Source organism: Candidatus Nitrosacidococcus sp. I8, assembly GCF_945836005.1.
In the GTDB taxonomy this organism is placed as follows: Bacteria; Pseudomonadota; Gammaproteobacteria; order Nitrosococcales; family Nitrosococcaceae; genus Nitrosacidococcus.
This window is the reverse complement of record NZ_OX241534.1, coordinates 1-57,384: the sequence shown is the minus strand read 5'-3', so window position 1 is coordinate 57,384 and position 57,384 is coordinate 1. Positions and strand designations below refer to the sequence as shown.

Here is a 57,384-nt window from a genome sequence, read left to right as displayed (position 1 = left end):
ACAATTGTTTGTCCATTTTCTACTTGTATTTGAGTCATAAGCTCTCGGGTATTAATACTTGGCACCCCACCAAAAATTGCACCTACAGCATCATTATTTACTTTTAAATCCATAATAATATGATCATCAGGAGTAATTTGGGGAATAGCCATTAAACTTAATACTGCCTCTTTAAATGAAATAGAAGTTGCTCCACTCGAAGCTGCTTGTTGATAAGGAATTTGAGTACCTTGCGTAATAATAGCCATTTTATTATTAGCAGTAACTACCCGTGGATTAGACAGAATCTTACCCCTTTGCTCTGTTTGTAACGCAGAGAGTTCTAATTCTAATAAAGTTCCTAAAGGAAGTTTGGTAAATGCAAGTGCCATTTGTGCTGCATTTACGCCTCCTGTTGAAGGAGGTGAGGGAAAATTAACATTTAAACGATTTGAAAGATCCCCCGCAGTACCACTCGTCATGATTGTATTTGTACCATCTAGAGACCCAGAGGTAGTGAAATTCTGAAATGCTCCATTTCCAGCACCAGATTGCTTGTTAAGCCCAAATCTGACCCCAAGTTCTTTACTAAATTGAGTACTTGCAATAACAATCCTAGATTCAATGAGTACTTGACGTACTGGGACATCTAATTTAGCGATAATTTTGTGGATTTGATCCAAACTATCTTGAGTATCCATAATAAATAGGGTATTAGTGCGACCATCTATAATAATTTTTCCTCTTTTAGAGATAAAAGAATTATTAGAATTACTACCACCACTGCCACCGCCCATCATACCGCCCATCATACCGCCACCCATACCGCCACCCATACCGCCACCCATACCGCCACCCATACCGCCACCCATACCGCCACCCATACCGCCACCCATACCGCCACCCATACCGCCACCCATACCGCCACCCATCATTGCCATCATGCCCATAGGTGAGTTGTCTATTGGGCTTATTCCTGTGGTAAGGAGACTAGCGAGAGAAGTTGCTTTAGTAAATTTAACTTTAATAAATTCAGCACGAAGTGGTGCAAGTTCCTCACTTTGTTTCTGGGATTTTAACTCCTGTTCTTGATTACTTACTAACTCTTCACTAGGAGCAATCAAGGTAATATCTCCCCTGTGGCGTTTTTCTAACCCCTTAGTTTTTAAAATAATGTCTAGGGCTTGATCCCAGGGTACTTTTTTTAATCTTAAAGTAACATTGCCTTGTACTGCATCGCTGGTAACTAAATTAAATTCAGAAAAATCCGCTAGTAACTGTAATACAGTTCTTGTCTCAATATCTTGGAAGTTTAGAGAAAGTTTCTCTCCCATATATTCATCATCATCTTCCTCTCCTCGTTTTTTACCCTGTTTTACTTCTATCACCAAAGTATTATCAGTTTGGTAGGAGAGATATTCGTGATCAGAATCTATTGGGATAATATGAATTCTTGCCCCCTTTTCTCTAGGGAAAATATCTATAAACTTAATTGGTGTTGCAAAATCTAATACATCTAAGCGTTGCTTAAACTTATCAGGTAGATGGGTATTAGAAAAATCGGCAATAATATCTCCGCCCTCTTCTTTAATATCAACAGATATATGGGGATCAGAAAGCAGTACAATAATACGCCCTTCTCCATGTTCGCCTCTACGAAAATCAATATTTTTGATTCGATATAGGTAATTATTAATTAATTTTGAATTCGGACGGGAATTGGCTTCAGTATCTTGTATTAATAGCTCAATAATATTTCCATTTTCTTTAATTTTGAAAGGTGCTGAATGGGTTAGATTTACGACTACCCTTGTGCGATTGGTATCTTCAGCCATAATAAGGTTATTAACAGCACCTAATCCAACGGACTTGGATTTAGCATCTAAAGCAATTTGTGTCTCTGAAAAATCTAATATAATCCTTGAGGGATCCTCTATGGTAAAAAATTGCGGATAGGAGGCAAACTCTGAAAATATAAATTGAATTTGGGTTTGATTTCCTGTTAAAGAGGCATATTTTATATCTTGTAATTGTGTTGTAGCTCGAGCACATATAGGCAGCAGGAATAATCCAATAGAGAGTAAGAAACAACGATTGATAGATAGCTTTTTAATATATCGATGGATTTTATTCATTTTTTTAATTTTCTATAGTACTTAGCTCAAGTTTTACTTCCCGTTCAAACCAACTTCCGTGCTCAAAGAAAGTCTCTAAAATTTCAATACTTCCATCGTCAATACGTCTTATTTTTCCGTAATCCTTCCCAATGTAATTGCCTGATTGAACTCGGTATAAATGACGATCTGGGGTAAGAACTAGTGCCCATATTTCCTCTCTTTGTTTTAAGATACCTACCATTTTAAGGGCACCTAAAGCATATTCCTCTAGGGCCTCTTTAGGACGATCCTGATCAGGGGCAACAATATTAGATGGGCTGATTTTTTCTTCTGCCATATCTAGAATCGGTACAAACGGATCACGAATCCGTACAAATTTATAAATGGATTTTTCGTAAGGTTTTGCCTCAGGTAAGGATTCTAATTTTGCAGCAGGACGGGACTTAATTGTTTGTGTATATTGTTGTAAATCTGCTATCCCTTGATTCTGATTATTGCATCCGAGCAATCCTAAGAAACTAACGGCAATAGTACAAATAGTAAGTAATTTGTTTTTCTTTTTATAACCCAATGAAGCATTCATCACTTATTTTTTCTTTTTATTTGAATCTGCCTCGTTCGCCTCTCTCTCTGTGTCATCAAGATAACGATAGGTTTTTGCTGTAGCGGTCATTACTAAAACATCTGTTTTTCCACGCTTAATTGAGAAATCATGGAAAGTGACAATACGAGGTAGGGCAGCTACCTTACTTATGAATTCTCCAAGTTGATGGTAATGACCAAGTACTTGAATTTGTATAGGTAACTCTGCGTAAAACCTTTCAATTTTTTCTTGCCCTGGTCTAAAAAATTCAAACTCTAACCCACTCGCTTTTCCTGCTTGTGAAATATCTGTGAGTAAATTACTAATTTCAGCTTTATCTGGGAGCTGGTGTAACATTTCATTAAAAGATGTTTCTAAATCCCCTATCCGTTCTTTGTAGCTAGATAATTTAGAGGCCTGTAATTGCCTAGTTTGAAAAGATGTTTTAAGTTGCTGCTCTTGATTTTCAAGATTTTTAAGCTGTTGTAGTTGATCTTGGGTAAAAAGAAAATATCCACCAGCAGCAACCAGTAGGCAAGCTAGTAGGATAAAGATAATTTTTGTAGTGATTGGCCAATTACCAATATCATTAAAATCTAGATCCATAGTGTTTAATCGCTATTTTTTTAATGAATCTTTATTTTTCTTTAAGAGTAGAACCTAGCCACTTCTCGGTAGTATCCAAAATGAATTGTTTACGAACAATATTCTGATCCTTTTCTATTTTTTCTACCCCTTTTAATTGAGTCTTTTCAAATAGGGAGGAATCATCTAAGTGGTGTATAAATGTAGAAATTCTGCTATCCGATTCGGATAATCCAATAAGTGTAATGGTATGATTTTTACGCTCCATACTTTCTAAATACATCCCATCTGGAATGGATTGCCCTACTTTGCTAAAAATTTGTACGATAAGTGGTCGGCTTACTTGTAGTTGCTGGATAATTTCCATATAGGTTAAAATTTTTTCTTTCTCTTTATCTAGTTTATTGACCTCTCCTACCACTTTAGTTGATTTGTTAATTTCCTCTTGTAAATAGTTATTTCTTTGATTTTGATAGCTAATTAGGTCATTGATATAGAAATTAATTAAAGTAATTACACCTACTATAAGTGCAGTACAAATACCTAGAGCAATATAAAAATTCTTCTCTCGCCGCTTTCTTTGAATAGCTCGCCAAGGCAGTAAATTAATTTGAGTCATCAGGGAAAATGTCTTAAGGCTAATCCGCAAGCGATAATTAATCTAGGAGCATCACTAAATAGTGATTTAGGATTAACTTCTGATCCTAGCATCATAGAACTAAAAGGATTAGCAATCGAGGTAGGTGTTTTAAGTGAAATTTCAGCTATTTCCCTTAACTTAGGGGCGGTGGCACAACCACCACATAATATAAGGTGGCTAATACTGTCATAATGGCTTGAGGAAATAAATATTTTTATAAGATTTTGTATCCTTTTTATAATTTCATTTTCAAAAGGAATAAGAATCTGATTAGTATAGCTCTCTGGTAGATTTCCTCTTTGTTTTGCCAAATCTGCATCACTATAGGATAAGTTGTAGTGATACTGTATATTTTGAGTAAGTTGATTACCTCCGAAGGCTTGCTCTTGAGTGTAGATGATTCTTCCGTTATGAAATACATTCATTATAATTAGTGTTGCACCTACATCTATGGTTGCAATCGTATTATTTGAATCCTGATTTGGAATGGCCTCTAGGATAAAAGGAAAGACTTTCTCCATAACATAGGTATCTACATCTATGACAGTAGGTATTAAGTGAGCGTTTTTTAATGCAGTAATTCGAGTATTAATATACTCACTACGGCAAGCGACAAGTAAGGTATCCATATAATCTGGATCTGATTCTGAAGTGCCTAGTACTTCGAAGTCGAAATTTATTTCTTCCCTCAAATAGGGAACATGCTGTTCTACCTCAGTTTCAATGTAAGCTTCTAATTCACTCCCTGAGAGATCAATAGGAATGGGTACTATTTTATTAAAAACATGTGAGCTAGGTATGGCAGTTGCTACTTTTTTAGTACGGGTCCCCAGCTGTTGAATGATATCTTTTAGTGCTTTGCTAAGTTTATTCACATCCTCTATGTTATTGTCAATGATGGTGTTTGGTGGTAGAGGCTCTATTGAATAGTGTTTAACATAAAGTCCACTACTGCCTTGAGCAAGCTCAATTAATTTAATTGCAGATGAACTAATATCTATTCCCAATAGAGGTGGAATTTTTTTAGGGAAAAACCCTGATATTTTATTTTTAAGGGAGGATAAGGTGTGTTTAGTAGAGTCTACTAATACATAAGGCATAGTATTGAGATCACTTGGTAAAGATAGAAGATGTATATTTTGTTAATATATTTTTAGTTTTAAGCTAAATTATAAAGCAGTTTAAAGATTTTTTAACTAAAAAATTCTCCATCTCATTATTTATATTAAATATAAAATTTATTTTTATTTTCTATGGCTGGACTACTTTTTATTTTTCGTTGGGTGTTTAACCTAACATTAGCAGCTACCCTATTTATTTTTTTTTCTGCAATCGGTATATACTTTTATCTTACTCCTCAGCTCCCACCCATAGACACCCTTAAAGATATTCAACTACAAGTTCCCTTAAGAATTTTTTCTAAAGAAAAAAAACTGATTGCTGAGTATGGGGACAAGCACCGTATTCCACTAACATTCGAGCAAATACCCCCCTTAATGGTAAAAGCCATACTAGCGGCAGAAGACGATCGATTCTATGAACATCCGGGGGTAGATTACCAAGGTATTCTGCGTGCTGCCTACTATTTACTTAAGACTGGAAGAAAAGCCCAAGGGGGCAGTACGATAACCATGCAAGTTGCTCGAAATTTTTTCCTAAGTAGAGAAAAAACTTATTTACGTAAATTGCAAGAAATTTTACTTGCACTTCAAATAGAGCAAAAATTGAGTAAAGATGAAATTATTGCCCTTTATTTAAATAAAATTTACTTAGGTAATCGAGCTTATGGCGTAGGGGCAGCTGCTCAAGTATATTATGGTACTACTATAGATCAACTCACTCTTCCTCAATTTGCTATGATTGCAGGGTTACCTAAAGCACCCTCTGGGTATAATCCTGTGGTAAACCCAACTCGTGCCCTACAAAGAAGAAATTACGTGCTACACCGTATGTATGAGGTAGGTTACATTACTGAAAATGACTATAAAAAATCAGCTAATGCTGTAGTAACTGCAAAATACCATAAGCACTCTATTGAAGTACAGGCACCATTTATTGCAGAAATGGTAAGGGTTGAATTGTCTAAGAAATATGGACCTGAGATTTATACCTCTGGGTACAATGTATATACCACTATTCAAGCGCAGCACCAGAAATCTGCAAATAGGGCATTATATGCGGCATTACTTTCTTATGATCAAAGACATGGCTATCGAGGCTCGAAATATCATATAGATATATCTGATTATTCCACAGATTTTTATAATCAAATATTAGATAAATACTATTCTATTGGGCGGTTACATCCTGGAATTGTACTTAAAGTAGGGATACAAAGTACTCAGGTTTACATAAAAGATAAGGGAGAACACACGATTTCTTGGAGTGGGTTATCCTGGGCACAACCTTATATTGATATAAACAGATTAGGTCAAAAACCGGCACAGACTGCAGATATTCTAAACCAAGGAGATATTATTTGGGTAGAATCTCAATCCGATAATACATGGAAACTTGCCCAAATACCAGAAGTAGAAGGAGCAGTAGTATCCGTATCTCCTACCGATGGAGCAATTACTGCTTTAAGTGGTGGATTTGATTTTAACCAAAGCAAATTTAACCGAGCCATACAATCAAAACGTCAGCCAGGATCAAGCTTTAAACCTTTTCTTTATTCTGCTGCTTTAGAGAAAGGATATACTGCTGCTAGTGTAATCAATGATTCACCTATTGTGATTGATGAACCTCAATTTGAAAAAGTATGGCGACCTAAAAATTACAATGGTCGATTTTTCGGACCAACTCGGCTTAGAGTTGCTCTTACTCACTCTAGGAACTTAGTTTCCATCCGGCTGCTACGAGATATTGGTATTGATTATGCTATTAGCTATATAGAGCGATTTGGATTTAGTTCAAAACAATTACCTAGAAGCCTATCTTTAGCACTAGGTAGTGGTGATACCTCTCCATTAGAAATGGCACGAGGTTTTGCAGTTTTTGCAAATGAGGGGTTTTTAGTTACCCCCTATTTTATTAACCAAATAGAAACTTCACGTGGAGAGGTGATATTCCAAGCTAATCCTCCACGAATTTGCCAAGTTTGTAAAGATCTAAGTATAGAAGGAAAGACTATCGACACTCAAATATTACCAATAGAGGAAATAGAAACTGCACCTATTGCCCCTAGAGTAATTACCCCGCAAAATGCCTATATCATAAACACAATGCTACAAGATGTAATTCGTATCGGTACTGGACAAGGCGCTAAAATACTAGGTAGGAGCGACATTGCCGGTAAAACTGGAACGACTAACAATCAGTATGATGCTTGGTTTGCTGGATTTAATCCAGATATTGTTGCTGTGTGCTGGGTTGGTTTTGATCAGCCTGAGTCTCTAGGAAATTTGGAGACTGGGGCACGGGTAGCCCTACCTATGTGGGTGGATTACATGAGTACAGTACTCAAAGATATACCTAGCCATAATTTTATAAAACCCTCTGATATAGTTACTATACGTATAGATCCTACGACTGGATTATTAGCTGGATCTAATTCAAAGGGGATTTTTGAAATTTTCAGTGCTGGACATGTGCCTACTGAACATGTAAATAATCGCCAGAAAAATAACCTTAATGATCCTGAACTAAAGGATTCGTCGGCAATAGATCAACTTTTTTAAAAGTTTATGCCATCTCAAAATCAGCGGATAAAATCATATATTGCACTCGAAGCCGCTCGACTTATGATAGAGCATGGTATTCAAAGTTATTATCATGCTAAAACCAAAGCTGCTGCAATGCTAAAGGTATACGATCATAGGAATTTACCAACAAATTTAGAAATTGCACAAGCTACTCAATCTTATTTAGGTATATTTAAGATTGAGACACAAGCTAAAATTTTACAAGAAAAATATCAGGCTGCACTGAAAGTTATGGGTTTTTTCTCTGCTTTCAATCCTAGATTGACGGGAGATATACTACAAGGGATAGTATCGGAGTACTCTGATATTTATATTCATGTTTTTGCAGATTCAGAAAATGATATAGCCTTACTTCTTACAGAGGCACGTATTTTATTTAAGTTAGAATCGAAAATATTCTCTTTTACCACAGGAGAGAATAAATCTTTTTCTGCATTTCAGATTACGATAGAAAATTTAATAATAAGACTAGTAGTATTCCCTATCTCAGGTGTTCGTCTCAGCCCACTTAGCCCAGTAGATAAGAAACCTATGAAGCGAGCTAAATATAAAGAAGTAGAAAGGTTATTTAAATCTTATTTGTAAAGTTAATTACAGATTTTTTTGTGCAACACCAGATTGAATAGCTGCTTGACTAATAGCTGAAGAAAGTACAGGCTTTAAGCGAGGGTCTATTATCTTAGGAAGAATATACTTGACTCCAAAAGCTAATTCTCGTTCTCCATAAGCATTTAATACTTCTTGAGGCACAGGGGTTTTGGTTAATTTTATAAGTGCTTGTACCGCAGCTATTTTCATTTCATTGTTAATACGTGTAGCTCTTACATCTAATGCCCCTCTAAACAGAAAAGGAAAAACCAAAGCATTGTTAACTTGATTAGGATAGTCACTACGACCGGTAGCTAAGATTAAATCTTTTCGAGTAGCATAGGCTAATTTTGGATCAATTTCCGGATTAGGGTTAGATAGGGCAAAAACAATAGGATTAGGAGCCATAGTTTTAAGCATCTGTGGCGTTAATAAATCAGCAGTAGCTACGCCAATAAAAACATCAGCTTCTGCAACTGCTTCTGCTAAAGTACGTGCAGATGTTTGAACGGCAAACTGATGGCTATAGGCATGCAAAGGGGAATCATCCTTGTGAATAATTCCTTGCCGATCTACTAATAAAATATTATTTTTTGAGGCACCTAATAAAACCAATAATTGTAGAATCGCAATTCCTGCTGCCCCGGCACCTACACAAGTAATTTTAGCCTGAGATAGAACTTTCCCTTGTAACTCTAAAGCGTTTTCTAACCCAGCTGCTACTGTAATTGCAGTGCCATGTTGATCGTCATGAATAACTGGAATATTAAGTTGTTTGATAAGTGCTTGCTCAATTTCAAAACAATGAGGAGATGCGATATCTTCTAAATTAATCCCTCCAAAAGTTGGGGCGATACGTATTACTGTCTCAATAAAATCTTTTGGACAATCTGCTTCTATTTCAATATCAATCGCATCTATCCCCGCAAACACTTTAAACAAAGCAGCTTTGCCCTCCATTACAGGTTTGCTTGCTAAAGGACCAATGTTTCCTAAACCAAGTACTGCACTGCCATTAGTAATTACCCCAACCAAATTACCTTTTGCAGTGTATTTATAAGCTTTGCTTGGATCAGCAGCAATTTCTTTAGCAGGAGCTGCAACACCGGGGCTATAAGCTAAACTTAAGGCTTTTTGTGTATCTAAAGGCTTAGTAATGCTTACAGCAATTTTTCCGGGCTGAGGATTGGCATGATATGCAAGCGCCTGAGATTCTATATCTAAATGTTCTGTAAGCATTCTTTAAATAAGCACGATGAGTAAAAAAATTTTGATTATTTATTCTCGTATCTTTGACGGAATTTATCTACACGTCCTGCAGTATCTACAAGTTTTTGAGTACCTGTATAGAAGGGATGGCAGGAAGAGCATACTTCTATGTGCAGTTCTCCTTCTTTAGTGGAACCAGTAGTAAACGTATTACCACAACTACAAGTTACTGCAACTTTATTATATTTTGGGTGAATATTTTTTTTCATACTTACTCCTTTATAAGATTCTAAAATTAAAAAATGGCTACTGTTTCCAAAATATGGGTGTCATAAGCACAATGATAGGAAAAATTTCTAAACGTCCCAATAGCATAGCGAAGCATAAAGTCCATTTAGAAATGGTATTAATACTCTCATAGTTATTAATTGCTTCTCCTAGCCCTACCCCTACATTGTTTAAGCAGGAAGTTACCGCAGAAAAAGCCGTTATCATATCTAATCCAGTAGCTAGCAATATTAAATACAATAAAATAAAGCAAACCATGTAAATAGCCATAAAACCACTTACACCCTCTATGATTTGATCTGGGATACTTTTATCCCCCATTTTAATTGAAATCGTAGCACTTTGGTAAATTAATCGCTTTATTTCTCGTGTTCCTTGCTTATAAAGCAATAGTGCTCGAATAACTTTCATTCCACCACCAGTGGAACCACCACAAGCACCAATATAAGCAACCATAAGTAATAAAACAGGAAAAAAACTAGGTAAATTTCCATATCCATCACCAGTACTAAACCCTGCAGTAGTACTAATAGAAACAGTATAAAAAATCCCATAGCGAAAAGCTGAATAGGGATCAGAGAAATCTTGATAAATCCATAAGTAGATAGATGCAAATAATGCTACAAATACAAGGATAAATAAATAGGCTCGGCATTCTTCATCTTTCCAATAATGCTTTATAGAATGGTTCTTAAGAGCAAAAAAATGGAGGGAAAAATTCATGCCTGCTAGAAATATAAAAAATACTGCAATTGCTTCAATTAAAGGACTATCAAAATAGCCAAAACTATCATCATGAGTTGAAGATCCGCCAATCGCAATCGTTGAAAAACTATGAGCCACTGCATCAAATAGACTCATTCCTGCAAGCCAGTATGCTGTTGCACAAGCAATCGTCAAACCTATATATATTAACCACAATGTTTTTGCCGTTTCAGCAATACGTGGGGTAAATTTGTCTGTTTTCATAGGGCCAGGAATTTCTGCCCGATAAAGCTGCATACCTCCAATCCCTAACATTGGTAAAATAGCAACTCCAAGTACAATTAATCCCATACCTCCTAACCACTGTAATTCTTGACGATAAAAAAGTAAGGATTTGGGTAATTCATCGAGACCACTAATGACAGTTGCACCTGTTGTGGTTAGTCCAGATACCGATTCAAAAACCGCATCAGTAAAAGATAGGTTTGGGTTTTCGGCTAAAAAAAATGGTAGAGATCCTGAAAGACTTAAGACCACCCAAAACATGACAACAATAATAAATCCATCTTTTCGTCTTAAATCTCTACGATACTTATGCCTTGGGAGCCAGAATAATAACCCCAACCCAACAATTAGACTAAAAGCAACTAAAAAAACTGATACTGCATCATCATGGTAAAGCCAAGATATTATTACAGGCGGAATTAATACTGTGCTAAATAAAATAAGAAATAGACCTAAAATTCGCAGCACCATAATAATTATTTAGCTACTCGGCGATTTTTAATAACGCTAAATACAAAGCTTATAAAGCAGAGTCCAATAATAGAATCATTACCCAAAAAAACATAAGGTGTTTTACCTTCCCTTGGCTGAATGCTTCCTGTTAAAGTGGTAGTAATAAATTGCTCTGTTGTTGCTATTAGCTGTCCCTTAGCGTTGATAATAGCTGAAATTCCATTAGTAGTAGCCCGTGCTAAATCTCGCCCGACTTCTAATGAGCGCATCTGAGCAATTTGTAAATGCTGATGAGGAGCTAAAGAATCCCCATACCAAGCATTGTTTGTTACGTTGATTAGAAATTTAGCTTCAGGTAATTTTTTAGTGATCTCTTCACCGAAAGCATCTTCATAGCAAATGGATGCCGCTATAGGATAGCCTGCAACTTGTAATAAAGGCTGTTGTTTTTCCCCTGAGCTAAAAGAAGATATGGGTAAGTTAAAAAAATCAATAATTCCCTGTAGATAAGAGACAAGAGGGATATATTCACCAAAGGGGACCAAGTGATACTTGTAGTAAAAAGATCTTTTAGTACCAAGATTCAGTAACCCATTATAATATTTTCCGCTTTCTTGATTATAAAAAGGTAACCCGATTAATAAATCTGTATGGTGAATTTTTGCTTCGGCCTCGAGATGAGCTAAATAACCTTGCTCAATCTGATGATATAGCACCGGTAATGCACCCTCTGGCCAAACAATAAGATCGCTATCCCAGTGCCGTTCTGTAAGCTGATGATATTTCTCAAGTGCTAATTTCACTTGATTAGCCTCCCATTTTATATCTTGAGGCGTATTTCCTTGAATTAAGGTAACTTGCATTTGATTACCTATAGGAATAGTCCATGGTATATAAGATAAAAAAAAGCTAAAAATCCACAGTGATCCTAGCCCTCCGATGGCAATAAAACGTGCAGAATTTTTCCAGCAATACGCAAGTATAATCAAGCCGGCACTCAATGTAACAGCTAAAGAAACTCCGTACACTCCTAAAATAGGAGCTAAATTGGAAAGAGGACTTTCAAGCTGGCTATAGCCTAGGCTTAGCCATGGAAACCCTGTGAAAATCCAACCTCGAATCCATTCAAGAATTACCCATAAAGCAGGCCAAACTAAGAGATATTTAATTTTGCTTTCATTAGGAAAGAGAAATGCGACTAGCCCTGTTAATACTGCAGGAAAAAGGCTAAGAAAGGCAATAAATAACCCAGTGATAGACAGAGCTAAAACAATACTAGTATGACCAAAATCATGAATAGCTATATAAATCCAAGAAACCCCTACGCCAAAGTAGCCTATACCAAATAACCATCCATACCATAGTGCTTGCTTAGCTAGTGCGTTACGGCAAATAGTAAACAAAAAAATAGGGCTAATAATTGCATTTATATAGATGTGATAGGGTGCAAAAGCAAGCGGAAGTATTCCTCCTGCAACGAGTGCTAGAATACTCTTTATGTTTCGTTGGATGGGCATAAATAAAAAATTACTAAGCTATAGAAAGGGTTTTCTATATAGTAGAAAGCTACTCAAAGCGAGCGGCATAATGCTCTGCGAGGGCATAACATATCATGAGCTGTATTTGATGAAAAATCATAATAGGTAACAAAATAGGACCAATTGCAATGGTGCTACTGCTCCCCCAAAACATTACTTGCGCTATAGGTACACCAGAGGCAAGGCTTTTTTTAGAGCCACAAAATACAATAGTAATTTCATCTTCTTTATTAAAATGAAAATAACGAGCCAACCAAGTTGTAGCAGTGAGCACTATAGCTAACAAAACGCTACAAATTACAGTGAGAATAAAAAGAGATTTCATAGGTATTTGGTGCCAAATTCCGTTTATAACCGACTCATTAAAAGCAGAATAAACGATCAACGGAATAGAAGTTTGGTCGACAAAATAGACTAACTTGGTATGGTTTTCTATAAAACTTCCTATTAAAGGACGCATTAAGTGCCCAATAAGGAATGGCAGCAATAACTTTTCACTAATCTCAATAATAGGTGTTAGTAATGGCTGACTCCCATTTGAATGAGTTTCTACCATTAAGCTAAATATAAGCGGGGTTAATACAATACCAATAATACTAGAGGCAGAAGCATTACAAATTGCAGCAGGTACATTACCTCGAGCAATAGAAGTAAATGCAATAGCAGATTGTACAGTACTAGGTAGCGTACATAAAAAAAGTACACCCACTGCAAGGCTAAAACCGATCAGTGGCTTTATAAAGGGAAGTGTAATAAAACCAATGAGAGGAAAAATACCAAAAGTAAAGATAAAAATAAGGCTATGTAATCGCCAATGAGTAATTCCTGCAATAATTGCACTACGGGATAACTTAGCCCCATGCATAAAAAATAATAATACAATTGCAAAGGTAGTTATTTGATCTAGAAGAATCGCACTACTGCCGTTAATAGGAAAAAGGGTAGCAAAAATTACAATCCCTATTAAAAGTAAAGTAAATCCGCTAAATAACAAACGGATCAGCTTTAGCATGAAAGAGACTCTTTTATATTTGGCACTAAACGTAGTTCTAACAGGTGGAGGCGACAATTATCTCCTCGTAATACTTTAAATTCAAAGTTACCAATAGTAACTTGATCTCCTTTTTTAGGCACATAACCTAATTCATTAAGTACTAAACCACCAACTGTATCTAAATCTTCATCATTGAAATTAGTTTTAAAGTAATGGTTAAAATTTTCAATTGAGGTAAGTGCCTTTACAAAATAACTATCATTTCCACAAGGAATAATATGATTTTTCTCCTCCGAAAAACCATGCTCATTTTCAATATCCCCTACAATTTGCTCTAATACATCCTCAATAGTCACTAGTCCTGCAGTGCCTCCATATTCATCTACTACTATCGCAATATGATTACGGCTAGCACGAAATTCTTTTAATAGAGTATTAAGGCGTTTATTTTCAGGAATAAATAAAGCTGGTCTAATGATATCTGCTATAGTAAAAGAAGAAAGCTTATTACTATGAAAGCGAGCTAGTATGTCTTTAGCCATCATGATTCCAACTATATCATCTCTATTTTTACCCATAACTGGAAATCGTGAATGAATAGATTGAGTAATTTTTTCAAAAATCCTCTCTGGTGAAGACCCCTCTTCTATCATTTCTATTTGGGTGCGGGGCACCATAATGTCACATACTTGTATTTCTTCCAGAGTAAGTGCACTTTTAATGATATTAAACACTTCAGGATCAACAAGATCACGTTCTGAAGCGTTATATAAAAGGTTGATAAATTGCTTTCGATCTTGTAGCATTCCCAGTAATACTTGCCCTAATCGTTCCCGCCAAGAGGGATGATCTAGAGCATGACTAGGTCGATCTTTATTCATAAATACTCACTATTAATTTCATAAGGATGGGGATACCCCAGCTGTTTTAGGATATCTATTTCTTTAGCTTCCATATATTGAGCTTCATTTTCATATTGATGATCAAATCCAAGTAAATGTAATACCCCATGGATCGTTAAATGAGCCCAGTGGGATTTTTCATCTTTATTTTGATCTAAGGCTTCACGAGCTACTACAGGAGCACAGATTATTAAATCTCCTAAAGGAATTTTATGAGAGGTTGTAGAATCATTACCAATAGGAAAAGATAAAATGTTTGTTGTTCCTTTTTTACCTCGATATCTCCAATTTAGATCCTCCATTTCTTGAGAATCTACAATACGTATTGTTATCTGCGTATCTTTCGGATAACCTACTAAGGTTGTGTTTACCCAAAGCTTAAAATCAGGTTTAGAAGGAAAATTTTTTGCGTTAGATATAGCGTATTGAACGTGAATTGTGACCTTCATAAGGCTTAGAGGGATTGTTTATCAAAATGATCGTAGGCCTGTACTATTTTTTGGACTAATGGATGTCGTACTACATCCGTAGATTTAAAAAAAGTAAAGCTAATCTCTCGTACATCTTTTAATACCTGAATAGCATGGCGTAATCCAGATTTTTGCCCTTTAGGAAGATCGATTTGTGTTATATCTCCGGTAATTACCGCTGTAGACCCATACCCTAAACGAGTAAGAAACATTTTCATTTGTTCAATTGTTGTATTTTGGGCCTCATCTAAAATAATGAAAGATTCATTGAGTGTACGGCCGCGCATATAGGCCAAAGGGGCCACCTCAATGATATGGCGCTCAATAAGCTTATTAACTCGCTCAAACCCTAGCATATCGTAGAGTGCATCATAAAGAGGGCGAAGATAGGGGTCTATCTTCTGAGTTAAATCTCCGGGAAGAAATCCTAATCGCTCTCCCGCTTCTACCGCAGGGCGAATAAGGAGTAATTTTTGAACTTTTTCCTGTTTTAATGCTTCTATAGCACTGGCTACTGCTAAATAGCTTTTACCAGTACCTGCTGGACCAACCCCAAAACTAATATCATAATGAGCAATATTATATAAGTAACAAGTTTGCTGTGGGTTTCTCCCTTTAATTGTCCCTTGACGAGTTTTAATTGAAATTTCTTCTATATTTTGTATAGATATATCTGATTCTTGAAGAGAGAGATGTATATAATCTGGGCTAACGTAATTTCTACTTGCCCTATCGTATAAGGATTTGATAATCTTAGTTGCCTTTTCTACTGAAAGGCTATCCCCTGTAATTTGAAATCTATTACCTCGATTATTGATTTCTACCCCTAAATTTTTTTCTATATAACGTAGATTATTATCAGATTGACCGCAAAGATTAGCTAATCGCCGATTACTTAGCGGTTCTAAAATAAATCTACTGGTATTACTAGTGTGGAGAATAGCGGATTCGTTGTTATCCAAGATATATCAGAAATGACATGTGATATTCAAGATTAAACCTTAAAAATCATTAAGGAAATAGTATTATGATATTTTATTGGTAAATTCTACCACGAAGAGAATTCGAAAGTGCTTCAGTAATTTGTATATTCATAAAACTACCAATTAACTCCTTATTAGCAGGAAAATTCACTACTCGATTATTTTCGGTGCGCCCAGACAAAAAGGTAGAATTTTTCTTAGATGGTTTTTCAACAAGTACTCGTTGCATTGTACCTATCATGTTTTGGCTAATTACTTGTTCTGAGGAAAGAAGTAATTCTTGTAATCTGGAAAGACGCTCTTTTTTTACTTCAGTAGGTGTTGAATCAGGAATACTAGCGGCAGGTGTACCTGGTCTAGGACTATAAATAAAACTAAAAGAGTGATCAAAGCCTATTTCTTTTGCTAAATCTAGGGTGGCTTGAAAATCATTCTCAGTTTCCCCAGGCAATCCAACAATAAAATCACTAGAGATACTGATATGAGGACGTACTTTACGTAATTTCTGAAGTTTGGCTTTATACTCCTCAATAGTATGCCCTCGTTTCATTAAGCTAAGCATTTTATTTGATCCGCTTTGCACTGGTAAGTGCAGATGGCTGACAAGTTCAGGTACTTCAGCAAAAGCTTGAATAAGGCTATCTGAAAATTCTACTGGGTGAGAAGTAGTAAAGCGAATACGATCTATGCCATCAATTGCTGCAGCATAATGTATCAGTAGTGCTAAGTCAGCAATATCTTTATCGCTCATTAGACCTCTATAGGCATTTACATTTTGCCCCAGAAGGGTAACTTCACGTACCCCTTGATCTGCTAAACTTACAATTTCAGCAAGCACATCGTCGAAGGATCTGCTAATTTCCTCTCCACGGGTATAAGGGACTACACAAAAAGAACAGTATTTACTGCAGCCTTCCATAATAGAGACAAATGCAGTAGGTCCTTCTGCTCTAGGTTCAGGTAATTTATCGAATTTTTCAATTTCTGGAAAAGAAATATCAATCACTGGTTTTCCAGTTGCCCTAGCTTGAGTAATCATAGCTGGTAAGCGATGGATCGTTTGAGGGCCAAAGACAAGATCTACATAAGGGGCACGTGCTCGAATTGCTTCTCCTTCTTGACTAGCAACACAGCCGCCAACTCCAATGATTAGTTTAGGATCTGCTTTCTTTTGAGCCTGCCATTGCCCTAGCTGGGAAAATACTTTCTCTTGTGCTTTTTCTCTAACAGAACAAGTATTAAGTAACCACACTTCAGCTTCATCAGGGTTTGAAGTACGCTCTAATCCATGGGATTTATAAAGCATATCTGCCATTCTTGTAGAATCATATTCATTCATTTGGCAGCCGTAGGTTTTTATATAAAGCTTATTTCCCATAGAAGTATTATTTTACTTAAATTCAAAATCAATAGATATATAAGTAATTCTTTTTTAATGCCTAGTGTTATTAGAGTATATTTACCATACATTTATGCAATAAAGCTATATAAAGGGATTTTAGGGTTAAAATTTTATGGCGATAACTGACTGGCCAGTAGAAGAAAGGCCACGAGAAAAGCTTCTACAGCGAGGAGCAGGTGCTCTATCTGATGGGGAATTGCTGGCTATTTTTTTACGTACTGGTATTTTTGGAAAAACTGCAGTTGATTTAGCTAGAGATCTTTTAGAGCGTTTTGATGGATTACGCCCACTGTTAGAATCTAATCAAAAGGAGTTTTGCGATGTTCCTGGTTTAGGCATAGCCAAATATACCCAACTACAGGCATGTTTAGAAATGAGTCGTCGCTACTTAGCATCTACCTTGAGTGAAAAAGATATTTTGACCGATCCTCAAAACACTAAACGATATTTAGTAGCACATCTACGATCTTATCCATTTGAAGTTTTTGCTTGTCTATTTTTAGACAATCAAAACCAGATACTTGCCTTTGAAGAATTATTTCGAGGCACCGTTAATAGTGCAAGTGTTTATCCTCGTGAAGTAGTGAAAAAAGCATTAAACCATAATGCAGCAGCAGTAATTTTTGCCCATAATCACCCCTCTGGTATAGCAGAACCAAGCCAAGCGGATAAAAGAATTACGCAACACTTAAAAGAGGCTTTAGCACTGATAGATATAAAGGTATTAGATCATATCATTGTAGGTGATGGAGAAAGCTCCCTTTCGTTTGCAGAGAAAGGGATGATTTGATTAATTTAGCCTCACTAATTTAATGAAATCATAACGATAAGGATTTTTATCATCAGAATTATGAGATTCTTTCCAAAACTCCTTCCACTGCCTCCAATCTATATACGGAAACCAGCTATCTCCATGAAATTCTCCATGAATATGAGTTAAGTAAATATTCTGAGCATAGAGAAGCATTTGCTCATATATAGAAGCACCACCAATTACCATGAGTTTTTTTTCTTGAGCGAATTGTAATCCCTCGCTTAAGCTATTCACTATAGTGCAGTTCTTTGCAATATAGCGAGAATCACTGGTAAGAATAATATTCTCTCTACCCTCTAAGGGATGTCCAATACTCTCATAGGTTTTTCTTCCCATAAGCACTGATCTCTCTATAGTTAATTTACGAAAATACTTCAAATCAGCAGGTAGTTTCCAAGGTAATTTATTTTGGTTGCCAATTAAACGGTTATTATCCATGGCTACCACAAGAGAAATTGCCATTTTAATTTATATAGAGATAGCTGCTTTAATCGTTGGATGGCTTTTATAATCTAAAATTTCTAAATCTTCGTAGCTGTATTCGAATATAGAACTAGGCTTTCTTTTAATATGAAGTTTAGGTAGTAAGTAAGGAGTACGGGTAAGCTGTTCTTTTGTTTGGATAATATGGTTTTGATAAAGATGTATATCACCTCCTGTCCAGATAAATTCTCCTACCTCTAAATTACATTGTTCAGCCACTAAATGAGTAAGAAGTGCATAAGAGGCGATATTAAAGGGTACACCCAAAAATAAATCAGCACTTCTCTGATAAAGCTGGCAAGATAATTTATTCTCTGCTATATAAAATTGAAATAGTGCATGGCATGGAGGTAACGCCATCTTATCTATATCCGCAGGATTATAGGCTACCACTACATGACGACGGCTATAGGGATTACTTTTAAGTTGATCTATAGTGCTTGATATCTGATCTAAAGTTTCTCCATTCATTAGGGGCCAAGCACGCCATTGTTTACCATAAACGGGACCTAATTCTCCCTGAGTATCTGCCCACTCATCCCAAATAGTAACGCTATGTTCATGAAGGTATTGAATATTGGTGTCTCCTTTTAAGAACCAAAGTAGTTCTACGAAGATAGAGCGGGTATGTAATTTTTTAGTAGTGACTAAGGGAAACCCCCGCTGCAGATCAAATCTCATTTGATACCCAAAAATTGATTGAGTACCCATTCCCGTCCTATCTCCCCGATGCTTACCAGTTTCTAAGACTATTTTAAGCAAATTAAGGTATTGCTGCATATTGAAAATTTGCAAATTTAGGAAGTACGCTTTAAATAAGACCATCCGAAAAGAGTAATACCTAGGATAATCATAGGAAAACTCAGAATCTGCCCCATAGTAAGCCAATTAAATGCCAAATAACCTAGCTGGGAATCGGGTATCCGCACGAACTCTACTGCAAATCGGAATAACCCATAACAGATTAAAAATAAGCCAGAAATTGCCTTAGTAGGTCTTTTTTTTCCAGAGAAAAGCCATAAAATTAAAAATAAAACAAGACCTTCTAATCCAGCTTCATAAAGTTGGGAGGGATGACGGGGTAGATCCCCTGCTCTAGGATCAGGAAATACTATGGCCCAAGGCAGAGCGGTTACTTTTCCCCATAATTCACCATTGATAAAGTTTCCAATTCGCCCCGTTCCTAATCCAATAGGAATTAAAGGTGCAATAAAATCTGTAACTTGGAAATAGCTCTTTTTTGTTTTATACGCATAAATAGCCATCGCCGTAAGTACACCAAGTAATCCACCGTGAAAGGACATACCCCCCTGCCATACTTTAAAAATGCTCAGCGGATTTTCAATTAAATAATCAAAACTATAGAAGAACATATAACCAATACGTCCTCCTAAGATAATCCCTAAAACTACATAAAAAAGGAGATCATCTACTTGCTCTTGAGTCCATCCTGATTGTGGTTTGTTAGCTCGGATTCGTCCTAACCACCAACCAGCAATAAACCCAATCAGATACATAAGACCATACCAATGAACTTGAATTGGTCCTAAAGAAAGTGCTATTGGATTGATATTAGGGTAGCTTATCATGGTAAAAATTGTCGGTATTTACAAATATAATTTTTATTTTTAAATGACTAAAATCAAATAATGACAAATAAAGATACGCTTATTCAGCAAATCACTACTCAAACAGCTAAAGATCCCAACCAAGATTATCTTCTAAAAAAAGCAGAATCTATAATTGATAATTTATCTACTTCTATCCATTGGAAGAATGATAAAAGTATCCCTGAAATAATTTGGAATCATAGAAGTAAAGAAAATAAGGAATATGACTGGCAGAACTTGTCTTTTAAAGAGACAGAGTTAGAAACTGTAATTACTGACTATTTAAAGTTTCCCCAAATCCATTGTCAAGAGTTAGATTGGTTAATGATGGATATTTTGATTTATAGAGATTGTTTAAATGCACTTGATGCTATTCGAGTCCAAACTATGCCCCATAGCCGTTATCAATCTAAAAAATCAGGTAATTCTACGTTTAGAATTTTAGCAGAACTTTGGCGATTTGGATTATTTATCTTAAAAATATTGGCATGGATAATTATTTTTTCATTCACTACTATTCCTCCCTATTCACTAAATACCATCTTTCTTCATTTACCTATTACCCCCATCCTATGGATAGTAATTACCCTCGGATGGTTAGGAAAAAAATGGATTGATTATAGGAAAAATAATAATTACTTAAAAGTTCTATTTAACACCTATGATATTTTAAAAAATTCCCTATTTAGCTGGTCTGAGATTCAAGAATTATTAAAGAGGAGTCAAAAATTTGGGATGATGTGGAACAATTTGATATATCAACTAGTCAAAGCAAGAGTTTGAATACATTTCATCGTAATAGATATAAGCGATAGAGCTGTTTTCTTAACTAATTTTCATTTTTAAATGCTATAAATACTAGAAGGAGTGTTCAGTGAAAACTATTTTTTTGCGTAATTTGTTAATAGTTGGTGGTGCACTGTTTTTAATATTTTCTACTCCAATATTTGCTGCTTCATCTCAAGAAGGAAACAAAGGAGAGTGGTTCAGCAAAATGGATTCGAATGGAGATGGTAAAATCAGCAAAGATGAAGCCAAAGGATCATTAAAAGATCGATTTGATAAAGTTGATTCCAATAGTGACGGATATATTACTCAAGATGAGCTTGGTTCTTCTATGAAAAATGAAAGCAAAGGTAATAAGCACCATGGTAATTATGGGAATGAAGGAGAGGAACACCATGGGGGCAATCGTGGCAATTGGGAAAAACATCATAGAGATTCAGACAACAATAATTAGTTGAAGGTATCGCTAGATATTATTTTCCTTATTTATTTTTTAAACTTTAAAAGGAGTATTCTAATGAAGATCGCCTCTATTAAAATGTTACGTAATTTATTCATTTTCGGTGGTGCTTTATCACTGATATTTTCTGCTTCTGCTTTTGCCGGCTCTTCAGATAAGGAAGGTAGACATGAAAAACATATGGAAAAAATGTTTAGTAAAATGGATACAGACGGGGATGGTAAGATTAGTAAAGGAGAAGCACAAGCAGCGGCTGCTGCACGATTTGATAAAGTAGATACTAATAAAGATGGATATGTTACTAAAGACGAAGCGGCAGCGGCTGCTAAAGAAATGAAGAAAAAACACAATGAACATTCAGACTAATAACGGTTAGTAGATTGCTTTACTAACACTTTAAAAATTAGCCTTACATCTTTTTGTAAGGCTAATTTATTCCCTCCATTTTAAGTCTTTCCCTAAAAATATTTTTAGTACTCTCTCTTTACTTTTCAATAAATTTTCTTGATTTTTCGCAGATGCTGTCTAATCTTAATTGATGAGAGAGACACTCATTCCTATGATAGAAGTGAGTACAAAATAAGGAGAGACGTTATGAAAAAAAGAAATTTGAAAAATGCTTGTTGCTTAACAATTTTTAGTGGAATCCTTGCTATTAGTGTATCTTTTTCTGTCTTCGCTGGTGATCGACCCAGTTCTGATTCTAGCTATAAATATAAGGTACGGGAAGAAACTCAAGAAGAAAAACTCTATAGAGAGCTAGATATAAATAAAGAACAGTTATTTAGGGAGCTAGATATAAATAAGGATGGAAAAATTAGCCAGCTTGAAATTGATCTAGCAGCAGGTAAGAGATTTAAAAATATGGATCTAGATGGAGATGGTTATCTTAGTGAAGATGAACTCTATATTGCCCAGTTGAATCAAGAGGCTAACTATACTAAAGTTGCCCAATCTAGATTAATTACACCCGAGAGTGAGAGTACAGATCAAATATTTATCGGTATGCTAGCTGAGAATTAGCTAGAGCTACTAACTTGGTTTATCTATTATAGATGTTTTTTATAAAAATATCTCTCATCATCTTGAATTTTTCACAATAGATCCTATCCTTAGGGTAGGAGGATATCTATAAGTCCTTCCATACTAAAAAGGAGAGTATACATAATATGAAGAATTCAAAATTTATAAGCTGCTCAGCTATTCTTAGTGGAATTTTTGCACTAATGCTAACTATCCCTGGCTTTGCCCAAGATAAAGTATCTACTAATTCTTATAAAAATATGCAGAAAGAAGCTAATGAGCAATTCTTTCAAGAATTAGATAAAAATAAAGATGGTAGAATCAGTGAATTAGAAGTAGATTTAGCTGCTGATGATCGGTTTCATGCAATAGATCTTGACGGAGATGGCTATCTTAGTGATCAAGAGCTTTATTTAGCTGTCTTAAAACAAGAAGAAACGTATAATGTAGGGTTATTGCAATTAGAACATAATCCTACCAACTAGTTTTAGATTTCCATACTGATAGAATTTTAATAGTAAACAACAGTATGGTATATTAGTTTCATTAATACATTATTTGCCTAATCAATTTATCCGTGCCCTGCAGCACTTAACTGCAGGGCGTGAGTGGCTGTTATATATAAGATAAGGGAGTAAAAGATCATGGAAAAGATTATTAGGACGATAGGTAATTTTACCCTTGGTGGGCTTTTTTTATTGCCCCTAGCTACTTCCTCCGTTTTTTTGCTATCTTTGACTACTCCTTCAGCTTTTGCTACTGGTGGGCTACCATTTCCTATGGACCCTGAATATATTCCCCCAAGCCATCCAGACCGCCCTAAGTACGATGCAGAAAAACGTAGAAAAATGATTCATGAATTACTGCGATCTCTAGATAGAAACGGGGATGGAAGAGTAAGTATAGAGGAGTTTGAGGAAGGTACTGAACGTAATTTTAGCCACCTAGATACTAATAGAGATGGCTATATTAGCAGAGAAGAAATGATGGGTACTATTCATAAATAGCAATCATTAAGAGTTTAAATCTTAAACCTAACTCTAATTTCTTGGAATTAAGTACTAGAGGGGAGGCAGGCTTATGGGTAAAGCTCTCTTTAGAGTTTTAGGGATTTTTCTACTATTTGCTATTTATCTAACTACAATAGTAGGTACCCCGGATCGGGCTATTGCTACTGGCGGTCTACCATTTCCTATGAGCCCAGATTATATACCTCCCGAGCACCCTAAATATGAAGAAGAAGAACGCAAAAAGGCGGTTCATAATTTGCTTAGATTACTTGATAGGAATGGAGATGGAAGAGTAAGCGTTGAAGAGTTTGAAGCAGGCACAGAACGTAATTTTGGACACTTAGACACTGATCGTGATGGCTATATCAGCAAAAAGGAAATGGGGGTTACAAATGACTAAGAATATAAGAATTACCTATTTTATTGGGTTTTTATTTGCATTCCTATCAACTCCTAGTTTAAGCGGAGATAGCGAATCTAACAATGGAATGATAGATAAATCTAAAGAGTACAATAGAGCTCTATTTAAAAATATGGATAAAAATCAAGATGGAGAAATTAGCGAATTAGAGAGAGATCTATATAATAAAGAGTTGTTTGAAGACATGGATAAAAATAAAGACGGAAAAATAAGTGAGTTAGAAATAGATCAATATAGTAAAACTCTATTCAGAGATATGGATAGGAACAAAGATGGAAAAATCAGCGAGCTAGAAATGGATCAGGTGGCTGATGATCAAGCTCAAAAAACAGAAAAATAATAATTTATTAATTTCACCAAGTGGAATAACTTAAAAGGTAGTCATATCTATTCATAAAGATATAACTACCTTAATCATTTTTAATCAGCTTTATGTTTAAGCTCTACGGCTTTATCTTTTGTAGCATCGTATGCTTCCACCGTTCTGTCTTTAATTTTCTCTCCAAGACATTTCATTGTACCATCCGTACAGGTCGCTTCTTTAGCCCTGTTCACTTTTGCTTGAGCTGATCTCTTGGCATCATTAGTTTTTGCTTCTAGCTTTTCAGTAGCAGTTTCTTCTGCTAATGTAGCAAATGATATAGAGCATAATAACAATAAACTTAAAGTAGTTAATAAAGATTTCATCTATACTCTCCTTACTATAGATTTAAAGTATTAAGTATAGAACTAAACGCTTGTTTTGTCTTTAGCCTTCCTTGCATCTAAACTATATTTATCGCCACCATAGCACATTAATAGCAATAATCCGCCAGAGATTGCTATATTTTTTGTAAAAGCAATTACTTCCATTTGGTTAGAAAAATCACTATGAAAAAGTGCTGCAGCTGCTATGGCAAAGACAGCTAAAACTAGTGCAACCCAACGAGTAAAGAAACCGAGGATTAAAGCTATTCCTCCCCCAAACTCAATTAGTATTACTAGAGGTAATAAAGCACTCGGAACTCCTACTGAGCTCATATATTCTTGAGTACCTCCATAGCCTGATCCTAATTTAGAAATACCAGCCAAAATAAAAACCTGGGCTAACAACATTCTAGCTATAAGATTAGTTATTTGATTCATAAAATTTTCCTATCTTTCAAAAAAATAAGAGGGATCCCCAGAAATCTCTGGAGATCCCTCTTATCTTAAGAGGCAACTAAAGTGAAAGCAATAAGAGCTTTACATCATTCCCATATCACCCATACCACCCATGCCACCCATGCCTGGGGCACCGGTGGCTGAACCTTCATCCTTAGGTGCTTCTGCAATCATAGCTTCCGTAGTAATCATTAAACCAGATACACTAGCAGCTTTTTGTAGTGCGGTTCTGGATACTTTCGTAGGATCTAAGATCCCCATAGCAATCATATCGCCAAACTCACCAGTAGCAGCATTATAGCCAAAATTCCCTGATCCTTCTTTAACAGTATTCACGATAACTGAGGCTTCTTCTCCAGCATTGTGCACGATTTGACGTAATGGCTCTTCCATTGCACGACGAGCTAAATTAATACCTACATCTTGGTCGTGATTTAGCCCTTTAATATCTTTAATAGCAAGTAAAGCACGAATTAAAGCAACGCCACCACCAGGAACAACCCCTTCTTCCACTGCTGCACGAGTGGCATGGAGTGCATCTTCAACACGAGCTTTTTTCTCTTTCATTTCCATTTCAGTGGCAGCACCTACCTTGATAACTGCAACACCACCAGCTAGCTTAGCTACTCGTTCTTGAAGTTTTTCTTTATCGTATTCAGAAGTAGCTTCTTCCATTTGAACACGAATTTGTTCTACTCGAGCTTTAATACTATCTGTATTGCCTGCCCCATCAACAATCGTAGTGTTTTCTTTGCTAACGCTAATTCTCTTAGCCTGACCTAAATCATCTAATGATGCTTTATCTAAGGATAACCCTACCTCTTCGGAAATAACGGTACCTCCAGTAAGCACAGCAATATCCTCTAGCATAGCTTTACGGCGATCCCCGAACCCAGGAGCTTTAACAGCACATACTTTCACAATACCTCTAATGGTATTTACTACTAGCGTAGCTAGGGCTTCTCCTTCTACATCTTCAGCAATGATAAGTAAAGGTCTACTTGATTTTGCTACATTCTCTAATATAGGGAGTAATTCACGAATATTAGAGATTTTTTTATCATGGATAAGGATATAAGGATTATCTAACTCAGAAGCCATAGACTGCTGATTGCTTACAAAGTAAGGAGATAAGTAACCACGATCGAATTGCATTCCTTCAACTACATCTAGTTCATTTTCTAAACCAGATCCCTCTTCTACTGTAATTACCCCTTCTTTACCTACTTTCTGCATTGCTTCAGCAATAATATTTCCTACGGTCTCATCTGAATTAGCAGAAATAGTACCTACTTGAGCAATTGCTTTATTATCTGCACAAGGCTTAGATAATTTTTTCATCTCTTCAACAGCTGCTACAACTGCTTTATCAATACCTCGCTTAAGATCCATAGGATTCATACCAGCGGCTACTGCTTTCATTCCTTCCCGCAACATACTTTGGGCTAATACTGTTGCAGTGGTTGTACCATCGCCAGCGACATCAGAAGTTTGAGAAGCAACCTCTTTAACCATTTGGGCGCCCATATTTTCAAACTTATCTTTAAGCTCAACTTCTTTAGCAACGCTAACTCCATCTTTAGTGATAGTAGGAGCACCAAAACTTTTTTCTAAAACTACATTGCGTCCTTTAGGGCCTAAAGTAACTTTTACCGCATCAGCTAGAATATTAACTCCACGCACCATACGATGGCGTGCATCTTCGCTAAATTTTACTTCTTTAGCAGACATACTTAATTTAATCCTCTATTATAATTAATTAGTTAAATAAACCTATTTCTATATAAGCTACTTTTTAGCCGTGAAAAACTGCTACGATATCGTCTTCGCGCATCACAAGTAATTCTTCACCGTCTACTTTAACTTCTGTACCAGAATATTTACCAAAGAGCACCTTATCTCCAACCTTAACATCAAGAGATCTGGTTTGCCCATTTTCTAGGATTTTACCATTGCCTACGGCAATTACTTCTCCGCGAATGGGTTTTTCGGCAGCTGTATCTGGAATCACAATTCCACCAGCAGAGGTTTTTTCTTCTTCTGTTCTGCGAACAATCACACGATCATGAAGCGGGCGAATCTTCATTACTTTTTCCTCACTACTTTAATGTCTATAAATAATAGAAATTTTTTAATTACTATATTGATCATTACAGGAATACTCTTTATCAATTTTCAAGAGAGTACAAGCTAGGAATTATTAGCACTCACCTATAATGAGTGCTAATAATAGATAAAACTTAGAAATAAGTCAATTAAAGAGAAAGAATAAATAAATATTTATTCTTTCTCTTTTTTAGCTTGTCCTTCGATAATACGAGTCTTATTTTGATAGGAAGTACCCTGTGTTCCGATACTATACATTGTTACTTTAGAAAAGTTACGAAAAATAAAAGAAGTAATAAATAGCTTGCGTATATTGGGTATTAATCCTAAAAGAGCTAAAAAATCAGTAAAAAATCCCGGAATAATTAGAAGAATACCAGATATAAGAATCACTACACCTTCTAGCATCTCGAGTGCTGGAGTCTCTCCTCTAGCTCCTATAGATTGGACATTACGTAAAATAGAGAATCCCTGATACCGGACTAAATTTCCCCCTAATAATGCGGTAATAAGGCAGAGTAGAATCGTAGCTCCTGCTCCAATTCTACTACCGATTACGATAAATAAATAAATTTCAATAAAGGGCAATCCAAGAAGAAATATAGGTAGGACAGGAAACATAAGCCACCTTGGTAAGTAAAAGATCTATTCTATCCGATATAACTATTGATACAATCTTGTTAAATAATTCATATGTGATAGTATATGGAGGATAGTTATTATCCTAATAAGGCCAGGTAGCTCAGTCGGTAGAGCAAGGGACTGAAAATCCCTGTGTCGGCAGTTCGATTCTGCCCCTGGCCACCAACCTGATATAAATAGCAATTATGGTAGTTTTAGCTATTTTTTTGATTTAGAATACGATTCTTCTCTGCAATATATATCCTAATAGTAATAATTACAGCAGGTACAGAAAGAATCTGCCCTATTGTTTTAAGTAAAAACGCAAAACTTCCTGTAGTAATATTAGGAATAAACATTTGATTCCCAAATATTCTAGGATGAAGTGCTAGATACTCCCCACTAAAATAAAAGATAGAACAAGAAATGATACAAATAATTATAGTGAGCTGTAACCTAGCTGAATTTATCAAGGTTATCATTTAGTTATTTAAAACCATTAGTAGAACTTGGTGGGCCCAGTAGGACTCGAACCTACGACCAAGGGATTATGAGTCCCCTGCTCTAACCAACTGAGCTATAGGCCCCGCTTAATCATTTTCTACCTATATCTAAAAAACTACGTAATTGCTCAGAACGAGAAGGATGACGCAGCTTACGCAGTGCCTTTGCTTCAATTTGACGAATTCGCTCTCGGGTAACATCAAATTGTTTTCCTACTTCCTCTAGGGTATGATCCGTATTCATATCAATCCCAAAGCGCATTCTCAACACTTTAGCTTCTCTAGGTGTTAATCCTGATAATATTACCTGTGTTGTTTCCTGTAATCCAGAAAAAATTGCAGAATCTGCAGGAGAAACAGTATCTATATCTTCAACGAAATCTCCTAAGTGAGAGTCTTCATCGTCTCCTATAGGAGTTTCCATTGAAATAGGTTCTTTTGATATTTTTAATACTTTACGTACCTTATCCTCTGGCATCTCTACTCGCTCAGCAAGCTCTTCTGGAGTGGGCTCTCTACCCATTTCTTGCAGCATTTGTCGAGAAATTCGACTTAATTTATTGATTGTTTCAATCATATGGACAGGAATTCGAATGGTCCGTGCTTGATCTGCAATAGATCTGGTAATTGCTTGCCGTATCCACCAAGTAGCATAAGTAGAAAATTTATATCCTCTGCGATATTCAAATTTATCTACCGCTTTCATTAAGCCGATATTACCTTCTTGAATTAAATCCAAAAACTGAAGACCACGATTAGTATATTTTTTAGCGATTGAAATGACTAGGCGTAAATTAGCCTCAACCATTTCCTTTTTAGCTCTTTTAGCTCTAGCTTCACCGATAGATAAAGATCGGTTTGTTTCTTTAATTTCAGTAATACTCATACAAGCAGCTTTTTCTAAAGCAACTAGTTTTCTCTGAGCTGCTTGAATAATATCTTTATTATTCTTTAAAGTAGGAGAGTAATTCTTTTTTGCTTCAATGTGAGTTTCTACCCAGCTCAAATCACTTTCATGCCCTTGAAAGCAAGACAAAAATTCTTGCCGTAACATTCCTGATTCATGTACGACAACTTGTATAATAACTCGCTCATGCTCACGAATTTTTGTAACGGTTGAATGCAGCTCATCTGTAAGATCTTTAAAAGTATTAGGTACAAGTTTAAACTCCAGAAAACATTTACTCATTGCTTCTAGTGCTTTAACCCGCTTTTTATCATCTCCGCCCACTAGGGTATCTTGATAACGCTTATATACTTTTTTAAGCTGGTTAAACTGTTTTTTAACTTTTTGAGGATCAAGTTGGCTATCTTCTTCTTTACCAATATTTTCTGAATCCTCAGCTTCCTCTGAAGCTACTTGGGTAGTAGTATTATCATCTAGATCATGAAATCCAGATATTACATCAGAGATGCGAATCTCACCTGATTCTACTTTTTTATATTGTTGTAACAGCTTTGCGGTGCTATCTGGAAACCGAGATAAAGCACTGTAAACTTGATACATGCCTTCCTCAATTTTTTTAGCGATATGAATTTCCCCATCACGAGTTAGAAGTTCAACGCTACCCATCTCTCGCATATACATGCGAACAGGATCAGAGGTTCGAGAAAATTCTCCATCAGAAACAAGGGCAGCAGCAGTCTCTTCTACAACTTCCTCATCAGCAATGTCTGTTGAATCCATAAGGGCTAGATCATCCGTCTCTGATATGTCCTCATGAACAGTAATCCCCATATCATTAAACATAGTAATGATATCTTCTACTTGTTCTGGGTCTATAATATCTTCAGGTAAGTGATCATTAACTTCACTATAGGATAAGTAACCCCTATCTTTTCCTTTAATAATTAGCAATCTTAACTGGGATTGGCGATCTTGTTCCATTTTTCAAACTTTATACAAAGTTGTATGTTTATATATTAGTATGTAGTTTACATTAAATGTGTAATTATTATATACCTATAAAACTATCTAACAGTTAATAACGCACGTAATTTATTCTGTTCTGTATCACTTAAAGCTAAATGATTAGCTAATACAGTCGCCTGTTTGCCTGCAATTTGTTTTTTTAAACAATTAATTGTACTTTCTAATTCAACTGCTATGTTCTCATCAGTAATGAATAACTCTTTCTTTACTAGCTGCTCTAAATAAGGATTTAACCCTGAATTTCTCCAGTGTTCAAGTAAAACACCTGTACTTGAATTAGGTTTGTCTATTAGCAGCTTAATAATACTACTGAGTAATTCTACATCTAACCCCACAACTCCATCTAGCGAGAAATCTTTGGGAACTAACGCAATTAAATGAGGGTTTTGAATAAGAATAGTGATTATTTTTTGTATTGGTGTAGATATATTTTCTTTACTTTTATTTTTTTTTAGCTCTTGGCTAATAATTGTAGAGTTATTTTTTTTCGCCTCTAGCCTATTAACTAGCACGTTGTATTCTATTTTTGCTATTTCTGCAAGATGCAGAAGTAGCATATCTCGGTAGATACCTGAAGGAATCTTACATATTAAAGGCCAAGCCAATTCAACTAAGCGAGCTCGACCATCGATACTATATAAATTTACTTTCTCTTTTATTGTACTCAATAACACCTCAGATAGTGGCTGCGCCCCTTCAATATATTCTTCAAAAGTATTACGCCCTTTACTTCGAACTAAGCTATCCGGATCCTCCCCATAAGGTAGGAAAATAAACTGAATTTCCCGCCCTTGACTTAATAAAGGTAGTACAACTTCTAGAGCATGCCAAGCTGCTTTTTTACCTGCGTTGTCTCCATCAAAACAAAACACAATTGTAGAAGCAATCTGGAATAGACGAGTTAGATGATCTACAGTAGTGGCAGTGCCTAAAGTAGCTACAGCATATTCTATACCGTGATTAAAAAGTGTAAGTACATCCATGTATCCTTCAACCACTAGCAATTTCTCATGGTTATGTGATGCTTGAATAACTTGATATAAACCATATAGCTCTCTTCTTTTATGAAAAAACGGTGTTTCAGGAGAATTTAGGTATTTTGGATATGTAGGATGATCTTCTAAAAGTCGCCCACCAAAGCCTATTATTTTTCCCTGTCGATTATGAATTGGAAAGATAAGACGGTTTCTAAATCGATCGTAACTAGGTTTTTCTCCCCTATTAATAATTAATCCAGAATTTTTAATATGGGGTTTTAATGGTGAAGGAATGGCTTTTAACAAACCATCCCAATAAGGTAAAGCTAATCCAACTTGAAACTTATCGATAATAGACTCAGTTAATCCTCTTCTTTGAATAAACGTTTTAATATATTGATGATTTATATATTTTCTTAATTGGGCCGCATAGAAGCTAGCTGCAAATGCAAGTAGATCGTATAGCTTTTGGTTAATACTTAGAGATTGTCCTTCTTCTCCTGGGATAAGTACACCCGCTTGCTTGGCTAGCTCCCCTACTGCCTCAACAAAATTTAAGTGATCAAAGGCAATAAGAAAGCTAATAGCGTTTCCGTGGGTACCGCACCCAAAACAATGATAGAATTGCTTTTGTGGGTTTACGGTAAATGATGGGGTTTTTTCATTATGAAAAGGACAACAGGCAATATATTGGTAACCTGATTTACGCAGGGCAACCCGACTACCAATTAAAGATACAATATCGGTACGCTCAATAAGATCGCTAATAAAAGCCTGAGGAATTTTTCCTTTCATTACTTGAAATTAGAAAACTTCCTTAAAAATTTATATTTAAGCTATAAGTTTCCCTTTTATTTGATTACTTACTACTTTCATATCAGCTCGACCTTGGATAAGCGGTTTAAGCAAATTCATTACTTTCCCCATATCTTTAACCGTGACTGCTTGCACCTGCTCAATTGCCTTTCGGATCATGATTTCAAGTTCATCTTCGCTTAGCAAAGCAGGCATGTAGTTTTGTATTATAGTCTCCTCAAATAACTCCTTTTCTGCTAATTCTTTTCTACCTGCTGCTTCATACTGTTCAGTAGATTCTCGCCTTTGCTTCAGCATTTTATCTAGTAATGCAATAATTTTTTCATCATCTAGTATAGATCGTGTATCTACTTCATACTGCTTAAGAGATGCCATTATCATCCGTAAAACACCAAGCTTAGCTCTATCTTGAGTACGCATTGCTGTTTTAACATCTTCCTGTAAACGTAATTTTAATGGGCTAGTTTCTATCGTCATTAATTTTTATTCTATGCTTCTTTTAGAATAAATAATTAATATAAGCGAATATACCTTGCTCGCTCTCTTGCTACTTTTTTCATCGAACGTTTTACAGCTGCAGCAGCCTTACGCTTGCGAACAGAGGTAGGTTTTTCATAAAATTCACGACGACGAACTTCTGATAGAATACCTGCTTTTTCGCAAATTCTTTTAAATCTACGAATAGCAATATCAAAAGGTTCATTTTCTTTCACTCTAACATTTGGCATGAAATCTCCTTAATTTATAAAAATGTATTGAATAAGCATCTATTAATAGATTAAAACTAAAGAATTCTACGGATCATTAATTAAAAAATCAATTGTATTTTATACTGTGCGAATATTAGGGATAGAAACCTCCTGTGATGAAACAGGAGTTGCTATTTATGATAGTGAAAAAGGAATACTTGCAAATTTTCTTCATAGCCAAATAGCAACTCACGCTGAATATGGAGGAGTTGTACCGGAGCTAGCCGCTCGAGATCATATTCGCAAACTTTTGCCGTTAATTCGTGAATCTCTAGAATATGCGCATCTTAACAAGCAAGATATAGATGCTGTTGCATATACAGCGGGACCAGGATTAATTGGAGCCCTTTTAGTAGGAGCATCTGTAGGTCGAAGTTTAGCTTGGGCATGGAATATACCCGCTATTCCAATTCATCATATGGAGGGGCATTTACTCTCACCCATGTTAGAATCAGATCCACCTGATCTTCCCTTTTGTGCTTTATTAGTCTCTGGTGGTCACACTTTATTAATCGCTGTGGAAAAAATAGGTAAATATCATGTTTTAGGGGAATCTCTCGATGATGCAGCTGGAGAGGCTTTTGATAAAACCGCAAAACTACTAGGTCTAACTTACCCCGGTGGTCCAGCACTAGCAAAACTTGCTGAAGTTGGAAACTCCCATAGATTTTATTTTCCTCGACCCATGCTTGATCGGCCCGATCTTGATTTTAGTTTTAGTGGTCTTAAAACTTACGCTCTCAATACTTTTAAAAAATATGGAATAGAAGCAGCTTCTGATATTGCCTGTGCTTTCCAAGATTCAGTAGTTGATGTACTTGTATCTAAAAGCTGTCGAGCAATCCAGCACACAGGATACGAGAATCTAATTGTTGCAGGCGGAGTAAGTGCTAATCAGGCACTAAGAAATCAATTCTCTGTTATAAGTAAAAAAATGAAAATTAAAGTGTACTATCCTAGATTAGATTTTTGTACTGATAATGGGGCTATGATTGCATTTGCAGGCTATCAGTCGCTGATTTCAGGTCGAAAAACAGATCCTAATTTCAAAGTACGCTCTAAATGGTCGTTGAGTGATTTATACTTAATCTAAATAAATATTTTAAAATCCATCTTCCCGGCGATTTAATATTCTAGCAATATTGGAACGATGCCGCCAAAGGGAAAGTAATGCCATTATTGTAGTTACGATACAAATAGCAGGCACTGAAATAAGCCACCAAGCAAGGAAAGGTGCGGCAATTGCTGCACTAAGTGCAGATAAAGAGGAGATTTTTTTATACCCAAAAACAAACAACCAAACTGCAAGAACTAATATACCTAAGAGCCAATTGAACCCTAATAGGACGCCTAATCCGGTTGCAACTCCCTTGCCTCCACGAAAGTTAAAAAAAACAGGATAAAGATGACCTAAAAATGCGGCTAGTCCAACACCTGAAATTATCCAAGGATAATCACTCATATACCCTGTAACCCATACTGGAAAGAACCCCTTTAAGGTATCTCCAAGCAATACAATTGCAGCAAGTCGTTTACCACCTATGCGTAATATGTTAGTTGCACCTGGATTACCTGATCCATAATTTCTAGGATCTCCTAAATGGGCTAGTTTTGAGACAATAATTGCACTGGATAAAGATCCCAAAATATAGCCTGCTATAAGCAGAGTTAAATAAATAAGCATGTTATGATTAACAATTTATGTATAAATTATATGTGAGTTAAAAATGGATATCGTTTATTTAAGTAATTTACGCATTGAAACTATCATCGGTATATATGATTGGGAGCGTAAAACCAAACAAACGATTTCCCTAGATCTAGAGATGGCAACCGATGTAGCTAAAGCTGCAATGAGTGATGACATTAATGATGCTTGCGATTATAAAGCAGTGGCAAAACGACTGATTGATTTTGTAGGTAATAGTGAGTTTTTCCTCATAGAGACTTTAGCAGAACAAGTATCTCAAATTATATTACAAGAATTTAAAATTTCTTGGCTACGTCTTAGAGTAGATAAATTAGATGCGGTTCGAGGTGCTCAAGGTGTGGGGGTAATTATAGAGCGTTCTCAATCTTAAGAATTTATACTAACTCATAGCTATAGTTAACTTGTAATTTACATAATATGGCCCGTGTATATGTGAGTATTGGAAGTAATATTGAAAAAGAAAAAAATATTCGCACTAGCATTTGTTTATTACAAAGCCAATATTCCCCTCTTACAATTTCACAAGTCTTTGAAAGTGAATCTATAGGATTTCAGGGAGATAGTTTTTACAATTTAGTAGTAGGGTTTGATACTACTGATTCAGTAGAGTATTTAGTATCCTACTTTAATAATATTGAACAATTGTGCGGTCGTAAACGAAGTGGTACTCGATTTAGTTCTCGCCCTCTTGATTTAGATTTACTGCTCTATGATGATTTTATACTTAATCTTCAACAGCCAAAAATCCAAATTCCTAGGGAAGATATTATTCACTATGCTTTTGTACTACGACCTCTCGCAGAAATTGCACCTCATGGTACCCATCCAATCTTAAAGAGAACTTATATAGATCTTTGGTCTAGTTTCAATAAATCTCTGAGTAATTTATGGCCTATTGAGATAGCGCTATAGCTTATTACTCTATCTTCTACTTATGCCCATAGCTTCTTCTCAAAGTCTACCCTATCCCAGCCCAGAGGCGATTATTCATAGCAAGGAATTACAAGGTTTAATCCAAGAGAATATTTACCAAGCAGGTGGAGCAATCCCTTTTTCTCGTTTTATGGAACTAGCCCTGTATACACCAAGGTTGGGATATTACATGGCATCATTGCCTAAAATTGGTTACCTAGGAGATTTTATTACTGCTCCTGAAATTTCTTCTTTCTTTTCCCGTTGTTTAGCTCTGGCAGCACAAGAAGTTCTAGCGATCTTAAAAAAAGGCAATATTTTAGAAATTGGTGCTGGATCAGGACGAATGGCTGCAGATATTCTTATCGAACTAGCAGATAGGGATTGCCTCCCTGAGCAGTATCTTATTTTAGAATTAAGTGCAGATCTTCGACAACGACAACAAACCTATTTATCTCAGAGAATTCCAAATCTTATGCCAAGAATTATTTGGCTAGATAGGCTACCTAATTCTATTCAGGGCATCATTTTTGCTAATGAAGTTTGCGATGCAATGCCAATACATTGTATTCAGATTGAAGCAGATTGTAGTTGGGAGCGCTATGTAAGCTGCGATCGGCAAGGAGAATTTATTTGGGAAAGTGGGCCACTGAGTGATCTCATCTTAGATAATCGAATTAATAATATCAGACCCTTCCTTAATTTTGATCTCAGCGCTGAATTTAGTTATATTTCCGAAATTAATTTAATGATGGAGCGCTGGATTACTGAGTTTGCTCATTGTTTACATCAGGGAGTGATTTTTATCGTCGATTATGGATTTCCACAGCATGAATATTATCATTGGCAACGATCTGAAGGTACGCTAATGTGCCACTACCAACAACATGCTCATTCAGATCCATTTTTTTTCCCAGGATTACAGGATATTACTGCCCATATAGATTTTACTGCTCTTGCAGAAGCAGGGAAAAATAGCAATCTTAGTATTGCAGGCTATTGTAGCCAAGCAGATTTTTTACTATCTTGCGGTTTAGATAAATTAATTGCTAAAGAATCGCAAAGAGCAACGCGTACTATGCTAGAAATAAGCAATCAAGTAAAGCGACTCATCTTACCCGGTGAAATGGGAGAGCTATTTAAGGTGCTTGCTTTAACTCGAGGAATTGAGCAATCCCTTTTGGGCTTTAAACTTAGAGATCGGCGCGCACGTCTTTAATTTTACTTTTCTTGCTGTAATTCCAACATATGTTCCTTAAGCTCGAAAAGTACTTCTTTAATGCCTGATAGATCCTTTTTCATGTTCTGAATATCCAATTTATTATTATTAATATCCTCTAAAACTTCTGCACTGATTTGAGCATTACCTGTACCACTACCACTCGCTTCATTTTCTGCTTTGTTACTTGAGTTTTTAGCCTCTGCAAGAATAGTGGGTACGTCTAAAACTAGCCAATCTCTTCTCATCCTATTACTCTTATAGTCTAAATAGAGTGCTTTACCATCTCCTAGAGTAATGGTGGTAGGTATTTTAGATTCAAAACGGCGAGATCCTACTGTAAATGGATGTAAACGACGATCAATCATCTCACCAGTTTGATGATTTATACCTCGAACCTCCTCTTGAAGTTTTCCAAAAATAATATTTAACTTGTTATCCCTAAAAAATACTCGCCCAGTATTTACAACCTTTTCCTTAGCCATAATCCCTTTTTGAAATCCCATGATTACAAAAATAATATCCTGATCTGGATCAGCTAAAACGAGTCCTTTGGGTAAATATGTGCTTAGTTGTAAAATTTCAGCGGGAGAAAAAATAGGGCGAAGCTCTTCTTGAACAAGAAGTTGACGCTTTGGTATCGTAAGAGATTCTAATATAGTACGCATATCAGATTCTGTAATTGAAACTGGATGCTGGTTATTTATAATCCCATCACCAGTATTTAAACTTATATATTGATCGCCTGAACTCCAAATAATCTTATTTTTACTATCATCACCGCTTTCCTCTTTTTTAATTGCTTTTTTATGAAAGCTACATGCTATTAAGCTTAAGGATAATAAAAGTAGAAAAAATAGCTTTATTAGCTGAAAAAAGGAAAATTGGTACTTTATATTATTTATTACTAACTTAGGTATGCTCAGGTTTTTGCTCCCTATTTAAAAGCATTTCAACTGCCCTTTTAGGATCTTGATTACAATACAATACCTGATAAACCTGCTCTACAATAGGCATCTCTACATTCGCTTGTCTTGCTCTTATAGATACAAGCCTAGCAGCCTCTATACCTTCGACTACTTGATCAATTAAAGCTAGTGCTTCGCTTAAAGTTTTTCCTTGAGCCAGAGCTAAACCCAAACGACGATTGCGAGACTGGTTATCAGTACAAGTTAAAGTCAAATCGCCAAGACAAGATAGTCCCATTAATGTTTCTTTTTTTGCACCATTTGCTAACGCAAGACGAATTAGCTCGGCAAGTCCACGAGTAATTAATGCAGCCCTAGTATTAGATCCAAAACCAAGACCATCACTTATACCCGCAGCAATTGCTAAAATATTTTTTACTGCCCCACCTAGCTGTACCCCGATCAGATCATTACTTGTATAAAGACGGAAAGTATTACCATGTAAACAATGAGCAAGATAGGTAAAAACAGCAGGGTAAGTAGTTGCTATTGTAACTGCAGTGGGTAATCCCATTGCAACTTCATGGGCAAAAGTAGGTCCTGAGAGAATAGCAATAGGATAGTCTGATCCCAAAACCTCAATAGCAACTTCATGCAATAATCTTCCTGTTCCTAGCTCCAATCCTTTAGTAGCCCAAATAATAGGAGTTTTTATAGGTATATTTCTAAATGTAATACATTCAAGGGTTAGTCGAAAAGCATGGCTAGGAACTGCGATAATAATTTGGTTAGTATGCTTCAGTGCCTGTTGTAAATCATATATAGGTGTTAATAGAGGAGGAAAGGAAATATTAGGCAAATAACGCTGATTACAGCCCTCACGAGTCATTATCTCTACTTGTTTTTGATCTCTCCCCCATAAATAAGTAGGCGTTTTATTTCGTGCTAGCAATACGGCAAGAGCAGTACCCCAAGATCCGGCACCTAGTACAAGGGTATTTTGACTATTAAAGTTCATGGAACAAAGGATTAACTACTTAATATATGTAGTATTAGTTTTTAATTGTATCTACAGATGATTTTTGTTGCTGCAATTGTTGTGCATAAAAAGCATCAAAATTAACAGGTGCTAGCAATAGCGGAGGAAATCCTCCCTTAGTGACTAAATCTGTAACTACCTCCCTAATAAATGGAAATAGGACAGCTGGACAATAGCTACCTAATAGAGGTCCTAAGTTTTCTTTGGTATATCCTACCAGATTAAAAATACCTGCTTGTTGCACTTCAGTTAGAAACGCGGTTTGGTCATTTATCTTAGCTGCTGCAGTTACAGATAGTACCACTTCGTATATATGTTCAGCGATCTGCTCATTTTTACTACTAAGCTGGATATTTATCTCAGGTTTCCACTCCTTTGTAAAAATATGAGGAGAGTTAGGCGTTTCAAAAGATAAATCCTTAACATATATTTTTTGAATATTAAATTGAGGTTGTTGGTTTTGTTGTTCATTACCCTCTTTTTGATAGGTACCATTTGTTGCCATGCTAAATTCCTAAATTTTTTGATTTGTAAAATATAAAATGCCTTAATTTATATTAAGGCCAAATAGATCATCTAGTTTTCCTAGGTGATCAAGAGAAAAAAGATTATCACAACCACCGATAGCCTCATTGTCGATAAAAATTTGAGGTACAGTTCTCCGACCACTGCTTTTTTCAATCATAACTGCACGCTGCCAAGGCTCAAGATCAACTCGAATTTCTGTATAGCTGATATTCTTTTTATTTAATAATGCTTTAGCCTTGATACAGTAGGGACACCAAGCAGTAGTGTAAACCACCACTTTAGGAATTATCCTATTCATAGGCCACTTTTTTATTCTTATGTTTTTTAGTTTTTTTCTTGGATTTATCGATTATAGAAGGTTGATGATTGCCTAGCTCAGATTCTGGTGATATCTGAGATTCAGAGCTCTTTTCAAGGGTTATTTGATCTTTTGGCTTATCTTTATGGTGATGATCTTTATCTCTACCACTAAACAAAGGCATATCTGCTTGTCGCCATGTTTCAATACCACCCTCTATAATATAGATAGCCTTATGATCTCGTTTACTTAATTGAGCAGCAATATTCAGTACACTTTGACCAATACCCCAAATAAGTATTAAAGGGCGATCTTTAAACCGATCTAATCTCGCAATTCCAGTGATAAATGTAGATAAAGGAGCGTTCATTGAATCTAAGATATGCTCTTTATCAAAATCCTTCCCCTCTCTAATATCTACCACTTGAGCATTTTCTTGGTTTATCAATCGAGTAATCTCTACAACAGAAATTGTTCTAATTCCTCGTCGTCGTCGTACGATAGGATCTACTGCTAATGCAGCTATAATTGCTACTAATGAAACAGATAGCATCCAATGATTTGTAAAAAATTCAAAAAGGCGATTATTCATTAATAAAAAAATTCCTAATAAGCTATGTAGGGGTTTGCTTATTGTATCGGAAAATCTTGCGAAATATAAACTCTAACTCTTTCCTTTATTATCAGGTTACACTACCGTTATACTGGCGTGTTGTAATAAATTTTTTCATAAATAATATAGTTTTTCCGTATAATTACCCTATAGTGTTCTATCATATATAATGAACGTTCCCTCCTTATCTAGTGTAAGTAAATGAGCCGTGCTTTAGCAGCTTTATCAAAAATAGGAAAAAGGCTATTAAGTCATAAATAAATCGTCAGTTACTATGGCGAATCATTTATGCCAATATAGTTTTAAGAATTTGTGTAAGATATTTAAATTCAAAAGGATAGTTTATGAGTTTCTCAAAACGTGATGTGCTTATAGCAACTACTAGTCTTACTTTAGGTATAGGCTTCATATTTGGTTCGATGGTACTTGCTGGGCGTTTAGAGAATAAACCCGATTCTTTGCCTTTGGATGAGCTTAGGGCTTTTTCAGAAATATTTGGAGAGATCAAACGTAACTACGTTGAACCTGTGGATGATAAAACCCTTATCGAGGGCTCTATCCGAGGAATGTTATCAAATCTAGATCCTCACTCGGCGTACCTAGATCCTCAATCTTATAGCGAATTAAAAATTGGCACCTCTGGAAAGTTCGGCGGACTAGGGATTGAAGTTGGTATGGAAGATGGCTTCATTCGAGTAGTTTCCCCTATTGATGACACGCCTGCACAAAAAGCTGGAATTCAAGCTGGAGATTTAATTATTCGCATTGATAATGAACCTGTCAAGGATCTCAGTCTTGGAGAAGCTGTAGACAAAATGCGAGGGAAGCCAGGAACTCAGATTACTTTGACTATTATTCGACAAGGAGAGCCACAACCTCTTAAATTTAATATTATTCGGGCAATTATTAAGGTACAAAGTGTTAAAAGCAAAACGCTAGAGAAGGGGTATGGCTATGTGCGTATTAGCCAATTCCAAGTAGAAACTGGGGCGAATGTAGAAAATGAGATTAAAAAACTCACAAAAGAGAGTGGAGGAAACTTAAAGGGATTAGTATTAGATTTACGTAACAATCCAGGTGGTGTCCTTAGTGCAGCAGTAGAAGTTTCTGATTCTTTTCTAGAAAAAGGACTAATCGTATATACAGAAGGTAGGGATCCTCAGTCTAAGCAAAGCTTTAGAGCTACTCCTGGTGATGTACTTAAAAATGCACCTATGGTTGTATTAGTTAATGGTGGGTCAGCCTCTGCATCAGAAATTGTTTCGGGGGCACTTCAAGATCATCATCGAGCAATCGTCATGGGTACAAAAACCTTTGGAAAAGGGTCAGTACAGACTATTTTACCTCTAACAGAAGATACCGCACTAAAACTAACCACGGCGAGGTATTACACCCCTTCCGGACGATCGATTCAAGCTGAGGGAATTGTTCCAGATATTAAATTGGATAATATCAAAGTTTCTGCAGTGGATGGTGCGGATAATGATTCTTCTGTAAAAGAAGCAAATCTGTCTCACCACTTAAGTAATGATAGTAAAAAAAACGAAGCACCTAAAGAGAATCAAGAAGAAGCCCATCTTGCTATTGAGGACTATCCTTTGTATGAAGCTTTAAATCTTCTTAAAGGACTTAGTGCTCTTGCTGCAATAGGAAAGTAAAAGTTAATTTTTTGGTAATTTAAGATAGTTGGTAATGCCACGTGTACTTATCCCTTTAGCTCAAGGTTGTGAAGAACTTGAAGCAGTTACATTGATTAATTTATTGCGTCGCGCAGGCATCGAAGTCATTACTGCCGGCCTTAATGATCAGCCGATTGTAGGTAGCCGGGGTATTCGCTTAATCCCGGATACCACTCTCGATACTATTGTAGATCAGGAGTTTACGATGGTTGTGCTACCCGGAGGAGCATCTGGTGCTGCTAATTTAAATTCAGATTCTCGTATTCACGTATTACTAAAAAATACTGTACGACAAGGAAATAAAGTTGCTGCGATCTGTGCTGCACCTACTGTATTTGCAGATATTGGGCTACTTGATAGCAAAAAAGCAACGGGATACCCGGGGTTTTTAGATAAGTTAAATTTACCAACTACCACGCTTTGTAATGATCCGGTTGTAATAGATGGTAATGTGATCACATCAAGAGGACCTGGTACTGCAATGGATTTTGCTTTAACTCTTATAGAAATTTTAATAAATAATCCTAAGCGTCTTGAGGTAGAGGAGGGTTTGAAGCGTTCATTATAGGAGATAGATTACATATATTATTAATGAATGGCAGTTTCTTCTAAGATTCTTAGGATTGCTATCCCCTCTCCAGTACTCCACTATTTTGATTATTTTCCGCCACTTGGTGCTTCTCATCAAGAATTAAAAATTGGAATACGAATACAAGTCCCATTTGGGACAAGAAACATCATTGGTATTTTAGTTGCCATTGTTACCTGCAGTAGTGTTCCTCCCCACAAATTAAAATATGCCCTATCTTGTATCGATAGGATTCCTATTATTCCCAAATCTTTAATGAATCTTTTTCTGTGGGCCATAAAATACTATCACGCCCCGCCAGGGGAAGTATTCTTTACCGCATTACCTCAACAGCTACAACGGGGAGTCGTGCTTAAACCTCCTAGCATTTCTAAATGGTTTCTATCCTCTAAAGGAAAAAATCTAACCCCTGATTTAATGATTTTTCGTAAAGCACCTCGGCAAGAACAGCTTATAAAATTGCTTTACCAGCACCCAGAAGGATTAAGTACAACTCAAATTAAGGCAAAATTAGGATCTTGCCAGAGTAGCCTTTCTAGTTTAAGCATTAAAGGATGGATTGAAAACAGAGAGAGTCCTATCGCCCTTGCAAAAGATAAACAGTTTTCTGGGGAAAAAATAATTTTTCAATTAACTATCGAGCAAAAAATTACTGCTACCACTATTATTGCTAATCATCTGAAATTTAAGCCATTTTTACTTCAGGGCGTGACAGGCAGTGGTAAAACAGAGGTATATTTAGAAATAATTTCTGAGATTATTGCTAAAAAAAAACAGGCACTCATCTTAGTCCCAGAAATTGGGCTTACTCCGCAAATTTTATCACGGTTTTATAATCGCTTTGAATATCCCATTGGAATCTTACACTCCTCTTTAAATACAAAAGAACGGCTAGATACTTGGATTGCCACGCTAAAAGGGAAAATACCAATTATCATAGGTACCCGATCAGCAATATGGGCTCCATTGCAAAATCTTGGTGTAATTATAATTGACGAAGAGCACGATCCATCCTTTAAGCAGCAGGAAGGATTTCGCTATCACGCTAGAGATTTAGCAATTATAAGAGCACATCAGGCAAATATACCTATCGTGTTAGGTAGTGCGACCCCTTCGCTGGAGAGTTTAGAAAATACTAAACGAGAGCGCTACCAGATATTAAAACTCTCTCAAAGAGTAGGGGCAGCTAAAATGCCTCAAGTTCGTCTTATTGATATCCGATCTTGTAGTTTAGAAGCTGGAATGTCATCTGAAATGCTCTCTACTTTACAAAATCATATAAAACAAGATAATCAAGCTCTATTATTTATTAACAGACGAGGGTTTGCGATTACCTTAATTTGTAATTATTGCGGGTTTGCAATACCTTGCCAGAATTGCGATTCTTATATGGTGGTCCACCAACAAAATTATCACTTATGTTGCCACCATTGCGGTTATAAGAGCCCTATTCCAGCTAAATGCCCTCGATGTACTCATCCGATCCTGCAACCACAAGGATTAGGTACGGAACAAGTAGAAATAGGACTAAAACATTTTTTCCCAAATACCAAAATAATACGTGTTGACCGAGATACGACTCGAAAAAAAGGGGTTTTTAACAGAATATTTGAGGATATTCATAATAAGAAATATCAGATTTTAGTAGGAACACAGATGCTAGCAAAGGGGCATGATTACCCAAATCTTACTTTAGTTGGTATTTTAGATGCGGATCAAATGTTATTTAGCAGTAATTTTAGATCAGCAGAGAGAATGATACAGCTTATCACCCAATTGATAGGTCGATCTGGTCGAGGTAGTAAATTAGGTGAGGTTTTAATTCAAACGCGCTATCCAGAACATCCTCTTCTTCAATCCTTAATTAATGATGGGTATGATTATAGTGCTGAGTTGATTTTAAAAGAACGATACCAAGCCAGATTACCTCCTTATGGGTATTTGGCCCTACTAAGGGCAAAATCATTGAACGCAAATACACCTCTTCTATTTTTAGAAGATTCTAGAAATATAATTATAGAATTAGATCCTAAGGGCATGGTAACCTTATTAGGGCCGGTTTCTGCATCTATGGAGCGCCAAGGTAATTACTATCATGCTCAATTATTGTTACAAGGATCTTCAAGAAATTACTTGCAGCAATTGTTATCTCTTTGGATACCAAAGCTTGCTTCCTTAAAAACAGCAAGAAAAGTTCACTGGTCTGTAGATGTAGATCCTATAAATTTAATGTAATCACCTTAAATTTTTTGAGAATCTTTTGAAAAGTATAATTCAACAATCCATTAAAACTTCCCTTTCTTTTTTAAATCAAGAGGGTATAAACATTGATAGTGAAATCCAAATTCTAATTGAGCAAACACGAAGTAAAGCCCATGGGGATTTTGCGAGCAATATTGCTATGGTTCTTGCCAAAAAGACAAGAAAATCACCACAAGACTTTGCAAAACTTATTATCCAATATTTACCTTCTCATCCTGATATAGAGAAGGTAGAAGTTGCTGGTCCTGGGTTTATCAACTTCACTATGACCTTATCTGCCTTTCAAGCAATTATTCCTGAAATTCTAGAAAAAAAAGACCTCTTTGGTCATAGTCAGATAGGTCAAGATAAAAAAATACATATTGAATTCGTTTCAGCCAATCCTACTGGTCCTCTGCATGTAGGTCATGGGCGAGGTGCAGCTTATGGCGATAGTTTAGCTCGATTACTTGCTGCTGTAGGTTATAAAGTTCATCGAGAATATTATGTAAACGATGCTGGTCGCCAAATGGATATTTTGGCTATTAGTATCTGGTTACGATATCTAGAATTATGGGGCAATACTCTATTATTTCCAGACAATGGTTATCGTGGTAGTTATGTCTGGGATATAGCTAATATAGCTAAAGATACTTATGGAGAGAAATTTTGCTTTTCTATAGAAGAAATTTTTCAATCTTTGCCAAATCTTACGGAAAATAATCATGAACAATACTTAGATTCTCTTATTCAAAGAGCTAAGCAAGTTTTAGGTAATGATGACTACAGAATAATCTTCACTCTAGGGCTTAGAAGTATTTTAGATAATATTCGCACCGATTTAATAGAATTTGGTATTGAGTACGATCAGTGGTTTTCTGAGCACTTTTTAATAGAAGAAGGTGCGGTTGAAGAGGTAATTAATCGACTTAAAGAACTTAATTATCTTTACCAAAGAGACAATGCTTGGTGGTTTTGTTCTACAAACTTTGGTGATGAGAAAGATCGGGTAGTTATCCGGGAAAATGGTCAATTTACTTATTTTGCTTCTGATATTGCCTATCACCTAAATAAGGTTAAGCGAAAATACGATAAAATTATTGATATTTGGGGTGCTGATCACCATGGATATATCCCAAGAATTAAAGCATTTTTCCATGCATTAAATTTTAACTCGCAACAGTTAGAAGTAAAGCTTGTTCAGTTTGCTACTCTATATCGTGGTAAAGAAAAGGTGCAAATGTCCACCCGTAGTGGTGAATTTGTTACCCTGCGAGAATTATATGAAGAAGTAGGCAAAGATGCAGCCCGTTTTTTTTACATTATGCGAAGTGCTGATCAGCATATGGATTTTGACTTAGAATTAGCAAAGTCAAAGAGCAATGATAACCCTGTATATTACATTCAATATGCTCACGCTAGAATTTCTAGTATTTTTCGGCAAATGGAAGCTAAAAAATTAATTTTCGATCTCAATCAAGGTAAAGAAAATATTAGCTTACTTAATCAACCTGATGAAGTTGATTTATTGTATCATCTTTCTTCATATCCAGAAATCATTGAAAATTCAGCTACCCAAGGATCCCCTCATCTACTTGCTTATTATCTTTTAGAGTTGGCTAAAAGATTCCATATCTATTACAATAATTCTGTTTTACTAGTAATAGAAAATTCTAAGTTAAGAAATGCTCGCTTAGTCTTAATTATGGTAGTAAAACAAACAATAAAAAATGGTTTAATCTTATTAGATGTTTCTACACCAGAATCTATGTAGCCTATGTCCTCTAATCAAAATAATGAAACTTATCTTATCGATGATAATCACCGCGAGCTAAAACCTTGGTTATGGCTTGTTGCCGTTTTAGCTACTTGTAGCTTGATTGTATTATTCCAAAGTTGGGATCCATGGGAAGATTTAGAATCTACTCAAGCAAAGCTAGAGGAAGTATCAGAGAGTACAAATCCTATTCAAGCATCTAATACTCATCACTTCGAATTCTATACATTATTACCTAGTATAGAAACTACAGGAATTACCCATTTGCAACACTACAACTCCCAACCATATAAGCCTAATAAAGTGGCTATCCAAAGGGACTCTTCATCTCAACAAATTCCTTCAGAATCCTATGTTTTACAGGCTGGATCATTTCACAGTTACGATCAGGCGAATAAGCGTAGATCCACACTTGCCTCCATGGGTATAGAAGCTACCGTACAAACAGTAACTACTGGGGATAATATTTGGCACCGAGTTCGGATTGGTCCTAAGAATGATCCAAATCAATTAAATATTATCCAAGAACAGTTACGCAATAAAGAAATAGAGTGCCAACTCTATAAAATAAAATCCTAAAGGTGAAATACATAGAATCTGCCCTTTATTTTTAAGGAATGATTCTCCCAATTGGAGATCATTTGTGGAATGAGGTACCTAATCCATTTGATAGTGTTGGATCTGATAACCTCAGGATAAAAATTCATAACCACCAAGCTACTGTTTTAGAAAATAATAGTGAAATTACTAAAAATGGATTTGAACAAGAATTAGGGGATAGTCAGCCTAAAATTAAAGGTAATCCCGCTAGCTTGGTAGAAGCTATTGATTATATTATTAGTATTCTAAATCAATCACAGCTACCTTTACTATCAGGTCTAGCCACTGATGTAGCGGGAATTCAAGCCGCATTAAAATTAGCGAAGTACTATGGTGCTACTGTTGATTATGCAGCCTCTGGTCTAACTAGTATTTTTGCTATTCAATATAACGGTTTTATAGGTACAACTCTAGCTGAGGTTAAAAATCGTGCTGATCTTCTACTCGTTATAGGTGGTAATTTAGAATCAAATTATTTAAATTTTTTAGAGCGCTACATTTGGAATAATCAAGATTCGCTCTATTCACACCCTATACAAAGAAAAATAATTTATTTAGGATGCTCTCTTGAGATTCTAAAAGAACATCCGCCTTATCTCCCATCACCACTTATTATTAATTATGATCCTAGGGATCTTCCAGAAATATTAGCTACGCTAAAGGCAATTACTATAGGTAGCATACTACAAGCTAAAACAGTTGCTGGTGTTCCTGTAGAGCGATTGTGTTCTTTAGTTGAATTATTAAAGCGAGCTCGTTATAGCGTAGTAACTTGGGCTATAGATCAGTGGCCTATTTCCCATAAAGAGCTAACTATTCAAATTCTCATCGAGTTTATCGGACTAATTAATCACACTACCCGATGCTCAGTTTTTCCATTTTGGGAATTGCCAAGTGAAATTAGTGCATACCAAGTATGCACTTGGCAGACAGGATATCCTACGAGGATAAGTTTCTCTTCAGGTTATTCTGGATATGACCCCTATTTGTATGCAGCTGAGCGTATTTTAAATTCAGAAGAAGCAGATTCTTTAATCTGGATTTCTGCTTTTGATCAAAAATTCTCTCCTCCTATATATTCTATACCCACAATAGTGTTAGGAAGATCTGGGATGAATTTTACGCAAGATCCTGAAGTTTTTATTCCAATAGGCACGCCTGGAATTGATCATAGTGGGCATATTTTTTGCTCTGATCATAGGGTAATTCCCTTATATAAACTAAGAAATACGAATCTACCTAGTACTGCAGAAATAATTAATACTATTCTTAAATAATAATAGATAATTTACCCGTCTTTAGATGAGAGTAGTCTATGATCATTAAACTTACAGGTGGGGTTATCTACGATCCCACTCATCAGATTGAGGGTAAGATTGGAAATATTTATATTCAAAACGGGCAAATTGCAGCACCTCCTCGGGATAACCACTTCGATTTAGAATATGATGTAGTTGATAAAATTATTATGCCAGGAGCAATTGATATTCATAGCCATATTGGTGGTGGATCGCTCAATTTAGCTCGGATGTTATTTCCTAAGAAAATCGATAATCGTTCTTTCTCTTCAGTACTTCCTAATACGTTTGATATAGGCTATGAGTACGCAAAAATGGGTTATACTGCTGCATTTGAGCCTGCTATATCTCCTATAAATGCCCGCCAAGCTCACCTAGAAATGGGTGATATTCCCATGATTGATAAAGGAGGTTATGCTTTATTAGGTAATGATGATTATCTACTTCAAAGCATTGCTAAACATACTGATCAAGAATTAATTAATCACTATGTGGCTTGGGTTTTATCAGCAAGTTATTGCTTAGGTATTAAAGTAGTTAACCCAGGAGGGGTTAATGCTTTTAAATTTAATCAACGAAAATTAGATTTAGATGAAGTAGGTCCTTTCTATGGAATTACTCCTCGCCAAATTTTACTTCACCTAGCTCAAGCAGTCTATGACTTAGGTATTCCTCATCCACTTCATATACATGGGTGCAACTTAGGAGTACCTGGAAATTTAGAGACTACGCTAAAAACTATTCATGCATGCGAGGGATTACCTGCTCACTTTGCTCATGTTCAATTCCATAGTTATAGTAAAGAGGGAAACCGTAAATTTTCTTCAGGAGCAGCCCAAGTTGCAGAAGCAATTAATAATCATCCCAATATTACTGTTGATGTAGGCCAAATTTTATTTGGACAGACTGTGTCCGTATCTGCAGATAGTATGCAACAGTATGCACACTTTATTCATGCTTATCCTAAGAAGGGAATATGGATAGATGAATCATGTCATTCTGGTTGTGGTATTGTTCCATTTAAATACCAAGATAAATCTTTTGTAAATTCTTTACAGTGGATTATTGGGTTAGAAATTTTTTTATTAATAAATAACCCTTGGCAAGTATGCCTAACCACTGATCATCCAGCAGGAGCTTTATTTACTACGTATCCTCATATTATTCGATTATTGATGGATCGTAGTTTTCGTGATGATATGCTCGCTACGCTTCATCCAGATGCGGTAAAAGTAAGTATCCTTAAATCTATAAAAAGAGAGTATTCACTTTATGAAATAGCTATTATTACCCGCTCAGGTCCTGCAAAACTATTAGGTCTTACTAATAAAGGGCACTTAGATATAAAGGCTGATGCAGATATTACCATCCATACTGATCATCAAGATAAAGAAAGAATGTTTGCACAGCCTACCTATGTTTTTAAAGATGGAGAGCTGATTGTAAAGAACGGGAAATTACTTAACCCTGCATTAGTAGGAACAACCCATATTGTTCGTCCTTCTTTTGATGATTCCATAGAAAAGGATTTGCAGAATTATTTTGATCGCTATCTTTCTTTAAAATTAAGTAATTTTAAAATGAATGATGAAGAGATTATTGGAGATAAACAAGGTCATATTTATATTCATCCGTGCTATAAATAAAATATGGTGATTAATGGAGTAGAAATAGAATCTACCTATGCTGAAGCTTTCTCCATGAAAGCAACTCGAATAATAATTACTGCACGTACTTTAAAATGGGCTTATCATGCGGCATCAGCAGTAACTGGATTTGCCACCTCGATTGTAGGTTGTGGTTGTGAAGCAGGTATAGAAAGGATTCTTACGCCTACCGAAACCCCGGATAAAAGACCTGGTATTTCAGTTTTATTATTTGCTCTAGGCAGTAAAACCCTTACTAAACAGGTTACGCTCAGAGTTAGCCAATGTGTACTTACTACACCTACAGTTGCTTTATTTTCTGGGATTAATAGTGATCAAACTATCCCTTTGGGAAGTTACTTAAGGTTTTTTGGTGATGGATTTCAGATTTCTAAACTTATTCAAAATCGTCGCTATTGGCGAATTCCTATTATGGGAGGGGAATTTTTTACGGAGGAAACAGCAGGAATAGTCTCTGCAATCGGTGGAGGTAATTTTCTCGTATTTGCTAAATCCCAATCTCAAATTTTAGTTGCCTGTGAAGCAGCAGTATCAGCCATTAAAAAATTACCGAATGTAATCACACCTTTCCCTGGAGGAATGACTAGTTCCGGATCAAAAGTAGGATCTAAATATAAAATGCTTAAAGCCTCTACTAATACGATTTTTTGCCCTACCTTAAGAGGACAGATAGCTACTAAACTCACTTATGAAACTGAATCGGTAATGGAAATTATTATTGATGGTCTCTCAAAAGAAGATATTAATAGAGCTATGAAAGTAGGTATATCTACCATATGCAATTTTGGGAAAAAAAACGGAATTATTAAAATTAGTGCAGGTAATTATGAGGGTCGCCTAGGATCGTTTCACTTTCATCTCCATGATATGATAACTTAAGTGAAAACTACGCCCCTAACCTTCACGCTAAATCATCCTCCAGCCCAAAGAATAGATGTATCCTTTCTGATTCCAAAAAATTTATCTCATTTATCTTTAACTGAAATTAAAGCTTATCTTTTATATGTAGGTAATCAAAAAATCAGAATAGGCGAACTTTTTAATATTGATGGAAATGATATAAATCATATTATTTTTTCTGGGCAAATTCAAAAGATAGATTATATTGGTAAGGATTTATCTGATGGAAAAATTACTATACAAGGATCCTGTGGATTTTATACAGGTATGGGTATGTCGGGTGGAGAAATTACTGTTTATGGTAATACCGATAGTTTTACCGCTTGTGAAATGAAAGATGGGTTACTTAAAGTTTATGGAAATTGTAATGATTTCCTTGGGGCTGCAGCACCTAATAATAGAACTGGTATGTCTGGAGGTATTGTAATTGTTAAAGGAAATAGTGGCGATCGAGTGGGAGATCAAATGCGTCGGGGTACACTTTTAATTGAAGGTGATACAGGAGATTATTTAGGCTCTCGAATGATAGCTGGTACAATTGCTATACTTGGTGGTACTGGGAGTTATATTGGGTATGGAATGAAACGAGGTTCCTTACTACTTTGGCAAAAGCCAAATAAACTAAGTGCAACTTTTAATGATTGTGGAGTCCATAATTTAGAATTTTTACCTTTCATGTTGGACTCTTATAAAAAATTAGATACCCAATTATCTAATCCTGAAATGACAATTCATCGAGTAAATCGCTTTTGCGGCGATATGGCCTGTTTAGGTCAAGGTGAAATCTTAATTAAACAGATCTAAAATTTAGGATATTTTAATAATAATTTAGAAAGGATATATGCCTTATGCATAACCACATTTCTTTAAATCAATTTATTTCTCAAGAAAGTATTAAACACTCAAGCATTGATCATGATCTTGCAGGATTATTAAATCAGGTTGCGGTTTCTTGTAAAAAGATCTCAAATCTTGTAAATCGTAGTGGTCTCATGCATATACTTGGAGCCGCCGGTACTGAAAATATCCAAGGAGAAGGTCAAAAAAAACTAGATATCATTAGTAATGATGTTATGGTTAAAGATTTAGAGTGGACTGGATATCTAAGTGGTATGGTTTCTGAAGAAGTTGAAGAAATTATCTCAATTCCTAACCAATACCCTAAAGGTAAATATTTACTTCTTTTTGATCCTCTCGATGGTTCCTCCAACATTGATGTTAATGTATCTGTAGGTACAATTTTTTCGGTTCTGCATACTCCTAATGGAGTAACTCATCCTAAAGATGAGAACTTTTTGCAGCTAGGCACACAACAAGTATGCGCAGGCTTTTGTGTCTATGGCCCTACTACTATGCTTGTACTAACCACTGGTCATGGGGTAAATGGTTTTACTCTAGATCGAGACGTAGGCGATTTTGTACTTACTCACCCAAATATGACTGTTCCAGAAGATACTTCTGAGTTTGCAATTAATATATCTAATCAGCGTTTTTGGGAAGCACCTATACAGCGGTATATTCAAGAGTGCCTTCAAGGTAAAGAAGGACCGAGGGGTAAGAATTTTAATATGCGATGGATAGCTTCTATGGTAGCCGAAGTTTATCGTATTCTTACTCGAGGTGGGATTTTTATGTACCCAAAAGATCATAAAGATCCTAGCAAGCCAGGGCGCCTCCGTTTAATGTATGAGGCTAATCCTATGAGTTTTATTATTGAACAAGCAGGAGGGTTAAGTTCAACGGGTTATGAACCAATTCTAACGGTGAAACCAACCCATATTCATCAACGGATACCTGTGATTATAGGTTCTAGAAATGAAGTATCCCAAGTTATTTCTTACCACAAAGGGTAGTATAATTTTATCTTTAGTGGTAGTTTAAATCCTATACGAAAATAGCCCCTTTTAGGGGCTATTTTTATAGACAAAGTAATATTAAGGAACTAGCTATTTAGTTTTTCTTTAATAGATCGAGAAGCAATAAGATCCAGGGATTCTCTTCTATCTTGATTACGACATAAAGCGCCACGAAATCCTAAGTAATCTGCTTGTAATGGTAATAATAGCGGTATATCTTCAATTCTAAGAGAACCAGCTAATCCAACAGCTAAACTATTACTATGGCTTATATCTATAAAATATTGAATCTGCTTTAAAGAAAGATAATTTAATAAGCCAGATCCATTTTTGGTAAGAGTATCTAACATGACACCTTTAAATCCATTTTCTTGCAAAACTGGAATCCACGAAAAAGAAAATAAATTATCCACAAATAATACTCCAACTAATGAAGTATTCTGAGAAGCTAATGATTGTAGTGATTGAGAAGCAACTGATATTATATTGTTTGATAATAATCCTATTTTTAAATAGTCCACTTTAGCTGCTGCAACTTCCATCGCAATATTACATATCTGAGAGGAATCAGTAAAAACACTTCCTATAGTCACACTAATTCGACAGTGGTTATGCATTAACTGAGCAGCCTGCTGAATAACTTTAATAGGCAATACACCGAAAGGATCTTTGTCTGAGTTTACTTCTTTCAAATCAAGAATATCTGGAATTAATGAATTATTAAGTAACTGCTTAACTTCATCAAGATTAGATACACTCGCTAACCAGCCGTTCATAACTAGCAGTAAACTAAATATCTAAATTAGCCACATGAAGTGCATTAGTTTCAATAAATTCTCGTCTAGGATCTACCTGATCTCCCATCAAAGTAGTAAATATTTCATCGGCTGCAACTGCATCATCTACATGTACTTGAGTCAGGCGACGAGTAGCAGGATTCATAGTAGTTTCCCATAGTTGATCCGGATTCATTTCTCCTAATCCTTTATAACGCTGTATAGCTTGACCTTGCTTTGCTTGGTTAATTAGCCAATCTACCATTTCTTGGATACTACTTATTGGTAGTTGTTTTTCCTCTTGTTGAATTAAAATATTATTTCCTACAGATCGAGTTAGTTTTTTTCCAAGTTGAGCAATATGTTGATATTCGGAAGAATCAAAAAAATCTTTATTGATAAATTGAGAATAAGTAACACCATGGCGAATAATTTTTACATGTAGCATAGGTGTCTGATCTTTAAATAAAGAGGTTAATTTATATTGTGTTTTATCTTTGATAGCGGTGTTAATCTGATTTTCTAATTTGGTAACACAACTCTGCCATGAGCTAAACTCTACTTCTGAACTAATAATAGAATCCGTATATATAGATTGCTCTAATAGAAAAGAGTCATAACGATAAGATAATCGGCTAATTTCTTGCTTAAGTTGAAAATAGTTTTTTAGAAACCTTAATAAATTATCTCCTTCAACTGCCGCTTCTTGTAAGTCTGAATATACCTTAATATTTTCAATAGCTAATTTAGTAAGGTAATGTTCCATTTCTGAGTCATCTCTAACATATCGTTCGCTTTTGCCCTTTTTCACTTTATAAAGAGGAGGCTGCGCAATATAGATATGACCGTTTTCTATTAGCTTTGGCATTTGACGATAGAAAAATGTTAATAGTAAGGTTCGAATATGAGAGCCATCCACATCCGCATCAGTCATGATAATAATACGATGGTATCGAAGCTTATCAGCATTGTATTCTTCTGGACCAATTCCACATCCTAAAGCTGTAATTAATGTGGCGACTTCTGCAGAGCCTAGCATTTTGTCAAACCGGGCTTTTTCTACATTAAGAATTTTACCTTTAAGCGGTAAAATAGCTTGATTCCTACGATCTCTTCCTTGTTTCGCAGATCCTCCTGCTGAATCCCCTTCTACCACAAAAAGTTCTGAAAAAGCTGGATCTCGCTCTTGGCAATCTGCAAGTTTTCCCGGTAACCCAGCTACATCTAAAGTACCTTTACGTCGTGTAAGCTCTCTTGCTTTTCTAGCTGCTTCCCTTGCTCTAGCTGCCTCTATCATTTTGCTACTAATTGCTTTAGCATCAATAGGACGTTCCAATAAGAAACTCTGAAGGTATTCAGAAACTAGTGCTTCAACTACACTTTTCACTTCAGAGGATACTAATTTTTCTTTTGTTTGAGATGAAAACTTTGGATCTTGAATTTTAATAGAGAGCACTGCCATTAACCCTTCACGTGCATCATCTCCAATAGTATTAATCTCATTGTTTTTCTTAATTAACCCCTCTTTTTCTATATATTGATTTAAAGTTCGTGTAAGTGCCGATCTAAAACCTGCTAAATGAGTGCCTCCATCTTTTTGAGGAATATTGTTAGTAAAACAGAAAAAATTCTCCTGATATGAACTATTCCATTGAGCTGCCAGCTCAACAGAAATTTCTTCTCGTTCCGCTTGAAAATAGAAAATACTCTCATGCAAAGGAGTTTTATTTTTATTAAGATGAGTAACAAATGCACGAATACCGCCACTATAAAAAAACTCTTCCTTTTTTGCAGATCTTTCATCTTTTAAAAGAATTTTTACCCCGGAATTAAGGAAAGCTAGTTCTCTTAATCGCTTAGCTAGAATATCAAAACTAAAAATAATATTAGAGAAGATCTCAGAGCTAGGAGAAAACTTAATTGTTGTGCCGGTCAGATTTGTAGTGCCAGTAACTTGTAGTGATTCTTTAGGCTCTCCTGTTTGATAGTGTTGTTGATATACTTTTCCATCTCGATAAATTTCTAAAAAAAGAGAAGATGAAAGAGCATTTACTACAGATACACCTACCCCGTGAAGACCACCTGAAACTTTGTAAGAGTTATTATTAAACTTTCCGCCTGCATGTAATACAGTCATAATAACTTCTGCGGCTGATCTACCTTCTTCCTTATGAATATCTGTGGGAATACCTCGTCCATTATCAGAAACTATAACTGTTTCATCTGACTCTATGGTTACAATAATTTGATTACAAAATCCTGCAAGCGCTTCGTCAATGGCATTATCTACTACCTCAAATACCATATGATGGAGACCAGTGCCATCATCGGTATCTCCAATGTACATTCCAGGACGTTTACGAACTGCATCTAATCCTTTTAAAACTTGAATATGAGATGAATCATAAGTAGAACTGGTCACTATTGTTACTCCTAAAGTAGAGGGAATACGGTTCAGATATTTTTATATGTTTCACGTGAAACATATAAAAAAAGAAAAATTACATAAAAGTAGAATTTTTTTATAGCCGCATTGGCATAAGTATATATTTGTAGTTATTCTGATTGCTAATTGGGGTGATAAGGCAGCTATTATTATTATTGATAAATTCTAGCTTTACCTCATCAGTAGTGATAATACTAAGTATTTCTATAAGGTAGGTATTATTGAAGGCAATTTCTAATGCATCTCCCATATAATTAGCTTCTACCTCAATTTTTGCTGTTTCATTTTCATTGTTTGTAGCGGTGATTTTTAGTTTTGAATTTAGCAACTCTAGTCGTACTCCGTGAAATTTATCCTTTATAAGAATATTCGCCTTAACTAAGGCTCGCTTCAATGTTTCTCGGTGCACTATTAATTGCTTATTATATCCTGTCGGGAGGACTTGCTTATAATCTGGAAACTGTCCATCTATGAGTTTAGATAATAAGAAAAATCCTTGAAATTCAACTCTGATCTGATTACTGCTTAGCGTTAGGGTTATGGAATCGTTAGTTTCTCCTAGTAGTCTAATCAGTTCTAATACTCCTTTACGTGGAATGATGACTTGAATTTTTTCTCTATCTTGAAAGTTTTTAGCTAAGCTACCTATAGCAAGACGATGCCCATCAGTAGCAGCCACTGAAATTCCGCATGATTCTATTTCTATTAATAGCCCATTTAAATAATACCGAGCATCTTGATTTGCCATACAAAATGCAGTTTGCCGCAACAAGTTTTTTAGCTCTACTTGAGTGAGTTCTATTTTGTCTATATCGGAGAACTCTTCTGTGAGAGGAAAATTATCTGCAGGTAATGTACTTAATACAAATTGGTTATTCTCTGATTTAATGTAAATTTGTTCATTCTTTTTTTGAATTTCTAATATGGATTGTGGAGATATAGTACGGCAAATATCCAAAATTTTTTTTGCAGAAACAGTTACTCTTCCAGGTACTCTCTGTTGAATGTTTAGAGTGGTTTTTATTTCTATGTCAAGATTTGTAGCCACCAGAATTAATTCTTGGTCCTGAACTATAAATAAGACATTGGAAAGAATAGGTAAAGTATTGCGACGCTCTACCACACCACAAACGATAATAAGATGTCTAATAATTTTTTCACGTTCAATTAAAAAATGCATTATTATTTATAATGATTTTATTTAAAATAACTATTTTGTAATAAATCACATTACCTTATTTAAGGTATAAGTAATGAGAAAAGTATTTTTATGTATAACTATATAGTCAAAATTTAATTAATACTTTATTATTAAAATACATAAATTAGACTTTGTAGTTTATCTTGCTAAGATTCTAGCTAGAAGTTAAGCTATTAACCCTTCGCTTTAAAGATAATTCTCATTATTAATAGATTTAAATTATAAAACACTAAATTTAAGTTAGCT

The 57,384-nt window shown here is 35.6% G+C and carries 61 protein-coding genes and 2 tRNA genes (1 of these 63 only partly in view); 26 read left to right on the top strand and 37 right to left on the bottom strand.

Annotated features, from left to right (window positions below):
* The 5 genes in view from OOL07_RS00315 to pilM are tightly spaced (at most 31 nt apart) and all read right to left on the bottom strand, a layout consistent with a single transcriptional unit that may run on beyond the window.
* Positions 1-2,114, bottom strand: partial view of a type IV pilus secretin PilQ gene (locus tag OOL07_RS00315; protein ID WP_264694040.1) — the 5' portion only. Its footprint begins 175 nt before the window's first position; only the first 2,114 of its 2,289 coding nucleotides appear in the window; its start codon is at positions 2,112-2,114; its stop codon lies off the left edge, out of view.
* Between the two features lie 4 nt (positions 2,115-2,118).
* Complete coding sequence (locus OOL07_RS00310; RefSeq protein WP_264694038.1) at positions 2,119-2,679, bottom strand: pilus assembly protein PilP; 561 nt, start codon at positions 2,677-2,679, stop codon at positions 2,119-2,121.
* Positions 2,680-2,682: 3 nt separating this feature from the next.
* Complete coding sequence (locus tag OOL07_RS00305; protein WP_264694036.1) at positions 2,683-3,285, bottom strand: type IV pilus inner membrane component PilO; 603 nt, start codon at positions 3,283-3,285, stop codon at positions 2,683-2,685.
* A gap of 31 nt (positions 3,286-3,316) precedes the next feature.
* On the bottom strand, positions 3,317-3,883 hold the full coding sequence (locus OOL07_RS00300) for a PilN domain-containing protein (protein WP_264694034.1): 567 nt from the start codon (positions 3,881-3,883) through the stop codon (positions 3,317-3,319).
* Complete coding sequence (gene pilM, locus OOL07_RS00295) at positions 3,883-5,004, bottom strand: pilus assembly protein PilM (RefSeq protein WP_264694032.1); 1,122 nt, start codon at positions 5,002-5,004, stop codon at positions 3,883-3,885. The genes OOL07_RS00300 and pilM overlap by 1 nt, the downstream gene beginning before the upstream one ends.
* A 153-nt stretch (positions 5,005-5,157) precedes the next feature.
* Here pilM and OOL07_RS00290 point away from each other — a divergent pair, with 153 nt between their 5' ends.
* Together OOL07_RS00290 and OOL07_RS00285 are read left to right on the top strand one after the other, a co-directional pair.
* The gene (locus OOL07_RS00290; RefSeq protein ID WP_264694030.1) at positions 5,158-7,584 is read left to right on the top strand and encodes a penicillin-binding protein 1A; all 2,427 of its coding nucleotides are present in this window, start codon (positions 5,158-5,160) and stop codon (positions 7,582-7,584) included.
* Between the two features lie 6 nt (positions 7,585-7,590).
* The gene (locus OOL07_RS00285; RefSeq protein ID WP_264694028.1) at positions 7,591-8,193 is read left to right on the top strand and encodes a hypothetical protein; all 603 of its coding nucleotides are present in this window, start codon (positions 7,591-7,593) and stop codon (positions 8,191-8,193) included.
* Between the two features lie 6 nt (positions 8,194-8,199).
* On the opposite strand, the gene OOL07_RS00280 is transcribed toward OOL07_RS00285, so the two are convergent.
* From OOL07_RS00280 to miaB, 9 genes are all read right to left on the bottom strand, one after another.
* The gene (locus OOL07_RS00280) at positions 8,200-9,435 is read right to left on the bottom strand and encodes a malic enzyme-like NAD(P)-binding protein (protein WP_264694026.1); all 1,236 of its coding nucleotides are present in this window, start codon (positions 9,433-9,435) and stop codon (positions 8,200-8,202) included.
* A gap of 35 nt (positions 9,436-9,470) precedes the next feature.
* Positions 9,471-9,674, bottom strand: coding sequence for a 50S ribosomal protein L31 (gene rpmE, locus OOL07_RS00275; protein WP_264694024.1), 204 nt, complete (start codon positions 9,672-9,674; stop codon positions 9,471-9,473).
* Positions 9,675-9,711: 37 nt separating this feature from the next.
* A complete protein-coding gene (locus OOL07_RS00270; protein ID WP_264694022.1) occupies positions 9,712-11,154 on the bottom strand; it encodes a TrkH family potassium uptake protein in 1,443 nt (480 codons plus the stop codon).
* Positions 11,155-11,159: 5 nt separating this feature from the next.
* Entirely contained in the window at positions 11,160-12,653 is a 1,494-nt protein-coding gene (lnt, locus tag OOL07_RS00265; protein WP_264694019.1) for an apolipoprotein N-acyltransferase, read from the bottom strand.
* 49 nt (positions 12,654-12,702) lie between these two features.
* A complete protein-coding gene (locus OOL07_RS00260) occupies positions 12,703-13,686 on the bottom strand; it encodes a bile acid:sodium symporter family protein (RefSeq protein WP_264694017.1) in 984 nt (327 codons plus the stop codon).
* The gene (locus tag OOL07_RS00255; RefSeq protein WP_264694015.1) at positions 13,680-14,549 is read right to left on the bottom strand and encodes a CorC family transporter; all 870 of its coding nucleotides are present in this window, start codon (positions 14,547-14,549) and stop codon (positions 13,680-13,682) included. The genes OOL07_RS00260 and OOL07_RS00255 overlap by 7 nt, the downstream gene beginning before the upstream one ends.
* Entirely contained in the window at positions 14,546-15,019 is a 474-nt protein-coding gene (gene ybeY / locus OOL07_RS00250) for an rRNA maturation RNase YbeY (protein WP_264694013.1), read from the bottom strand. The genes OOL07_RS00255 and ybeY overlap by 4 nt, the downstream gene beginning before the upstream one ends.
* A gap of 5 nt (positions 15,020-15,024) precedes the next feature.
* Positions 15,025-16,002: a PhoH family protein gene (locus OOL07_RS00245; protein ID WP_264694011.1), complete on the bottom strand. Its 978-nt coding sequence runs from the start codon at positions 16,000-16,002 to the stop codon at positions 15,025-15,027.
* 73 nt (positions 16,003-16,075) lie between these two features.
* Complete coding sequence (gene miaB, locus OOL07_RS00240; RefSeq protein WP_264694009.1) at positions 16,076-17,401, bottom strand: tRNA (N6-isopentenyl adenosine(37)-C2)-methylthiotransferase MiaB; 1,326 nt, start codon at positions 17,399-17,401, stop codon at positions 16,076-16,078.
* Between the two features lie 136 nt (positions 17,402-17,537).
* Here miaB and radC point away from each other — a divergent pair, with 136 nt between their 5' ends.
* Positions 17,538-18,215 (top strand): RadC family protein, encoded by a 678-nt coding sequence (gene radC / locus OOL07_RS00235; protein WP_264694007.1) that lies wholly within the window; start codon positions 17,538-17,540, stop codon positions 18,213-18,215.
* Here radC and OOL07_RS00230 read toward each other — a convergent pair whose 3' ends face one another.
* The 3 genes from OOL07_RS00230 to lgt are packed head-to-tail and all read right to left on the bottom strand — an operon-like array spanning position 18,216 to position 20,311.
* Entirely contained in the window at positions 18,216-18,701 is a 486-nt protein-coding gene (locus OOL07_RS00230) for a dihydrofolate reductase (protein ID WP_264694005.1), read from the bottom strand.
* A 6-nt stretch (positions 18,702-18,707) separates the two neighbouring features.
* The gene (locus OOL07_RS00225; protein WP_264694003.1) at positions 18,708-19,502 is read right to left on the bottom strand and encodes a thymidylate synthase; all 795 of its coding nucleotides are present in this window, start codon (positions 19,500-19,502) and stop codon (positions 18,708-18,710) included.
* A gap of 17 nt (positions 19,503-19,519) precedes the next feature.
* Positions 19,520-20,311, bottom strand: a complete 792-nt coding sequence (gene lgt / locus OOL07_RS00220) for a prolipoprotein diacylglyceryl transferase (RefSeq protein ID WP_264694001.1) — start codon at positions 20,309-20,311, stop codon at positions 19,520-19,522.
* Positions 20,312-20,371: 60 nt separating this feature from the next.
* Here lgt and OOL07_RS00215 point away from each other — a divergent pair, with 60 nt between their 5' ends.
* The 8 genes from OOL07_RS00215 (at position 20,372) to OOL07_RS00180 (ending at position 24,372) form a co-directional block, all read left to right on the top strand.
* A complete protein-coding gene (locus OOL07_RS00215; RefSeq protein WP_264693999.1) occupies positions 20,372-21,115 on the top strand; it encodes a hypothetical protein in 744 nt (247 codons plus the stop codon).
* Positions 21,116-21,221: 106 nt separating this feature from the next.
* Positions 21,222-21,572 carry an EF-hand domain-containing protein gene (locus OOL07_RS00210; RefSeq protein WP_264693997.1) on the top strand — a complete coding sequence of 117 codons (351 nt, stop codon included), beginning with the start codon at positions 21,222-21,224 and terminating at the stop codon, positions 21,570-21,572.
* 63 nt (positions 21,573-21,635) lie between these two features.
* The gene (locus OOL07_RS00205; RefSeq protein ID WP_264693994.1) at positions 21,636-21,944 is read left to right on the top strand and encodes an EF-hand domain-containing protein; all 309 of its coding nucleotides are present in this window, start codon (positions 21,636-21,638) and stop codon (positions 21,942-21,944) included.
* A 228-nt stretch (positions 21,945-22,172) separates the two neighbouring features.
* Complete coding sequence (locus OOL07_RS00200; protein WP_264693992.1) at positions 22,173-22,601, top strand: EF-hand domain-containing protein; 429 nt, start codon at positions 22,173-22,175, stop codon at positions 22,599-22,601.
* Between the two features lie 146 nt (positions 22,602-22,747).
* Positions 22,748-23,086, top strand: coding sequence for an EF-hand domain-containing protein (locus tag OOL07_RS00195; RefSeq protein ID WP_264693990.1), 339 nt, complete (start codon positions 22,748-22,750; stop codon positions 23,084-23,086).
* Positions 23,087-23,245: 159 nt separating this feature from the next.
* Positions 23,246-23,608, top strand: a complete 363-nt coding sequence (locus OOL07_RS00190; protein WP_264693988.1) for an EF-hand domain-containing protein — start codon at positions 23,246-23,248, stop codon at positions 23,606-23,608.
* 73 nt (positions 23,609-23,681) lie between these two features.
* The gene (locus tag OOL07_RS00185) at positions 23,682-24,011 is read left to right on the top strand and encodes an EF-hand domain-containing protein (RefSeq protein WP_264693986.1); all 330 of its coding nucleotides are present in this window, start codon (positions 23,682-23,684) and stop codon (positions 24,009-24,011) included.
* Positions 24,004-24,372, top strand: coding sequence for an EF-hand domain-containing protein (locus OOL07_RS00180; RefSeq protein ID WP_264693984.1), 369 nt, complete (start codon positions 24,004-24,006; stop codon positions 24,370-24,372). Before OOL07_RS00185 ends, OOL07_RS00180 begins: the two co-directional genes overlap by 8 nt.
* 80 nt (positions 24,373-24,452) lie before the next feature.
* Here the strand turns inward: OOL07_RS00180 and OOL07_RS00175 are convergent, their stop codons facing one another.
* The 5 genes from OOL07_RS00175 to OOL07_RS00155 all read right to left on the bottom strand — a co-directional run bounded on the left by OOL07_RS00175 (position 24,453) and on the right by OOL07_RS00155 (position 27,902).
* Positions 24,453-24,719: a hypothetical protein gene (locus tag OOL07_RS00175; RefSeq protein WP_264693982.1), complete on the bottom strand. Its 267-nt coding sequence runs from the start codon at positions 24,717-24,719 to the stop codon at positions 24,453-24,455.
* Positions 24,720-24,761: 42 nt separating this feature from the next.
* Positions 24,762-25,157, bottom strand: coding sequence for a DoxX family protein (locus OOL07_RS00170; protein ID WP_264693980.1), 396 nt, complete (start codon positions 25,155-25,157; stop codon positions 24,762-24,764).
* Positions 25,158-25,256: 99 nt separating this feature from the next.
* Positions 25,257-26,906 (bottom strand): chaperonin GroEL, encoded by a 1,650-nt coding sequence (gene groL / locus OOL07_RS00165; protein ID WP_264693978.1) that lies wholly within the window; start codon positions 26,904-26,906, stop codon positions 25,257-25,259.
* Positions 26,907-26,970: 64 nt separating this feature from the next.
* The gene (gene groES, locus OOL07_RS00160; protein WP_264693976.1) at positions 26,971-27,261 is read right to left on the bottom strand and encodes a co-chaperone GroES; all 291 of its coding nucleotides are present in this window, start codon (positions 27,259-27,261) and stop codon (positions 26,971-26,973) included.
* A 194-nt stretch (positions 27,262-27,455) separates the two neighbouring features.
* Positions 27,456-27,902, bottom strand: coding sequence for an FxsA family protein (locus OOL07_RS00155; protein WP_264693974.1), 447 nt, complete (start codon positions 27,900-27,902; stop codon positions 27,456-27,458).
* A 110-nt stretch (positions 27,903-28,012) separates the two neighbouring features.
* Between OOL07_RS00155 and OOL07_RS00150 the strand changes: the two genes are divergently transcribed.
* A tRNA-Phe gene (locus tag OOL07_RS00150) sits at positions 28,013-28,088 on the top strand.
* A 29-nt stretch (positions 28,089-28,117) separates the two neighbouring features.
* Here the strand turns inward: OOL07_RS00150 and OOL07_RS00145 are convergent.
* The 6 genes from OOL07_RS00145 to rpsU form a co-directional block, all read right to left on the bottom strand.
* Positions 28,118-28,384 (bottom strand): hypothetical protein, encoded by a 267-nt coding sequence (locus tag OOL07_RS00145; RefSeq protein WP_264693972.1) that lies wholly within the window; start codon positions 28,382-28,384, stop codon positions 28,118-28,120.
* 28 nt (positions 28,385-28,412) lie between these two features.
* Positions 28,413-28,489 (bottom strand) — tRNA-Ile (locus OOL07_RS00140).
* Between the two features lie 7 nt (positions 28,490-28,496).
* Entirely contained in the window at positions 28,497-30,293 is a 1,797-nt protein-coding gene (rpoD, locus tag OOL07_RS00135) for an RNA polymerase sigma factor RpoD (RefSeq protein WP_264693970.1), read from the bottom strand.
* Between the two features lie 83 nt (positions 30,294-30,376).
* A complete protein-coding gene (gene dnaG, locus OOL07_RS00130) occupies positions 30,377-32,110 on the bottom strand; it encodes a DNA primase (RefSeq protein WP_264693967.1) in 1,734 nt (577 codons plus the stop codon).
* 36 nt (positions 32,111-32,146) lie between these two features.
* Positions 32,147-32,608 carry a GatB/YqeY domain-containing protein gene (locus OOL07_RS00125; protein ID WP_264693964.1) on the bottom strand — a complete coding sequence of 154 codons (462 nt, stop codon included), beginning with the start codon at positions 32,606-32,608 and terminating at the stop codon, positions 32,147-32,149.
* A 35-nt stretch (positions 32,609-32,643) separates the two neighbouring features.
* Positions 32,644-32,859: a 30S ribosomal protein S21 gene (gene rpsU / locus OOL07_RS00120; protein ID WP_264693961.1), complete on the bottom strand. Its 216-nt coding sequence runs from the start codon at positions 32,857-32,859 to the stop codon at positions 32,644-32,646.
* A gap of 106 nt (positions 32,860-32,965) precedes the next feature.
* Here rpsU and tsaD point away from each other — a divergent pair, with 106 nt between their 5' ends.
* Positions 32,966-33,973 carry a tRNA (adenosine(37)-N6)-threonylcarbamoyltransferase complex transferase subunit TsaD gene (tsaD, locus tag OOL07_RS00115; protein WP_264693959.1) on the top strand — a complete coding sequence of 336 codons (1,008 nt, stop codon included), beginning with the start codon at positions 32,966-32,968 and terminating at the stop codon, positions 33,971-33,973.
* A 9-nt stretch (positions 33,974-33,982) separates the two neighbouring features.
* Here the strand turns inward: tsaD and plsY are convergent, their stop codons facing one another.
* Complete coding sequence (gene plsY / locus OOL07_RS00110) at positions 33,983-34,564, bottom strand: glycerol-3-phosphate 1-O-acyltransferase PlsY (RefSeq protein ID WP_264693957.1); 582 nt, start codon at positions 34,562-34,564, stop codon at positions 33,983-33,985.
* A 43-nt stretch (positions 34,565-34,607) separates the two neighbouring features.
* On the opposite strand from plsY, the gene folB reads away from it, so the two are divergent.
* Genes folB through OOL07_RS00095 form a run of 3 tightly spaced genes read left to right on the top strand, consistent with a single transcriptional unit; the run spans position 34,608 to position 36,722 of the window.
* Positions 34,608-34,961: a dihydroneopterin aldolase gene (gene folB / locus OOL07_RS00105; RefSeq protein ID WP_264693955.1), complete on the top strand. Its 354-nt coding sequence runs from the start codon at positions 34,608-34,610 to the stop codon at positions 34,959-34,961.
* 47 nt (positions 34,962-35,008) lie between these two features.
* Positions 35,009-35,503, top strand: a complete 495-nt coding sequence (folK, locus tag OOL07_RS00100) for a 2-amino-4-hydroxy-6-hydroxymethyldihydropteridine diphosphokinase (protein ID WP_264693953.1) — start codon at positions 35,009-35,011, stop codon at positions 35,501-35,503.
* Between the two features lie 22 nt (positions 35,504-35,525).
* Entirely contained in the window at positions 35,526-36,722 is a 1,197-nt protein-coding gene (locus OOL07_RS00095) for a class I SAM-dependent methyltransferase (protein ID WP_264693951.1), read from the top strand.
* Positions 36,723-36,724: 2 nt separating this feature from the next.
* On the opposite strand, the gene OOL07_RS00090 is transcribed toward OOL07_RS00095, so the two are convergent.
* The 5 genes from OOL07_RS00090 to OOL07_RS00070 form a co-directional block, all read right to left on the bottom strand.
* The gene (locus tag OOL07_RS00090; RefSeq protein ID WP_264693949.1) at positions 36,725-37,390 is read right to left on the bottom strand and encodes a hypothetical protein; all 666 of its coding nucleotides are present in this window, start codon (positions 37,388-37,390) and stop codon (positions 36,725-36,727) included.
* A 244-nt stretch (positions 37,391-37,634) separates the two neighbouring features.
* Complete coding sequence (locus OOL07_RS00085; RefSeq protein WP_264693947.1) at positions 37,635-38,648, bottom strand: NAD(P)H-dependent glycerol-3-phosphate dehydrogenase; 1,014 nt, start codon at positions 38,646-38,648, stop codon at positions 37,635-37,637.
* 34 nt (positions 38,649-38,682) lie between these two features.
* A complete protein-coding gene (gene secB / locus OOL07_RS00080) occupies positions 38,683-39,174 on the bottom strand; it encodes a protein-export chaperone SecB (RefSeq protein ID WP_264693945.1) in 492 nt (163 codons plus the stop codon).
* Positions 39,175-39,216: 42 nt separating this feature from the next.
* A complete protein-coding gene (gene grxC / locus OOL07_RS00075; RefSeq protein WP_264693943.1) occupies positions 39,217-39,495 on the bottom strand; it encodes a glutaredoxin 3 in 279 nt (92 codons plus the stop codon).
* A complete protein-coding gene (locus tag OOL07_RS00070) occupies positions 39,488-40,087 on the bottom strand; it encodes a rhodanese-like domain-containing protein (protein ID WP_264693941.1) in 600 nt (199 codons plus the stop codon). Before OOL07_RS00070 ends, grxC begins: the two co-directional genes overlap by 8 nt.
* Before the next feature lie 365 nt (positions 40,088-40,452).
* Between OOL07_RS00070 and OOL07_RS00065 the strand changes: the two genes are divergently transcribed.
* Genes OOL07_RS00065 through OOL07_RS00020 form a run of 10 tightly spaced genes read left to right on the top strand, consistent with a single transcriptional unit; the run spans position 40,453 to position 52,712 of the window.
* Positions 40,453-41,766, top strand: coding sequence for a S41 family peptidase (locus OOL07_RS00065; RefSeq protein WP_319804014.1), 1,314 nt, complete (start codon positions 40,453-40,455; stop codon positions 41,764-41,766).
* A gap of 34 nt (positions 41,767-41,800) precedes the next feature.
* Positions 41,801-42,355, top strand: a complete 555-nt coding sequence (locus tag OOL07_RS00060; protein WP_264693938.1) for a DJ-1 family glyoxalase III — start codon at positions 41,801-41,803, stop codon at positions 42,353-42,355.
* 27 nt (positions 42,356-42,382) lie between these two features.
* Positions 42,383-44,611 (top strand): primosomal protein N', encoded by a 2,229-nt coding sequence (locus tag OOL07_RS00055; protein ID WP_264693936.1) that lies wholly within the window; start codon positions 42,383-42,385, stop codon positions 44,609-44,611.
* A gap of 25 nt (positions 44,612-44,636) precedes the next feature.
* Positions 44,637-46,391 carry an arginine--tRNA ligase gene (argS, locus tag OOL07_RS00050; protein ID WP_264693934.1) on the top strand — a complete coding sequence of 585 codons (1,755 nt, stop codon included), beginning with the start codon at positions 44,637-44,639 and terminating at the stop codon, positions 46,389-46,391.
* A 3-nt stretch (positions 46,392-46,394) separates the two neighbouring features.
* Positions 46,395-46,973, top strand: coding sequence for an SPOR domain-containing protein (locus OOL07_RS00045; RefSeq protein ID WP_264693932.1), 579 nt, complete (start codon positions 46,395-46,397; stop codon positions 46,971-46,973).
* A 38-nt stretch (positions 46,974-47,011) separates the two neighbouring features.
* Positions 47,012-48,271, top strand: a complete 1,260-nt coding sequence (locus OOL07_RS00040; RefSeq protein ID WP_264693930.1) for a formylmethanofuran dehydrogenase subunit B — start codon at positions 47,012-47,014, stop codon at positions 48,269-48,271.
* 38 nt (positions 48,272-48,309) lie between these two features.
* Entirely contained in the window at positions 48,310-49,938 is a 1,629-nt protein-coding gene (locus OOL07_RS00035; RefSeq protein ID WP_264693928.1) for a formylmethanofuran dehydrogenase subunit A, read from the top strand.
* Positions 49,939-49,941: 3 nt separating this feature from the next.
* Entirely contained in the window at positions 49,942-50,838 is an 897-nt protein-coding gene (gene fhcD, locus OOL07_RS00030; RefSeq protein ID WP_264693926.1) for a formylmethanofuran--tetrahydromethanopterin N-formyltransferase, read from the top strand.
* A complete protein-coding gene (locus OOL07_RS00025; protein ID WP_264693924.1) occupies positions 50,839-51,663 on the top strand; it encodes a formylmethanofuran dehydrogenase subunit C in 825 nt (274 codons plus the stop codon). It abuts the gene before it with no gap.
* Positions 51,664-51,707: 44 nt separating this feature from the next.
* Positions 51,708-52,712 (top strand): class 1 fructose-bisphosphatase, encoded by a 1,005-nt coding sequence (locus tag OOL07_RS00020; protein ID WP_264693922.1) that lies wholly within the window; start codon positions 51,708-51,710, stop codon positions 52,710-52,712.
* Positions 52,713-52,801: 89 nt separating this feature from the next.
* Here OOL07_RS00020 and OOL07_RS00015 read toward each other — a convergent pair whose 3' ends face one another.
* The 3 genes from OOL07_RS00015 to dnaN form a co-directional block, all read right to left on the bottom strand.
* Entirely contained in the window at positions 52,802-53,491 is a 690-nt protein-coding gene (locus tag OOL07_RS00015) for a (5-formylfuran-3-yl)methyl phosphate synthase (RefSeq protein WP_264693920.1), read from the bottom strand.
* A 13-nt stretch (positions 53,492-53,504) separates the two neighbouring features.
* Positions 53,505-55,916, bottom strand: a complete 2,412-nt coding sequence (gene gyrB / locus OOL07_RS00010) for a DNA topoisomerase (ATP-hydrolyzing) subunit B (RefSeq protein WP_264696286.1) — start codon at positions 55,914-55,916, stop codon at positions 53,505-53,507.
* A 97-nt stretch (positions 55,917-56,013) separates the two neighbouring features.
* Positions 56,014-57,117 (bottom strand): DNA polymerase III subunit beta, encoded by a 1,104-nt coding sequence (gene dnaN / locus OOL07_RS00005; RefSeq protein WP_264693918.1) that lies wholly within the window; start codon positions 57,115-57,117, stop codon positions 56,014-56,016.
* Positions 57,118-57,384 lie beyond the last annotated feature (267 nt).

Excerpts from the sequence above, each read along its gene's own strand:
- dnaN (WP_264693918.1), bottom strand. The coding sequence starts at position 57,117 with ATGCATTTTTTAATTGAACGTGAAAAAATTATTAGACATCTTATTATC.
- OOL07_RS00070 (WP_264693941.1), bottom strand. The coding sequence starts at position 40,087 with ATGAATAATCGCCTTTTTGAATTTTTTACAAATCATTGGATGCTATCT.
- lgt (WP_264694001.1), bottom strand. The coding sequence starts at position 20,311 with ATGATAAGCTACCCTAATATCAATCCAATAGCACTTTCTTTAGGACCA.
- plsY (WP_264693957.1), bottom strand. The coding sequence starts at position 34,564 with ATGCTTATTTATTTAACTCTGCTTATAGCAGGCTATATTTTGGGATCT.
- OOL07_RS00285 (WP_264694028.1), top strand. The coding sequence starts at position 7,591 with ATGCCATCTCAAAATCAGCGGATAAAATCATATATTGCACTCGAAGCC.
- OOL07_RS00040 (WP_264693930.1), top strand. The coding sequence starts at position 47,012 with ATGATTCTCCCAATTGGAGATCATTTGTGGAATGAGGTACCTAATCCA.
- folK (WP_264693953.1), top strand. The coding sequence starts at position 35,009 with ATGGCCCGTGTATATGTGAGTATTGGAAGTAATATTGAAAAAGAAAAA.
- fhcD (WP_264693926.1), top strand. The coding sequence starts at position 49,942 with ATGGTGATTAATGGAGTAGAAATAGAATCTACCTATGCTGAAGCTTTC.
- OOL07_RS00300 (WP_264694034.1), bottom strand. The coding sequence starts at position 3,883 with ATGACTCAAATTAATTTACTGCCTTGGCGAGCTATTCAAAGAAAGCGG.
- OOL07_RS00155 (WP_264693974.1), bottom strand. The coding sequence starts at position 27,902 with ATGTTTCCTGTCCTACCTATATTTCTTCTTGGATTGCCCTTTATTGAA.
- ybeY (WP_264694013.1), bottom strand. The coding sequence starts at position 15,019 with ATGAAGGTCACAATTCACGTTCAATACGCTATATCTAACGCAAAAAAT.
- OOL07_RS00205 (WP_264693994.1), top strand. The coding sequence starts at position 21,636 with ATGAAGATCGCCTCTATTAAAATGTTACGTAATTTATTCATTTTCGGT.
- OOL07_RS00045 (WP_264693932.1), top strand. The coding sequence starts at position 46,395 with ATGTCCTCTAATCAAAATAATGAAACTTATCTTATCGATGATAATCAC.
- rpoD (WP_264693970.1), bottom strand. The coding sequence starts at position 30,293 with ATGGAACAAGATCGCCAATCCCAGTTAAGATTGCTAATTATTAAAGGA.
- OOL07_RS00290 (WP_264694030.1), top strand. The coding sequence starts at position 5,158 with ATGGCTGGACTACTTTTTATTTTTCGTTGGGTGTTTAACCTAACATTA.
- OOL07_RS00055 (WP_264693936.1), top strand. The coding sequence starts at position 42,383 with ATGGCAGTTTCTTCTAAGATTCTTAGGATTGCTATCCCCTCTCCAGTA.
- OOL07_RS00060 (WP_264693938.1), top strand. The coding sequence starts at position 41,801 with ATGCCACGTGTACTTATCCCTTTAGCTCAAGGTTGTGAAGAACTTGAA.
- OOL07_RS00085 (WP_264693947.1), bottom strand. The coding sequence starts at position 38,648 with ATGAACTTTAATAGTCAAAATACCCTTGTACTAGGTGCCGGATCTTGG.
- OOL07_RS00230 (WP_264694005.1), bottom strand. The coding sequence starts at position 18,701 with ATGGCAATTTCTCTTGTGGTAGCCATGGATAATAACCGTTTAATTGGC.
- OOL07_RS00145 (WP_264693972.1), bottom strand. The coding sequence starts at position 28,384 with ATGATAACCTTGATAAATTCAGCTAGGTTACAGCTCACTATAATTATT.
- OOL07_RS00020 (WP_264693922.1), top strand. The coding sequence starts at position 51,708 with ATGCATAACCACATTTCTTTAAATCAATTTATTTCTCAAGAAAGTATT.
- OOL07_RS00280 (WP_264694026.1), bottom strand. The coding sequence starts at position 9,435 with ATGCTTACAGAACATTTAGATATAGAATCTCAGGCGCTTGCATATCAT.
- OOL07_RS00195 (WP_264693990.1), top strand. The coding sequence starts at position 22,748 with ATGAAGAATTCAAAATTTATAAGCTGCTCAGCTATTCTTAGTGGAATT.
- OOL07_RS00305 (WP_264694036.1), bottom strand. The coding sequence starts at position 3,285 with ATGGATCTAGATTTTAATGATATTGGTAATTGGCCAATCACTACAAAA.
- OOL07_RS00190 (WP_264693988.1), top strand. The coding sequence starts at position 23,246 with ATGGAAAAGATTATTAGGACGATAGGTAATTTTACCCTTGGTGGGCTT.
- OOL07_RS00200 (WP_264693992.1), top strand. The coding sequence starts at position 22,173 with ATGAAAAAAAGAAATTTGAAAAATGCTTGTTGCTTAACAATTTTTAGT.
- lnt (WP_264694019.1), bottom strand. The coding sequence starts at position 12,653 with ATGCCCATCCAACGAAACATAAAGAGTATTCTAGCACTCGTTGCAGGA.
- OOL07_RS00035 (WP_264693928.1), top strand. The coding sequence starts at position 48,310 with ATGATCATTAAACTTACAGGTGGGGTTATCTACGATCCCACTCATCAG.
- OOL07_RS00065 (WP_319804014.1), top strand. The coding sequence starts at position 40,453 with ATGAGTTTCTCAAAACGTGATGTGCTTATAGCAACTACTAGTCTTACT.
- pilM (WP_264694032.1), bottom strand. The coding sequence starts at position 5,004 with ATGCCTTATGTATTAGTAGACTCTACTAAACACACCTTATCCTCCCTT.
- dnaG (WP_264693967.1), bottom strand. The coding sequence starts at position 32,110 with ATGAAAGGAAAAATTCCTCAGGCTTTTATTAGCGATCTTATTGAGCGT.
- groES (WP_264693976.1), bottom strand. The coding sequence starts at position 27,261 with ATGAAGATTCGCCCGCTTCATGATCGTGTGATTGTTCGCAGAACAGAA.
- radC (WP_264694007.1), top strand. The coding sequence starts at position 17,538 with ATGGCGATAACTGACTGGCCAGTAGAAGAAAGGCCACGAGAAAAGCTT.
- OOL07_RS00270 (WP_264694022.1), bottom strand. The coding sequence starts at position 11,154 with ATGGTGCTGCGAATTTTAGGTCTATTTCTTATTTTATTTAGCACAGTA.
- OOL07_RS00125 (WP_264693964.1), bottom strand. The coding sequence starts at position 32,608 with ATGACGATAGAAACTAGCCCATTAAAATTACGTTTACAGGAAGATGTT.
- secB (WP_264693945.1), bottom strand. The coding sequence starts at position 39,174 with ATGGCAACAAATGGTACCTATCAAAAAGAGGGTAATGAACAACAAAAC.
- folB (WP_264693955.1), top strand. The coding sequence starts at position 34,608 with ATGGATATCGTTTATTTAAGTAATTTACGCATTGAAACTATCATCGGT.
- grxC (WP_264693943.1), bottom strand. The coding sequence starts at position 39,495 with ATGAATAGGATAATTCCTAAAGTGGTGGTTTACACTACTGCTTGGTGT.
- OOL07_RS00095 (WP_264693951.1), top strand. The coding sequence starts at position 35,526 with ATGCCCATAGCTTCTTCTCAAAGTCTACCCTATCCCAGCCCAGAGGCG.
- OOL07_RS00255 (WP_264694015.1), bottom strand. The coding sequence starts at position 14,549 with ATGAATAAAGATCGACCTAGTCATGCTCTAGATCATCCCTCTTGGCGG.
- OOL07_RS00225 (WP_264694003.1), bottom strand. The coding sequence starts at position 19,502 with ATGCAGCAATACCTTAATTTGCTTAAAATAGTCTTAGAAACTGGTAAG.
- OOL07_RS00310 (WP_264694038.1), bottom strand. The coding sequence starts at position 2,679 with ATGAATGCTTCATTGGGTTATAAAAAGAAAAACAAATTACTTACTATT.
- OOL07_RS00215 (WP_264693999.1), top strand. The coding sequence starts at position 20,372 with ATGACAAATAAAGATACGCTTATTCAGCAAATCACTACTCAAACAGCT.
- OOL07_RS00170 (WP_264693980.1), bottom strand. The coding sequence starts at position 25,157 with ATGAATCAAATAACTAATCTTATAGCTAGAATGTTGTTAGCCCAGGTT.
- rpsU (WP_264693961.1), bottom strand. The coding sequence starts at position 32,859 with ATGCCAAATGTTAGAGTGAAAGAAAATGAACCTTTTGATATTGCTATT.
- rpmE (WP_264694024.1), bottom strand. The coding sequence starts at position 9,674 with ATGAAAAAAAATATTCACCCAAAATATAATAAAGTTGCAGTAACTTGT.
- miaB (WP_264694009.1), bottom strand. The coding sequence starts at position 17,401 with ATGGGAAATAAGCTTTATATAAAAACCTACGGCTGCCAAATGAATGAA.
- OOL07_RS00185 (WP_264693986.1), top strand. The coding sequence starts at position 23,682 with ATGGGTAAAGCTCTCTTTAGAGTTTTAGGGATTTTTCTACTATTTGCT.
- groL (WP_264693978.1), bottom strand. The coding sequence starts at position 26,906 with ATGTCTGCTAAAGAAGTAAAATTTAGCGAAGATGCACGCCATCGTATG.
- OOL07_RS00260 (WP_264694017.1), bottom strand. The coding sequence starts at position 13,686 with ATGCTAAAGCTGATCCGTTTGTTATTTAGCGGATTTACTTTACTTTTA.
- OOL07_RS00175 (WP_264693982.1), bottom strand. The coding sequence starts at position 24,719 with ATGAAATCTTTATTAACTACTTTAAGTTTATTGTTATTATGCTCTATA.
- OOL07_RS00090 (WP_264693949.1), bottom strand. The coding sequence starts at position 37,390 with ATGCGTACTATATTAGAATCTCTTACGATACCAAAGCGTCAACTTCTT.
- OOL07_RS00015 (WP_264693920.1), bottom strand. The coding sequence starts at position 53,491 with ATGAACGGCTGGTTAGCGAGTGTATCTAATCTTGATGAAGTTAAGCAG.
- OOL07_RS00180 (WP_264693984.1), top strand. The coding sequence starts at position 24,004 with ATGACTAAGAATATAAGAATTACCTATTTTATTGGGTTTTTATTTGCA.